We start from the raw sequence: 55,956 nt of genomic DNA, 5'->3' as shown, positions 1-55,956 counted from the left end.
CGGCGTCACGGTTCAACAGGAGTCCGCAGCGATGATTTTTATAGGCATCGGCAACGAGCGGCTGCGCCTGCTGGCCGATACGCTCCATCGCCTTGCCGCGCGTGAGCTGCACGCGCTGGTCGAGTTCGCCGGCCTGCGCCTGGAACGCCTGCATGCGCTGCTGCAAGGCTGCGCCCTGCTCCTTGCGCTGCGCTTCGGTCAGCGACGGTGCTTTCTGCTCGAACGCCTGGATGTCCGCGTCGATCGGCTTGCGCTGGTTGACCAATTGATCGCGTGCCTGCTGCGTCAGCTGCGTCAGACGCTGGTTCGCCGCCTGTCCAATCTTGGCCTGCGCGAAAACCGCCTCACGCGACAGCATGCAGACGCCGGGTACCGCATCGCCACTCAGGTTGTCGGCGGCAGCGGCGCGCGCGGGCGACACAGGGATGACGGAAAGAGCGCTTACGGCGACCAGCGAGGCAAAGAGAACGGAACGATGCAGATTCATGTCGGGATACCCAGTGTTGGAAGAGATGTACGCGTCCATCGACTGTTCGAAGGCCGCGTGGTTCCCAAGCATACCAATCGAGGCGTTCCTGCTGCGTGACCATGTCCGGATCGCGCGAAACCGCCGGGATTTCAGCCCTTGTATTGAATTCTGGCTACGCCACTGGGCTTGCACGCCGCACACCCCATGGAATCAATGACGCGTGAGTGACCCGGCGGTCAAGACACCGAACATCCATGCATTCAGGTCGCCTGCGTCCAGATCGACTCGATGTCGCCGTGCACGGCTGCGTCTACTGTCGCTTCCTCGATGCCGTGCATCCCGTGGACGATGCCATGGCGCATGCCTGCGTAATCGCCGTTGCGGCGAAAAGTGACCGACCAGTGCACGCGACCGGCGCTGCCGGGCCGATAGTCGCCTTCGTAGGTGCAGCCATTACTGGTCTTGCCAGTGACATCGACCATTGCAGAACTCCTCAGGCGTCTTCGCCAAGGCAGCATAGGCGCTTGTCGGCGCAATAGCTGTGGCGACGAACACGGAGCAGGCTTGCGGGTCAGGCAATTTGTGTTTGCGTGCTATCCGCGATGGCACTTTCACCTTCACGCGTATTGCTCAACCGCCTCGTGCAGATCAGCAGCGCGCGTGATGCACATGGACCGACCGAAGTCGGAAGTTTTTTTCGATGTAGAACGTGCCGTCGCGTTAGATCTGCCAGCGCCTCTTCCCGATGAGCCAGCCAATCCACAACGACGCGACGCACACGCTGTCGCGTCGCTGCGTCGACTTTTGATCAGAGCTTGTCGACGCCCTTGCGCAGCCAGCGATCGATCAGGCCCTTTTCGTAGCGCAGCGAGTCCGAATCGAGAGCGGGCGAGCTATCGTCCATGAAGGCGAGGTCACGCAGCTTGCGCTGGCCCTTGCTCAACACCTTGCCGTCGGCATCGGTCAGCGTGAAATTCAGATCGATACGCGGCGGATAGATGGATTTGATGACACGCACCTGATCCATGCGCGGGCCGTGCCATGGCTCGAAGTCGCCGGCACGATCCACATCGGTGACCTCGATATCGAGATGCTGTCCCGACGTCAGAATGCGCGACGCACGTTGCGCGATGTATTCCTTGAGCGGTTTCAGATAGTCATCCGCGTTGAGCTGATTGATGCCGGCACTGAGTTTGGCTTCCGTGAAATTTTTCGGATCCTTGTAATGCACGCTGACGTTGTCCGGCGGCGGCGTCGCCGCATAGGTCACGGCAGAAGCGAAAGCCAGGCAGGCGGCGCAAAGAAGGCGAACGAGCGAAGAGGATTTCATGGCATGACTCCCGGAACAGGGCAGCGGCCGGACCAGGCGCGCGTGGCGACGCTGAAGCAAGGCTCAGTGTACGTCCGCGTCAATGGCGATAAGCGACGGCTGGCTTAACGGGTGCATTCACCGTAATAACGCATACGTCAATCGATCGCGTGGACGTGTATCCATCGTCTGCCATCCAGGAAATAGGCATCAGCGCCACCTTCTACCGCGCCTATGTAAAAGCCGTCGTTACGTGACCGAAACCGCTCAAGCACACCAGGCTCGGGAACAAACGCATAGTCGTTTGTGTGGACGTACAGACCCGCGGGTGCGCGATTGAGTTCAAGGCTGGCGAACTCGCTGTTCTCTTCCGCGACCGTCGTCAGGCTCCAGCCATCGCGTCGATGCATCGCCGCCACCACACGATATTCCATGCTTTTTCTTGCGGATGGCATGAGCAACACCACATCCCTTAGTCCGTCGCCATCGAGATCCATCCAGGCTTCAAGAATGCATTTGCCTTCCTTGCTGGCCTGCAACCGATTGTCTTCAGCAGAGTCCGTGGAAATCGGCAAACGCTCATCGGCGAAGCGCCGATGCAGTAGCTGTCGAAGTTCCGAAGGAATCTGATCGACACATGGATCAGCCAAAGCGGCACCGGGAATCGCAAGACCCAGCAGCATGCAAAACAGGATTTTCATTCTGTCATTACTCAGGGAAACGGCTTGACGAAACCATCGTCAAACGCCGTTCAATACCAATAATCCGCCACGCATTTTCCATCGCGCGGCTGGTCTTCGAACGTCACCAGCCCATCGAAGTGATCGATGGGAATCTCGGCCACCGCCTCAGGTTCGCAGAGGCGGATGTTGACGCCCATGCGGCGACGTCCGGCTTCATCCGTTTCGGTGCCGCGCCAGCACACCAGGCAACCGCAGGTCGGACAGAAGTGGAACGTGAGCGACGTACCCGGCGAGTACGATTGCGTCGCGCCGCTGACGCGCACCGCTTCGTTCTCGTAGTCGTAGATCCACAGCACGCCGTAGCGTCGGCACGATGTGCAATTGCACGCGGTCGCGCCACCAGGCTCGCCATCAAACTGCCAGTGAACTGCACCGCATCGGCAGGAACCTTCGATCATGGATCGCCTCCGTGTCTTTCATGCTGCCGTGGCCCGCGCACAGGTTGCAAACCGGGACACGCTTCGTGCAAGCGCTTCGTCGGTAAATCCTGAACCACGAACGGCGTGACGTTACTTGCCCGCACCGCGCTTGCCGAAAACATCCTCCGACCATCGCACGCCATCCCACCAGTGCAGCGCACGTCGCATCCACGTGCCCGCCTGATCCGGATTCCACACGAATGTCGCCACGCTTTGCGCCGGCATCATGTATTGGAAACCGACCGGCCCTTGCGTCACGGTGACGCGGCGCGCGTCAGTGTGGCTGTTGACCATCACCAGCACGACGGATTCGTCGGATGCGTTTCGAAAGGCCACGTTGTTGATGATCTTGTCGGTTTCGCTGGAGCCCACACGCATGGCGCCGGGCAACACGAAGCGGCTGAAGTGCGCGAACGCGTAGTACTCGTCGTTGCGGCTCACCGCACCGGTGTGCGAGTCGATGGTGACCAGGCCCTTGCAGAGATCGCAGCCGCCGAAGTGCGGGCCGTGTTGTTCGTCGAGCGCGAGGTTCCAGTACACCACGCCGCGCGCCCAGTGGCGGATGCCGGCGAGCAGCAGGTCGCGCGCGAACCACATCAGTTCGCCGTTGCGCGCGGAGGCCCAGTCGCCGCCCGAGCACTCGGTAATGTAGGCGTCCTTTTTCGGATACGCGCGATGCACCTGCGTCTGCGTGGACGCGGTGCCGTTGTAGCAATGCCACGCCACGCCATCCACGTACGGCGCAGCAGTCGCGTCGGCCAGCACGCTGGATGGTTCATCCGGCTGATCCCAGTTGTGATCCCACTCGAGGATCAGCGTTCTTGGCGTGCGACGCGCCAACGCGGGGCCGAGATATTGCCCGATGACGCGCGCACGCGTGGCAGCGGGCATCTCCATGCCGGGATAGGTGATCGGCACGAAGCCCGGCTCGTTCTGCACGGAAAGCGCGTAGATGGGGACGCCGTTCGCACGATAATTGTCGACGTACTTGACCAGGTAGTCCGCGTAGGTACTTTCGAATGTCGGCAGCAGCTCGCCGCCGATCAGGTTGGCGCTGGTCTTCATCCACGCCGGCGCGCTCCACGACGACGCGATGATGCGCAGCTGCGGATTCACCGCCAGCGCCTCGTGCATCGTGGGTATCAACTCGCGCAGGTTGGGCGTGACGTTGAAATGCTGCAGCGTCGGGTCGGTCTGTCCGGTGGGGAGATCGTCCAGCGTGTACGGCTGCGGCGAGAAATCGGAGCCACCGATGGTCAGCCGCACCATGTTCAAGTCGAGCCCGGGCGGTGGCCCGAACAACTCCTGCATCAGCGCGCCGCGCTGTACGACATTCATGCGGTTCTGCAGCACCCACGCGGAGGAATCCGTCATCGCCGCGCCAAAGCCGACCATCGACTGAAACGTCGTGCGCGTGTCGATCACCACGCCGGCCGGCAGCGCCGCGCTCGCAACCATGTCGATGTCGGGCTGCCGCGCCAGCTGCAATCGGCGGTCCGCCGTGCTCACCCAAACCTGCACGACGGGCAACACCGGACGCACCGCCACGGGCGCCCGCGGCTTCGGCGCCGGGGGCTTCTCGCGGCGCGGCCCACCGATCAAGGCGACGGCGATCACGCTGATGAGCACGAAGGATGCGATGCCCAGCCAGACGGCTATTCCCCTGCGCTCATCCATGGCGCACACACGGCGCATCACTCACGTTGCGGTTCACTTGCGACACTCTCACTCCGGTGGCTGCCCGCCCGCGCAACACGGGCCCGGTGAAGAGTGCAGAAAAAATGCCGCAGCGTCGACCCGCAGGACGTGCGCCTGGTCGCGCGGCAGCGCTTGACTGGCTCGCGATCCGTGCATCACGCCCTGCAAGGCGCGCATGCGCGGCGAGATCGCATGTGCAGGCAGCGCTGACCATCGCGCGACTTTCAAGGCGATCCTGTTGGTTCGCATACCCCTATGACGTCACTACTTTGCAGCGACGCGCATGCGGTTCATCGTGGTGCATCCATCACGACAGGAGATTTCCATGCGCGTTTTCCTCACCGGCGCCACCGGTTTCATCGGCTCCAAAGTGCTGCCCGAATTGCTCGCCGCAGGTCATCAGGTACTCGGCATGACGCGCTCGGATGCCGGCGCCCGCGCGCTCGTTGCCGCCGGTGCGCAAGCGCATCGCGGACAACTCGAAGACCTCGACAGCCTGCACAGCGGCGCCGCGCAGGCCGATGCGGTGATCCACACCGCGTTCGACCACGACTTCTCGAACTTCGTCGCCAACTGCGAGAAAGATCGCCAGGCCATCAAGGCACTCGGCTCGGCCTTGATCGGTTCGAACAAGCCATTGCTCATCACCTCGGGCACCGGCATGGGCAGCGCCGGCCACGGCCAGCCAGCGACCGAAGACGTCTTCAATCTCGATCACCCCAACCCGCGTTCCGCATCGGAAATCGCCGGCGCGGACATGTCCGCCGCAGGCGTCAACGTCTCCGTCGTGCGATTGCCGCAAGTGCACGACACCGTCAAACAGGGACTCGTCAGTCCATTGCTCGATGTCGCGCGAGCCAAGGGCTTTTCCGCCTACATCGGTGAAGGACACAACCGCTGGCCCGCCGCGCACGTGCTCGACGTCGCACGGCTCTATCGACTGGCGCTGGAACGCAATGAGCCCGGCGCGCGCTATCACGCGGTTGCCGAAGAAGGCATCACCGCACGCGACATCGCCACCGCCATCGGCGCCGGATTGCACATGCCGGTGAAGTCCATCACCGCCGACGAAGCCGCCGATCATTTCGGCTGGCTCGGCATGTTCGCCGGCATGGATCTCCCCGCATCGAGTACGTGGACACAAAAAGCTCTTGATTGGCATCCCGTCGGCCCGGGCCTGATCGCCGACCTTGAGCGGATGGACTATTCGGGCGCCAGCAACATGTAGATAACCCCATGTCTCTCTGTGCACGAGCAGGCATCAAAAAGCCGACCCGCTCGCTGCGTCCTTCCATCCCGATCAGGGTGCCTTGCGTGCCCTGCTCCGGTCCACGAATTTCCATACTTCGGAAATCACCACCGAGCCTTCGCCGACACCGGACGCGACGCGCTTCACCGATCCGCTGCGCACATCGCCGACCGCGAAGATGCCGGGCAGCGAGGCAGCGAAGGGCGAGCTGGCGCCCACCGCGGTTCCGGTCAGCACGAAGCCTTTGTCGTCGAGCTTGACCAGGTCGCTCAGCCAGTCGGTGTTGGGTGCGGCGCCAACCATGACGAAGACCGCGCGGCTCGACACCGTTTCCTCGCTGCCGCTGGCGACGTTGCGGATGGTCACGGACTCAAGGTGATCGGTGCCGTGCAGCGCCATGACTTCAGCGCCGTATTCGATGCTGATGGCCGGATCGGCTTCGAGCCGGCTCGACAGATAACTCGACATCGACGCGGCCAGTGATGAGCCACGCACCAACACGCGCACGCGGCTCGCCGTGCGGCTGAGAAACATCGCTGCCTGGCCGGCGGAGTTGCCGCCGCCGATGACGATGGCCTCCGTGTCCTTGCTGTAGCGCGCCTCGATGTCGGTGGCGGCGTAGTAGACGCCGGCGCCTTCGAATTCGGCCAGCCCGTCGATCGGCAGGCGGCGATATTGCACGCCGGTCGCCACCACCACCGCGCGCGCACGAATGCGCCTGCCGTTGTCGAAGGTCGCGCAGAAGTGGCCGTCATCCAGCAACTCGAGCTTCGCCACCCGTCGCGGCATGGCGAAGCGCGTGCCGAATTTCATCGCCTGTATTTCGCCGCGCCACACGAGGTCGGCGCCGGAGATGCCGGTGGGGAAACCCATGTAGTTTTCGATCCGGCTCGACGTGCCCGCCTGACCGCCGATGGCGATGTCTTCGGTCACCAGTGCGCAAAGTCCTTCGGCGCCGGCGTACACGCCGGCGGCCACACCCGCGGGCCCGCCGCCGACGATCAACACATCGAAATCCTCGTCGTCGACGAGATCGAGATTCAGCCCGAGCAGGCGCGCGACCTTGTCCGGCGTGGGCTCGGCAACGATGGTGTCGCGGCCGAAAATGACCGCGGAGCAATCTCCCGCCAGCGAACACGTGGCGGCCACGGCGCGCGCTTCCGTGCTCCCGCGTTCGAACGAGCTATAGGGGATGCGATTGCGTGTGGCGAACTCGGCGATGCAACGCACATCGCGATCGCTCTCCTCGCCGATCAGCACCAGCGCACTGTCGCGTTGCTCGATCTGCCGCCGACGCCGCGCGGAAAACACTGTGATGATGATGTCCGACATCTCCGGTATCTGCGACATCAGCGTCAGCATCGCGGCACGCGGCACCTCGATCACCGACGTCTCGCGCACTGCGCGCATCGGCATCGAGAAGGTGCCCCCGTTGAGCAGCGATATCTCGCCCATGAATTGCGTGGGCCCCAGTGTCGCGGGCAGATGCCGCTCGCCGGTATAGGCGTTGACGACCTCTATTTCGCCATCGACGACATAGACGAAACGATCGGCCGGCTGCCCCGGCCGCGCGAGATAACTGCCGGCCGCGTAGACCGCCTCGGTGCCTGCTGCACGCAACGCGGCAACGTGCGCGGGCGCCAGCGGCGTGCGTTGCATCTCGCTCAGATTGCCGCCGATCGATTCCATGCATTTCCCCCTTGCGATGCGTTCGCCAACTCACCGCCCGATGGACGGCTCTGGCGCAAACACAGGGGGTCGATCATAACGCTGCGAATGCACGACGACGCCGGCGCCTCGACACTGAAGCTTTCGAAGCGCCTCTCGCCGCATCCATTGCAACCATCGCGAAGACGAATCGCGACCTACATGCGCGCCAGCTTGTGCTCGATCCTGCCGACGCGATGGATGATTTTTCCCCCGACGCTCAGGCCGAACGATTGCGTGAAAGTGGGGCTCGGCGTGTTCGGCAAAAAGCTGTACATGGAGTTGGCCGCCTCCACCGTTTTATAGATCCAGTCCACGCACGCCGAAGAAGATTCGCGTGCCATCGCTCACGGTGACGAATGAATGGTCATTACCTCTGTTGTCGCCTAGTTGCCGAGTCATGTCATTGCCCTTCCCTACTGGAGTGGGATGGAAACAACGGCGAGGATCGCGAACCGAAGCCGTACCCACGAACCGATCAGCCAGCCATCCCTGCGGCACGCCCTCGGCTTTGTTCAAGGCATGCTGTCACACCTGCGTTTTTCTGGGTTGGCTTTGAAAACGCGCCGACGCTACGTAGCCCTGACCGCGGGCTATGATCGTTTTCATTTCGCTGCTTGCACTCTCAATCGCGGCCTCGGTTTTTTCAAGAGGACGCAGCGATGAGCGATCTGCCATCGATGAACCGACCTCGGGTTGAACCATGAAAATTCCTGCCTCTCGATCACTGGCTGCACTCTTCGGCATGTTGTTGCTTGGCGTGTCCATCGCAACGCCTGCTCGCGCCGACGACGCGGCTGCCGCGCCGTATTACCGTGCGCATCGATTGGTCGAGATCGCGCCCGGTCGCAAGCTCAATCTGTATTGCGTGGGCGCCGGCAGTCCCGTCGTGATTTTCGACTACGGCCTGGGCGGCCCGCCGACTGCGTGGAAAGACATCCAGCCCGCCATCGGGCGCATCACCACCGCATGTACTTACGACCGTGCCGGTTACGGTTTTTCGGATGCCGGCCCGTTGCCGCGCGATACGTCCGCCGAGGTGACGGATCTTCATCGCCTGTTGCAAGCGGCGCATCTCAAACCGCCTTACGTTTTCGTGGGTCATTCGCTGGGTGGATTGAACGGCGCACTTTTCGCCGACCGCTACTTCAATCAGCTGGCCGGCATGGTGCTGGTCGATCCCGCGTTCGCGCATCAGGACGAAAAATTCAACGCCATTCCCGGCGTCCAGGCGGCGTTCGCCAAGCACGCACCCGATTACTCCGAATGCATCGCGATGGCGAAATCCGGCCAGCTGCCGACCGACGCCAAGCGCATCGATGCGTGCCTTGATCGGGACAAAAGCGACGACGCCACCGCGCGTACCGTCAAGGACCGCTGGGACATGAGCGTGGACCAATGGCTCACGTACCAATCCGAATCGCAGTCGTCCGCTTTTTATCTCGGCAAAAACCTCGACAGCAGCGAACTGGATGCAGCGCAGCGCAACTGGGGCGATCTTCCATTGATCGTGCTGACCAGTGGTGACAAGCACTACGAGGGCTTTCCTGCAGACCAGATTCCCGCCATGACCGCGCTCTGGAAAAGCGGCCACGACGAACTCGCCGCCCGCTCCACCCGCGGCCGCAACATCGTGGTGCCCGGCTCGAACCACTACATCCAGCTGGATCATCCCGCCGTGGTGATCGATGCGATCAGGAAAGTCCTCGCGTTGGCGAAGCAGAAAGGCGGCTGAGCTTTTTGCGACGGCAACCAAGCGGGATGCACGAGTCGCGCGGGCTACGTCCAAGCCAAACGCGCGAGAGAAATGAAGCGATGGAAGCCGGCGTGCATTCAATGGCGAGCGGCCCATCCATGTGCGCCGTCGTTATCCGGCAAGACCGAAAAATCAGCGCTGAGCCACATTCATCACTTCGGATGAATGACGCAAACCCCTACACGTATTTCGGAGCCGCACTCACTCGAACATGGCGGGCGCCAAGTAACCTTTGATATGGCCGTCCATCTTGAATCGGCAGTGCCACTGCCATTGCCGCTCCATGGATCAACGCCACTCATCGCGTCCAAACAATCGGCTTCATCGCCAAGGAAGAAAGATATGAAGATGACGACAAGTCAGTGCGTCTCGGCGCTGCTCATGACAACCGTTTTGGCTGGGTGCCAGATGATGCCCCTGCGCAACCAGGCTGCAACGAACGCGAAGCCGGAGGCGCCGCTTTCGGCGAGCGCGGAATGGGCCCAGGTCGCTGAAAGGGATCGCGAGCACGTTCGCCTCGGCCAACTGCCGCCAGAAGTTATTTCATACGATCAGCAAATTGCACAGATGATCCCAGAAGGCGACGGCATCGCGGCCACTCGCGACAAGGCAAAGGCACAGGTCTGGTCGAACAAATTCAATGCCCTTATCACCGCAAGAAACCAGGCCATTGGAAGGGTTGCGGCCCGGCAAATGGCGCGAAGCAATGCAACAGCCAACGCATGGGCTGGTGCGAAGCCTGATCCCTGCCTGTCACCGATGGGCAAAAATATCTGCACCACGCAGCCAGCACAGCAGGGGCGCGTCAATTATTCGGTGGGTCCTGGCGGCATCGGTGCCACCGTCGGCGGATTATTCGTGGGTCCCGGTGGCATCAGCGCGGGCAACGGGCAGTAAGAAGTGGCTCGTTTTGGATCTATTTTTTTGCCTCTCTATAAAAACGCCATCGGAAGGTGAACCAAAGCACGTTTGAATGGGAGCAATAACCTGAGAGAGGCTTAAAAAAGTATCAATTGACGACGTCCATTCCGCAGAGTAGAAAAAGCGGCGTCCACTACGCGCAGTGTGTGCAGGAGCGAAATCATGACATGTTCAAAGGTCGTGCTTGCCTTGGCTGTATCGATGTTGCTCGGAACGAATGCCATCGCCCATGACGCTTCGTTGAGAAGCTTTTCTCAATCGGCTGCCAGCGACACCGTCGGGGCTCCCTCTGGCACTGTGGTCCATCTGCCCCTATTGGTGATCGTGACCAGCAAAGGCCAGGTTCGTGATATCCAGCACTCACAACGCTTGCCCGACAACGTGAACAAGTTGCTCTGGAAGAGCGTGCAGGCTTGGGTCAAGTCACCCGCGCACGTCAATGGCAGACGCGTGAATGCGCAGGTGTTCATGGATGCAGCCTTGCATGCGGAGCCGCAGGCCGACGGCAAGTCCAGCGTTTATTTCACCCTTGCCTCCCTCGGACCTGTCATGCGTGGCTACTGGAAAATGCATGGCGACCGCATCAATGGCCCGTGCTCGACGGTGACTGGCAACATGTCCGCTGGTTTTGGCGGAACGAGTTCAAGATGCACCTTCAAGATCACTGCCGGCGTTGCGCCCATGGCAACCGGGGTGTCCTCCACTCAATAGCAACCAGGGAAAGCAAGGCGGGTTCATCTGCCCACATGCTCAAGGTCAACTGAAGCGTCGCCTTTTTCGACCTCTGCGCTAGACATGCGGTGATGGGACGAAGACAACACCGTCAGAGGTTCTTGCAAAGCCAAAGGAGTCAGAGATATTCAATGTCTCTGGCTCCTTTTCTGTATGTATGCAGGAGTGGCGTGACGGTATACAGGCCGAATGCGCGAAGGAGTCACGCGACGAAGGCGCTGCGCATTCAGTGCTCCCGATCCTGTATTTCATCTTCGCCATCCGCCCCTCTTTTCCCTAGCGGCCAGCCCCTGGCTCGAACGCAGCATTCCTGACGGTTGCAGGTTGAGCCGACAATTCGCGGCTTGAGTCTTTTTGGCTCACGCATGAAGCAAAAAGACTCAGCGTTGAGGCGAAAAGACTCGACGTTGAGGCTGCATCACCTCACGGTCGAGGCTTTTTGGCTCATGCATGAAGCAAAAAGACTCATGCATGAGTCTTTGAAAGTCATCGATGAGGCTACCGAGCCTCGACGATGAGGCTCAAAGACTCAACGTTGAGGCTGCGCCACCTCACGGTTGAGCCTTTTCGGGTCACGCGTGAGACAAAAAGACTCATGCATGAGTCTTTGAGGGTCATCGATGAGACTCCGAGCCTCATCGGTGACGACCGGCGGCCCAAGGCGAGTGACAAACTCATCCAATAGGGCCGTGCTCACCCGGGCAGATGCTTCGACGGCCGAAGCCCGACGATCTGATCCTGCTCGTCCTGAAGTTGCCGCCTCAGGTCAGCGCGACCGCAAGTGCAAAGGTGGTGACCCACAGCGACAACTGCAGCGCGAGCGTCGGCAGAATCTCGCGAATGCGCCGCCGTCCCGGCGCGGAAAACCAGAACATGATCGGCACCTGCCCGAACATCAGCAGCATGGCGATGTGATCGGCGGTGCCTTCATCATGATGCGGCGCGTGCAAGCCGTGCTTCCACACCTCGACGGCGACCATCAGCAACACCACGATGGACATGACGATCGGCAGCGCGCCGTCCCAGTGCCGGAGCGGGCTAGTGTGGCTGAGTCCGGAAGAAGGCTCGGAGGGCACGGGAAATTCCGTTCGAATCTGGAATCACCTTGCCGCCGGTTCGTGGCAGGTCCATGACAGCGACGCTTTTACTGCGCGGTATGGCGCGGCTGCGGATGGTGTGTCGGGTCAGTTACAGGCCGCGTTGCTGAGTCAGATAACCGCAACGACTTCGACGACTAACATCTACCCCAGTGGCCCGATGAATCTTTCCAACTCGGCAAACATCCGTGTATTTGAATCGACAAAGCCATGTTCAAATTGCTCCTTGTCGAAAGGTAAATGCAGTTCTAAGCGGGCGTGATAAATGAGTGTTGAAATCACCGGCGGATAAGCATCCGCTTCACGTCGCCAAGCTCTCGCCATCTCTTTAACCGCGTCTAAGTCTTTGCGCTCGCCTAACGCAATTCGATCCGCCAGCAGCCGGATATAGATGGCGCCTAGAGTGGTCTGCACTTGTCTAGCTGCCTCGATGGTGTCATCCGAAGCAAATGCCTGAAGCTTAGCGATCCCGTCGCCAGACTTTGCGAGTGTGTCCTGAAACTTCCGTTGTAGATCGGGCGTAGAAATTTTTAAATCGACGGACTGGATGAGAGCGCTGTAGTTATTTTGGATCGCGGGCGCGACCTCCAAGAACACATCTCGCTTAAGATTCAAACGCAAGGTTTCGCGTTCTTTCTCGCGATGGCTTTCGAGATCCTTGCTGTCTTTCCGCCGGGCCTCACGCTGGGCTAAATAGAAAAGCCCCAGGGTTACGGCTGGGGTGACCAACGCAAGCAATAGGGCTGAATGATCAGTCGCCGCGGCTTGTGTTGTGATGAAAATTTCTGGCGCTATTAGCACAACGTTCCCCTAAGTGCCGCGACTCTACGCGATTGGCAGATCGAGCCTGACGCCGAAGCTTCCGACGTCTGTTTTGGAACGGCGCCAACCTCCGACGATGAGCGCGTCGCATACGCCTATTAAGCGAGGCTGACCTGCTTGAGCTATTTTCTCCCGATACTGGCGAGCGTTCTCGCTCGCGAGATAGCCCACAGTCTTTCCGCTGATATCGACACGGACAGCTAACTTGTCGTGAGGGTTATTGTCCTCAAGAATGAGGTGGGCCTCCGCTCGTTTCGCTGCACTTTCTTCAGTTCTTCCACCGCACAGAATTTCAAGGGCGTCCTGATAGTGCGACTCACCTACGATGTCGAACTGGAACGCGCCCGTTCCCCCTATCTTGCCGATCGGCGTCGCTGGTTTCTTTCGAATCGATTGGAAGACCACCGCAACGATGATCAAGGCTATAGCAGCAACGAGAAAGACCATATTTCGTTCCGAACTGGTGAGCAATTTGGCGCTCAGACCTCAAGCGTTCGATAGACGCCATCGACAATAGTTTGGTACGAAAAAAGGATATGCGTCGAAATTGTGGCTCGAATCTGCAACTCATTCAGGATAGTTGCGATCGCTTGGACGTCTGCGTGCGACTCAAGGGCAATGTACTGACCCACGGGCACAGGGGTCATCTGATTGTCTTTGTTTCGAATCGTGTCACCACTTCGAGTTTTGAAAATTACGTATTTCCCCACCACGTGGATTATGTCCGGCCTGCGGCTCACTGGGATTGAGGGATTCGCAAGGTAGAAGTGGTGCAGATGTTCGACCAGCGTTCCCCCATTGATTCCGTCCGATGCATATAGGATCTTGTAAGGCCAGTTTCCATAATCCACGGCTGGAAGTTGAGGCTGGATGCGTTGCCCAAGCGGCGCTGTCGGAGGAATTCGCGCGAACTCCATTAATGCATCTTCAAGCGTCGCTTTGTTCAATGTCGACTTAATCGACGCCACGCCGAGCGTACCCTCCACCGGCGCGAACGTCTTGCGCCCATCTTGGTTAGACACTTTGAAACGTGGCGCCGTATCTGTAGTGATTAGCACGTCGAGTTGGCCAGACTCTGAGCCATCGTCGCCGAAGACAAAGCCGCCGAAAGAAACGTTGCACTTCGATGGGGCGTGCTGCTTAAGAAAGTCCGAGTAAACGTCCTCACGCGTCGCACCGATGTCTGATGGGTTGGGAAAGATCGAAGCGGTATTTGCTTCGCCCCGGAGCACGCGTGCTACGTCTAGGTAGTAATCGCCCAGTCTCTTAAAGAACGGCGCAGTCATAATGATCTTCGTCCGTGTGATTGATCGCGAAGGAGCGTAGCAGGCTCATCTGCGCAGCGTCGGTACCTACGGACGGCGGGGTGACCCTGGGGTGACCCTGGGGTGACCCCGTGCTCCAGAAACAACAATCCCGGCGCTGGGCCGGGATCGTGTAAAGCCTTGATAATACTGGCGGAGAGGGAGACTGTCCGCCTAACTACCCGGTTTGATCCCATACGTACCCAAATGAACCAATCTAGCCAAGAGCCCTGCAAACTAAGGTGTCTCGAAGCTCCCTGTTGTCCCTTGACATACCTGTACAGCACGCTCAGCATGTATGGGGCACAGGTTGGGTCAACACGGAATCAAACGCATGGCCACGCACGTAAATCGCCTCACGGCAACTTCGGTCAAGACGAAGAAACCCGGCATGCATGCCGACGGCGGGCTGCTCTATTTGTTGGTGAAACCCGACGGCCGGCGCTCGTGGATCTTCCGCTATCGCGACAGGATCACCACGAAGCTTCGTGATATGGGCTTGGGCCCAGCGTGGGATGTGAGCCTCTCAGAAGCGCGAGAGCGCGCTGCTGGCCTTCGCCGCATGCTGCGCGACGGACAGGACCCGATGACGGTCAAGCACGCGGAAAAAGCCGAGGCGCGCGCGAAGCATGAAAAGCGCATGGCGTTCGGGCGATGCGCCGAGCTCTACATCGAGACTCACCGCAGCGGCTGGAAGAATCCGAAGCACGCAGCGCAATGGGACAGCACGCTACGCACGTATTGCGTGCCCGTCTGGCAGCTGCCGGTGGACGCGATCGACACGGCGCTGGTTATGAAATGTCTCGAGGGGAAAGACTCGAAAGCGCCCCTCTGGAATAGCAAGCCCGAGACCATGAGCCGGGTGCGTGGCCGCATCGAGAGCGTGCTGGCTTGGGCGACGGTTCGCGGCCTGCGCATCGGTGACAACCCCGCAGCATGGCGCAACCACCTCGACCAGCTGCTGCCGGCGCGCAACAAGGTGCAGGCCGTCAAGCATCGCGCGGCGCTACCTTACGTCGACGCCGCGGCTTTCATGGCGGAGCTACGTCAGCGCGACACCGTCGGCGCGCGCGTGCTCGAGCTGCAGATGTTGACCGCTACGCGTCCGGGCGAGGCCGCCGGCGCGAGATGGGCGGAGTTCGATCTGGACGGCGCGGTGTGGACGATTCCAGGCTCGCGCATGAAAGCCGGCAAGGAGCACAGGATTCCGCTCGCGCCTGCTGCGGTGAAGTTGTTGCGCGGGCTTCCGCGAATCAATGACAACGTGTTCCCCGGTGTCCGCGATCGCTCGATCACTACTGCCGCGGCGATGAAGCTGCTGAAAGAATTGCGCCCGGGCCTCACTGCGCACGGGTTTCGCTCCACGTTCCGGGATTGGGCGGCCGAGACAACCAGCCACTCGCGCGAAGTCATCGAAGCAGCCATGGCGCATCGACTGAAAGACGCGGCTGAGGCCGCATACCAGCGCGGCGACTTGTTGCAGCGGCGCGCTGTACTGATGAAGGATTGGGCGGCGTACTGCGCGGCTCCGCGCGCGGCCGACAACGTGACAGCCCTGCAGGGGCGCAAGCATCGGGCGAAAGCCTGACAAAGCGGCCGACCAGGTGCTGACACACCTGGCCAGCCTTCCACAACCACGACCCAAGGAGGTCGAGATCATGGCAACTGAAAGTGTATCAACTCGGAAAAGACAGCCATCGGCAGCGCAAAGAAGCAAACACGACTTGTGGATCGCTGACGACAAAGTGCTGACGATCACCGTCGACAGGAAATGCAAACATTTCCCGCCTGAGGTAGAGCAGTGCGATCGCATCAATGAAATGATTCAAGGGTTAGCGCGTGCTGCAAAGTCCGTGATCTTTCATGTCGAAAACGACACCGGATCCGACGCTGAGTTTGCAACGCGGCCCATCGGTGACATCGCGAACGCGATCATCCTTTTGTCGCAGCTATCGACTGCGATCCGGACCGAAATCGGCGAGGTGCAGTCATGAGCGCAGCAATGAGCGTGGATCTTGCCGATGCAATCACTGACCGATTGAACAAAGCACAAGGCATCGCCGCGATGATGCGCGTGGCGAAGCTGGAGCACGTGACCCCGTTCGCCATCGAAAACTCAGCATGGGCCATTGAAGGCTTGCTCGTCGAGGCCGGCGCGCTCGTCAGCGGCAAAGAGAATTTGAACCTGCCGCGCACTGATTGATAGTTCAACGCCGCGCCAGTTCGCCCACTGGCGCGGTGCATTTGAAGGGCGCATAGGTGCCCGATGTCGAAACGACCCATCTCAATCCCTGAATTTCCAGAGGCACTGGCTGCTATTGCGGAAGCACTCAGGCATCCCCGTTTGCTCAATGAAGAGGAAACGAAGAATTTCTTAGAGCGAAGGCAACACGCGCATATTGAGCGCCACGAATACATCGCCACGATCCGCAATGGAACGGTCGTATATCGCGAGCATGGCCGGGCTGGGGCCGATCTGCCGGTCCCGCCCTACTACTGGAAGATGCTGCAGCGTCGACGAGATTTTGAGGCCGAGGCGAGCAAGGTCGAAAGGGCATTGTCTGCTCGATGGCTGTACCGGCCAAACCAACGCCGCGCACAGGAATTGAGCAAGAAGATTCTCGAACTAGCCGAGAAGATCACGACCGGAAGTAAGCACAAGCAAATTGCTCGCGCAGCCGGTTGCAGCGTGTCGACTGTCAAACGAGCTTTGGAAAACAGAAACGGCTCACAACGAAAGTAACCGATTCTATCGATAGGCCTGAGCTTTCAGGATCAGCCGGAAGCCGTGGGTACACCACGGCATCTGGAGACAGATCCTTGAAGACCGAAGACAAGCCCACCTTCTTTCCGTTTGTGGAAAAGTGCGAAGAGCACGGCATTTCCCGCACGGCAGCCTATCGCCTGGTCGACAAAGGCTTGCTTGAGACCTTCACTCTCGGGCGCCGCCGCTACGTCGTGGCTGAGTCTCTGCGCACGTTGCCGGAACGCATGCGCCAGCAAGCAGCGGCCTGATCGGCGCAAATGAGTTTCCAGATCCTCAACGCGGCATGGAAGGTGCCGCTGACACCTGCTGCAAAGCTGGTGTACGTCGCGCTGGCTGACATGGCCAACGACGGCGGTGAGTGCTTCCCCTCGAACTCGATGCTTGCCGAACGCACTGGTCTCAGCGGCCGGGCAGTTCAGAAGCACATCGCGCTGCTGGAGTCTGCCGGCTACCTGCAGCGCGATTTTCGAGGCGGCCGTTCGACCGTTTACACGGTCACCCCTGCACACGGTGCACCCCTGCCACGCACCACGTGCACCCCACCTCCGCATGAGGTTCACCCCGCACACGGTGCACCTTCGCCCCCGCACCACGTTCACCCCACCCCCGCACAGGGTGCAGGGGCCCCCGCACCACGTTCACCCATAACCACCACTCAACCACCAAGTAACCGCCAGTTGAACCATCAACAGGTGCGCTCGAAGCCAATCGATATTCCTGAGTGGTTGCCGATCGATGCATGGCAGGACTGGTGTCAGTACCGGCAAACAGGAAAGGGGCGCTTCACCGACAAGGCGAAGGCGCTGAGCCTTCGGACGTTGACCAAGTTTCACGACGAAGGCCACGACGCCAAGGCGTTGATCGAGCTTGCTATCGAGCACGGATGGCAAGGCATATATCCGCCCCGCACCGCTCCGAGTTCGTCGCGCGGAAAACCGCCGATTGCACAGCAGTTCGGCAGCAAAACTTATACAGGGACCACCGACGATGAACTCCCCGATTTCCTCCGCACCGCTGGCGCTTAATCCAAGCGAGAAAGAGGTCGCCGCCTACTGCGAAACGCACGGCGATTTCACCGCGAAGAGCTTCACGGTTTTCACCGACCATCCGCCGGTCGTAACGCGCTGCCCGCTGTGCGAAGTGGCGGACCGCGCCAAGACCGTAGAGCGAAACGAAGCCTTAGCGCGACGCGAAAAACAGGAGCGCATCTATTCGCTCCGAAACAGGAGCGGAATTCCCGCACGCTACACCGACAGGACGATCGATAACTTCATCGCTACGACACCAGGCCAGCAGCGCGTAAAGGAAATCTGCACCCTTTTCTCCGAAAGCAAAACGCCTGGCGCTTCGCTGATCTTATGCGGCCCGCCTGGCGTAGGAAAAACTCACCTTGCGACTGCCTGCGGCAACGCGTTCACCGAAATGCTCCGCTCGGTCTTGTTCATGACGGTGCTGTCAGCCATCCGACACATCAAGGACACGTACCGCAAGGACAGCCCCCGCAGCGAATCCGATGCGATCGACGACTTGCTTGCACCGGACCTTTTGATTCTCGATGAGATCGGGGCCCAGCTCGGCAGTGAGCACGAAAAAATGCTGATGTTCGAGATCATCAACGAGCGTTACCAGCAGCTCCGCTCGACGATTCTGATTTCCAATCTGACGCGCGAAGAGCTGAGCACATTTCTCGGCGATCGCGTGATGGATCGCTTTCGCGAATCGGGCGCCGTCATCGCGTTCGATTGGCAAAGTCACCGCGGCCAGCGCGCCACGTTGTCGGACATCCCGTCCGCCGGCGACAACCTTCAAACCCACGCAGTACCGCAGCGGATCGGTCGGCAATGACGACTGCCCCATACACACAACCATACGAAAGGAAAATGTCATGACCGACACAACACAGATTCAAACAAACCTCGACGACGCACGCACTCGCGTTCGTGCTATCGCGAACCAGCGCAAGCAGCAGGCCGATGTGCTCGCCAGTCTCCAGACGGCCGGCCAGAGTGAGACCCAGGCGCGCGCGGCAATCGCAGACATGGATCGCCAGGAAAACGCGGCGATGGAAGCCTGGGCCGACGCAGGGGCGATCGGCGAGGTTCCGACGTTTGACCACGCCGCGCGCGAAGGCCTGAATCGTCAGCTCGTCGAAGCGCAGTCGAAGAGTCGCGCCGCGGCTGCCGCGTCCGCGCCGGTGCAAGAAAACGTGCTGGCATTGGACCGCTCGATGAAGGTCGAGATGGACAACATGACGGTGTGCGCGATGGCGGTACTCGCCGCGGAAGCCGAAGGCCTGGGCGCCGCCTACCAAGAGGCTCTTATCGCGGTTGAGCGCCATCGCATTGAACTGCAGACGCTCAATCATTTCCTTGCCTCGAAGCAGGATCTCGACAACCAGGGCACGACCGCGTTTCTGCCGATCGTAGTGCCGCATCTTGAACAGCGTCATCTCTACCTCGAGCCGATCCGCGTCAAAGCAATGAACGAAGCGAACGCTCGCTGGCAGACTCTTTGGTCGCAGAGCTTGCGGGTGCCTGCGTGATCACCATTCGCGGCCAGGAGCTGGTGCTCCGACCACTGGACCTGTCCGACATCGGGCAGGTCTTCGACAGTGTGCTGGCGCTGTCCACGCTGCGGACCACGGAAGAGATGACGAGTCCAGAGGCACTTACTCACGTGCTGCGGATCATCGGCGTTGCAGTGCGCCGGCAGATGCTGGAAGCAACCTCGGACGAGATTCGCGAGGCGGTGAGGCCCGACAACATTCGCGAGGTGCTGCTCTCTTTGATCGGACAGTCGCCCAATCTGCAGCTCAACGAGACCGACGAAGCATCGTCGACTCGCCACTGAAACATCAAGGGGAAGTGCGATGAGTGGAGATGAAGAAATCAAAGTCAGCCTCACCGCTGACTACGCGGAGCTCGACCAAGGCATGGAAGCCGGTACCGAGTCTGTTGTCGCTGGCACACAGACGATGGCCGCGGCGATCGCAGAATCGTCCGCGGCAATCGCCACGTCGAATGCCGTTGTCGCCGAAAGCGCGGACGCTGCGTCGTTGCGCATCAAGGCGATGGTCGCTGCGTCGCTCGAGCAGCAGGCGGCGAACGGCGCGATCGCCGAAAGCGAGACCAGCCTTGCCGAGCGCCTCGGGCTGCGCGTCGAAGCGACGGCTGAGCAGATCGCCGCGACCCAGGCCGCCATCGCTGCGCAGGACGCACAGATGGAAGGCGTGGAAGCATACATCGGCGCGGAAGTGGCAGCGACCACCGCGACCGAAACCGCAACCATGGCCACCATCACGAACACGACGACGCTCGCGCTCAATGGTCAGGTGGCGCGCGAGGTCGGTGTGATGGTCGGCGAGTTCGCACGCGGCAATTACACGCGCCTGGAAGGTTCGACGATCACGCTAGCAAATCGCACGGCCTTGCTGTCGAGCGCGCTATCGGTCCTTGCGACTCCGCTGGGTTTGGCGACGGCTGGCGCCGCGGCGCTGGGCTACGAAGTGTTTGAAGCCGGCAGCGACTTCCGCGCGATGGAAGGCGCGGTGATCGCCACCGGTGACGCGTCGGGCTACACGGCTGGCCAGCTCGACAACATGGCCGATCGCGTTGGTAAGGCGACAGGCGATGTCTCCGGCGCCGACACGGCGTTTCAGAAGCTTGCTGCGTCGGGTCGATTCGCCGGCGACGATCTCCGCCTGGTCGGTACCGCCGCGGCCGAGATGGCTAGCATGACCGGCGAGAGTGTCGGCACGATCATTTCTCAGATCGAGCGCCTACAGCAGGATCCGCTTCGCGCGGTGGCCAACCTCAATGACCAGTTCCACTTTCTGACCGTGGCTGAGTACGAGCAGATGGAACAGCTCGTTGCCGCCGGCGACGTCACGGGCGCAGCAAGCATCGCTTACGCGGCGATGGCCGACTCCATGGGCGTGAAGACGGAACAGGTGCATGAGCACGTGAACGTGCTGATCAAAGCGTGGCGTGATCTCAAGGGTGCTTGGAACGACGCCATGCGCGGCGCCGACGTTGCACTCGGCGGCGGTGACACTGCGACACAGCTCGCCGACGCGCAGCTGCTCTTGAAGAACCTGCAAAATCAAAACGCCGAGCTGCTGCAGGTGCACAGCAATTCCGTTGGCATCACGGAAGAAGTCAGAGCGCAGACCAAAGTCGTCACAGACCTGACGGCGAAGCTGCACGAACAAAGCGCGGCGGCGGCGCAAGTCGGTGATGCAGCGAAAGCGTCGGCCTCGAAAATCGACGCGATGTCGAAAGCGCACAAGAGCACGTCCGGCGCCGGCGATCTCGAAAAAGACCTGCGCGATCAGGAAGCGGAGCAGCAGATCAGCTACGACAGGCGCGCGCAATTCGAGATGGAATATTGGGGCACGATCCTGCAGACGGCCAAGAAAGGGACGGCCGAATACACGGCCGCATGGGGCAAGGTGCAGGAGCTGCAGAAGCAACTGGACGACCAGCAGCTGGCGTCATCGAACCAGGCCGCGCAGAAATCGACGCAGGCAGCCAAGGCGGCCGCCGCAGGCACAATCAACAGCTTGGAGATGCAGCGCAACGCCACGATGGCATACAGCGCGGAGCGCACTCAGATCGACGAGAAGATCGTCGAAAGCGCTAAGCGCTTGTATGGCGATCAATCAACCGATTACCGCCGCGCGCTCGCCGAACAGATCGCCGATGCGCGCGCTGCAGCGTCCGAGAAAGCGCGCATCGCGCAACAACAGCGTGCGCTCGACGAACAGGATTTGACCGCTGCTCACGACCAGGCGATGCGCGAGCTTGAGACAAAGCGCGAGGAATATCAGAACGAGTACTCCGCCGGCGACATCAGCGCGCAGAAGTTGCTGGATCTCGAACGCGGGTTGGTGAATCAAAAGCTCGCGCTCGACACCGCCTACTACAAGGCGAAGGAAAAGCTCGACGCCGGCGACGCGATGGCGGTGAAGAAAGATCAAGCGGGCATCGTGGCCTCGCATCAATCGTCGCTTACCACCATGGCGAAGGACGAGCAGAAGTTTCACAAGAACAGCGAAAAGGAATGGAGCCAATACGCAAAGCGCATTTCAGCGAGCGTCGGTCAAGCAATCACCGGCATGATTTTCCAGCACCAAAGCCTCAAGAGTGCGGTGACGAGCATCGGCCAGTCGATGGCCGAGCAGTTCATCGAATCGGCGATCGAGAAGCCGCTCGAAGCATGGATCGAAAAAGAGGCGGGCATGCTCACCGCGACGATCGGCACGCTGACGGGCCAGGCCACCGCCACGGACACACAACGCGCCACGGACGCCGCGGCCGAGTCGCTGGCCACCGTGGCATCGATCACCAAGGCGGCGGGCGTGGCAGGCGCGCAGGGCACAGCCTCCTTCGCGGGTGCGCCATGGCCGGTTGATATCGGCGCGCCGGCATTCGGCGCGGCGATGGCGCTTGAGGCGATGAGCTACGCCACTGTGGCCTCGGCTTCTGGCGGTTGGGAAGACGTGCCGGCCGATCAGCTGGCCATGATCCACAAGAACGAAATGGTGCTCCCGGCGCACGTCGCGCAGTCGGTGCGTGATGGCGCGAGCTCGCAAGGATCTAGCCGTCGCGGCAAGTCCGTCGGCGGCGGCACTGGCGCCTTCCACGTGCACATCCACGCCATGGACGCAAAGTCATTCAAGCAGGCGCTGCGCGGCGGTCTCGGTACCGAGCTGGCCAGCTACGCCAAGGGCAAGAGCGCGAACAGCGCAGCGACGCGGAGTCGCGGCTGATGGAGTACTTCAACAACAACCCGCCGCATCGCGGCACAGGAGAAAAGCATGCAAATGCAAAAGATCATTAGATCGACCACTTTCGACACGTCAAGCATGACGACGAAACCCGTCACCGTCCCGTCCTTGGCGCGCGTCAATCCCGAAGATTTGCAATCGCTGAGCACGGCCATGAAAGACGGCTACTGGTCGCAGATCGAGAACGATGCGGAGGTGAGCAAGATCATGGACTGCGCGGAGCTGAGCTCAACGCAAGGCGCTCAGATCGCCGCCATCGCACAACGGATCATGTCCAACCAGAAGCCGCAGGGACTGCCGTGGGATGGCTGGTCTCGCATCGTGCGCGCTTCCAAACTCGAAGGCCTGCCGCCGGCATGAGTGATGAATGCACGCATTGCGCACGTGAGGCGCGCGAGGTGCGCTCGCGTGCAATCTGCACCGGAGAAAGCACGCCATGAAGAAACCACCGACCGCTACTGCCTGGAAACCAGGGCAGTCCGGTAACCCAGCCGGCAGGCAGAGCGGTACGGTGAATGCTGCAACACGTCTGCGAAAACTGATCGACGTCGAAGGCGTCGTGAACAAGCTGCAGGAATTGGCGCTCGCTGGCGACGTGCACGCGGCGCGCACGTTGCTCGAGCGCGCACTGCCGGTATATCGAGCTAGCGCAGAGCCATTGGATGTTCCAGCGCTGAATGATGCCGTGGAGCTCACAGACAAGGCGCATGCGGTCCTCGCTGCTGTCGCTGACGGACGTATCCCCCCGGACTTGGGCGCGCAACTGGTGGCTGCGATCGGCACCGTGGCGCGCGTTGTTGAAGTCGACGAACTGGCACGCCGCGTCGCGGCTCTGGAAGGACGAGATGACAAATCTGCATGAGCGGCTGAGCAAGCTCGAGCAATTCAAAAACGTGGAGTCAGCGCCAGAGAGGTCTTGCGATGAGCATTAGCGATCGCATTCGCCGGCTAGAGAGGACTGCCGGCGCAGGCTCTGAGTCACTCGCCGATGAGGCGCGTGAAGCACTGGCCAACCGCTTGCCCGAGCAGTTGCTCAGACACTACCTACAAGGCGATCTCGATGCTCAGGCTGAGCGGTTGCTCGGCATCGCCGCTTACCTCAAAGACCTGGAGACGGATGGCTACGTCATCCAGCTCGACGGCCACTGGATACCACTATTCATCGGAGACGATGACGAGATCAACGCACGAGTCATCGCATGCATCGAAAAGCTGGATGACCAGCGCATTTTCGCCGCGATCGAGACAAGGAGTGCTCGTCGTGAAAATCACTGAGCGGATCGAAAAGTTGGAGCGCGATGCTTCATCACTCGAGCCGTTCCGCGTGGTCTACACGCCCGATGGCATCGACAAGGAAGCCGAGTTGATTCGCCAGCGCCAGGTCGACCGCTATCGCGGACCTCTGGTGATCATGGACGAAACCGATCGGAATTTATGAATTACGCAAGCTTCTGGCAAGAAAAGGGACAACTGCAAAAGTGTCCCTGCAGGTCATCGCGAAAAACAATGCAGAGGCGGCGGCGGGCTCCTCCCGCGCGGTCGCCATCTCTATGCTCGCTTGAGCGGCTCTGTATCGCGTGCAGCTTTGAGGATCTTTCCGTACAAACGACCAACTCCATAGACAAATTTCAGCCGGTAGGTTTCCCGAGGATCTGTCTGGGAAAGGATTTGGTGAGACTCAGCGATCGAATCGATCAAGGCAGCGATAGCGTGTTCGTCAAATTGCAGAGCCGTAAGCGGAGAGTGTGCGAAGCGGTTGCGAATTTTGACCAATGTCTTCCAGTCTCGCCGCTCCTGCTCGGAAATAAGGCCAACAAAGTAAGCCAAGTCGACGCCACGGGCGATTTGCCCGCTGGCAACGAACCTTCCGAGATTCTCCTCGTCAATTCCTAGGCGATGTCGAAGCGCTTTTCGAAGTACTTCCTCAAGCACGCAACCCGAAAGCACAGCGCATCCACGATCAGTTTCGCCATGAAGGGCGTCGCCAATCACGGCAGTTTTGGCTATCTGCTCCTGTTGTGAGCTCATGGCAATTTCCTTGGTTGTATGGGCCGGCATTGGGGGCGAAGTGTAGGTGAGCCTGTCGGCGCCCATCACAGCGCCATTCTCACTGCAGAACCGGCGGACAGTTCCTCTGCCGAAGCCGTCTCCGCGTCTGGCCTGGTGAGACCCCTTACCGCTAACCTGCGGTTTCGAAGGTTGACTTGGGGAGGTTACGTATGGGATTCGCTCGTGTCGACGAAGAGAAAGCGCAGACGATCGCGAACAGACTTGCTCAGATCGTCGCCAACGGTGACGGCCATTGGCACGGGGACCGCGTTCGGCTCGCACTCACTGAAAATTTGCCGAACGCAGCGACCGTTACCGATGCTCTGCTTCGATACAGTGGCAACGACTTCACCAACGATTTGACCCGCGAACGTGTCCGATCGCTATTGACGGCGTATCGCGATCAGCTGATGACCATCGAGCTCATGGAGTGCGAAGAGAATCTTGCGAGCTCAAACGAACGGCTTGGAAAGAACATGTTGTTCGCAGCTTGGGCTGGCGTAGCCGTCGCTGTCGTCGGTGTGATTGCAGCAATCATTACTTTGCTCCACACATAGGCAACCCGAATGTGTTACTCCGCGCAAATCTGGGCCGACTTCCGGAAATACGAGCGCTTCGGCGGCAAGCTCAACATCAAGGAATACACGAAGCTCGCCGGCTGGACGAAGAAGAAGGGCAACTGGAACAAGGTCGTCCCGAAAGCCATGCGTCGTGCGATGACCGACGCCACAAGCGGTGTGCTGGACGTCGGCACGATCGAGCTCGCACGCGAGGCTGACGCGGAGGCGATCGCCCTGATCGCATCAGAGATCGGTGTGCAGGAGGCCCGCCTGGTCGAAGCGAATGCCAAGCTCGCCTCGGCAAAGCCGACCAAGAAGGCGGAGAACGATCGCCGCGTGGCCACCAACAAGATCGACGCCGGCAGAAAGAAGCTCGAGGACATGGCGTCACCCGCACCAACCGATGGTATCGATCGCATCTGGCCGGGCTACTTCGCACCGGTGATGATCCGAGATCCCGAGACGGGCGAGCGCTCCGTGGTCCCGATGCGTTACCGCTGTCGCCTACCAGGCTGGACCGAAGCCGACGAGATCGAGAAGCCAGGCACGTACAACGCGCGCCGAGACAAGCTGTCCACGGTATGGCGCAAGGTGTTCGGCTATCACCACGGCATCATGGTCGTCGATCGCTTCTATGAGAGCGTGTATCTGCACAACCTGCAGGGCCGGCAGCTGACGCCGGGCGAGCGCGAGCAAAGCGTCGAAATCCTGTTCACTCCGTCGACTGGCGAGAATCTCTTCGTGGCTTGCTTGTGGACGTACGTCGAAGCCACTGGCGATGACCCGGGCTTCTTACGTTCGCGGCGATCACGGACGAACCGCCGCTCGAGGTTGTCGAGGCAGGGCACGACCGATGCCCAATCCCGATCCACGAGGACGACATCGCCGCGTGGCTCGATCCGAATCCGCAGGACCTTCAAAGCCAATACGCGATTCTCGATCGACGCGTGCGGCCGTTCTACGAGCACCAGCTCGCGAAGCAGGAGGCGTGATGCTTCCCGACCGCGGCAACCTCAAACGCATGCTGGCGAGCCTGGACACGGCCATCGCCGGCGCCGTGAGGAATCACCCCGACGAAGCCGAGTTCCGCGCGACGTTTCGTGAATCTGTTCGGTTGCTGATGCTCGAGGCCAGCGAGGCTGATCACGAGTGGATCCACGGCCAGCTCGAAGAGATGATGGCGCGCCGCGGGCTGAAGGACTTCGAGCTTTGACACCGGAACAGCGGACGCGAATGCGTGAGGCCATGCTTGCGACGAGTGCGCAACTCGCGCGCCTGATTCAGCGCATGCATGCCATGCAGCACCAGGCTCGCGTCGCAGCGACCGGCATCGTCACGGAGGCAAGCAAGGCTGATTGGCGCTTGTCTGAATTATCGCCGCCGTCGCTGTTACTCCATGGCTTGCCGGATCGAAATATTTCGACTGCGCTTGGAACCATCATCGGCATACAGGCGCGCCTGCTATCGGCCGCGGTAAGCAATGGCGAAATCGATCCGTTGTGGGTGTGCCGCGTGCTGCAAGCGCTCGGCGACGAGTTCGCGGTGAAGTACTCCCCGCTTGTGCTGAAGATGGCCGAGATCACCGGCGCCGACCTTCCTGCAGAGCCTCAACGCTTACATAGTGGCCTTGGGCTGCGCGAATTTATCCACCCAGGCGAGTGGCGACTTCCGCCGCCGTACAAAGTCACAGGGAAGGGCGCATAACGATTCGGCATCCAACACGGTACCGGCTGGGCAGCTATACGCGCGAGCGGGTGCAGGAACGTGTCACGACTCGGTAAGCGCGAACTGGCCGATGATCAAACGGCGGTTCGGGCTATACACGCCGCATGGGAATGCTCCTCGAATAGACTCTGTATCCGAGCTTACCTAATTGGGCTCAATCGATTTCGCCAACTTGCGCAATCGTTCAATGAACGGATCGAAGCTGCCATCGAACGAATCCGCAGTTGCCGTCGTACCGTACAAAGCAAGAATCTGAGTGCAAAGATCCAAAACAGCGTTAGTTGGCATGACGATGTTTACAGCGCTGGATATCTTGCCATCATTAGGATTTTGCGTGCCCAAGCTAAACCTGCTGACGAACGGACCTGCGCCTATTTGGATCAGCGAGTCTGCATAGATTGTGACGGCTTGAGAGATACTTTCATTCACGCTTGATCGCATTTCTTCAGGCGTGCGCTTGGGAACCGACTGCACCGTATCAAAACCCGGCGCTGGTGTATTCGATCCAGCATTCTTTGTTGTTGCCACGTCACTCTCCTTGTATTTCTTCATCGAAGCTAGCTGCGTAGAGTTCGTCAGCAGATAGTGAATTGCTCTCGCGCGCCAAGCATGAGTAAGGCGCGAGTTTCACAATCAGCGCGCAGTCGAATGCTTGAGCTAGCTTCAAAAGTTGTGGGATGGAATGTCGTCCGTACTCGGGATCTTCAATGCGGCTTACGCCCGCCTGATTCGTTCCAATCTTCTTGGCAAGATCCGACTGTCTCAGGCCGCGACGTTCGCGATTGATTCGAATCTGCCAAGCAATGCCTTGCTCTACGGCGGCAACGGCATAAGCTTCCCTGTATTCACGATCAATCCAGCTTGTCTTTTCGCGCAGATCATCGAGGTGATCTCGCACAACGGTGGCGTCTACTTTTGTAAAGTAGTCGCTGTAAAACATTGGAGAACTGTCCGCGGAGTGATCAAAGAACACAACCAGCGCGTTCTCCATAGGCGTTTCAACTGGTTTCGGCAGCAACGATAGGTTTGAAACACTGATGAGCGTGTTGAGTAAGATCGGCGGCTGCAAGTTTTTGGAAGGCAGCTGCCCAATTTGGGGACCCTTTAGGCAGGTAGACATAGTTTTGCTCATAAGCTACGTGAGACAGGATGAAGCGCTTTGCATCGACGTCAGCATGGCCGAAAATTCTCCATTTCTTACTCGCTTCGTCTTGAAAGCGTATCACATATATGTGATTTTTCTTGATGTAAGAGGCTGGGTTTGGCTTGCTCCACTCAGTTATTTCTAGCTGACTGAGCTGGTCGCGAGCACGTTCAAAATTAGCCCTCGCGGTCTTGCTGATGCTCGTCGTGAAGGTATCGATGACGTCTATGCCGCGGTCGAGCCTGCACCACCATTCCCAACCCTTCTTTTTAGCCGGCTCTTCTGATATCGGGGTTGAATCGTGGTCTCTTGCCCGTCTTCGGAATCCTTTCTGATGAACCACGTCATTTCCCCTGAGCTGTAAATTCCTCTCCTGACCATCAAGCCAGTCGAGCCAGTCGAGCCAGCCTATCCGAATTGGCGACGACCATCACGTATGGGACAGGATCGTGAACGGCTTTACCAAAACACAAAAAAGCCCCTGAAATCAGAGGCTTGTATGCATTCTTGGCGGAGAGGGAGGGATTCGAACCCTCGGTACGCTTTCACGTACGCCTGATTTCGAGTCAGACGTACTTCAACCGCACTTCGAATACCCACAATTCAAACACGTCTGACATCCATCCATCAGCACCAGCGCACGCGTGTTGCACTTGGCGCACAGCGTGGCGCCGGGCGGGAAGTCGGAGGATTCGGTTTCGCTGGTGGAGCCCGCAGCGCTTACGTCAGAGTTTTTTTTAGCGCCCGCCGATTCGTACGCAGCGCGCTTGTCAGCGATGAGCTTGCGTGTGGCGTCGTCGATGTCGGGGTCGTGGATGAGGCCGATGTTTTTCATGTGCTGTTCGATCACCGCGCCGATCTCGGCGACGATGCTGGGCATGTAGATGCCGCCGGACTTGAAGTAGCCGCCGCGCGGATCGAACACGGCTTTGAGCTCTTCCACGATGAAGGTGACGTCGCCGCCTTTGCGGAACACGGCGGACAGAATGCGGGTGAGCGCCACGATCCACTGAAAGTGGTCCATGTTTTTCGAGTTGATGAAGATCTCGAAGGGGCGGCGCAGTTCGTGCGGCGTGCCGATGTTCAACACGATGTCGTTGATGGTGACGTACAGCGCGTGTTCGAACAGCGGCGACTTGATCTTGAAGGTGGAGCCAACCAGAGTTTCGGGGCGTTCCACGCTTTCGTGCATCTGGATCACTTCGGCCATCGGCGGCTCTTTAGAGACGACGGGCGCAGCGACCGCGCTGGCGGCAAGTTTGTCTTCGGGTTTGACCACGTTGTAGCCGGTGATCTTCTTTTCGATCTTGATCGCCATGGGTTCGCTTCTTTTTAAGGACTTATGAGTGATATGCGGTGCGGCGTGGCCGGCTGCAAGTTGTGTTGTCGCGGCGCCGGCGGCGCATTCGGAAAAACATCCGGCCCGGCAACGAGGCCGGGCCGGACGCGGTGGTGCTTACTTCCGTTTTGCAGCGGCTTTCTTGCCGGCGGACTTGCGTGCCGGCTTGGCGCTCGCTTTCTTGCTGGCAGTGGACCTCTTGGCCGTCTTGACGACGGCTTTCTTGCTGGCGGATTTTTTAGCCGCCTTCTTTGGTGCGGCCTTTTTGGCCGTCTTTTTGCTGCTGACCTTCTTTACGGCTTTCGTCACCGCTTTCTTGGCGGCGCCGGCTTTCTTTGCCACTTTCTTCGCGACTTTCTTCACCGCTTTCTTGACGGAAGCGGCCTTCTTGGCAACTTTCTTGACGGCCTTCTTCACCGCTTTTTTCGCTGCCGATTTCTTCACCGCTTTCTTGGCGACTTTCCTGGCAGCCTTTTTCACGGCTTTCTTGGCCGAAGCTTTCTTGACGGCTTTCTTCGGTGCAGCTTTCTTGGCGGCGGCCTTTTTCGGCGCGGCTTTTTTCGCTGCAGCTTTCTTCACGGCTTTCTTTTTCGGTGCAGCTTTCTTCGCTGCAACCGGTGCCGAGGTGGCGACGGTCGCGACTTCCGGAAGTGGCGGCAAAGCTGCGGATGGTTCCGCGGCAGTCGGTGCCGTGTTGCCGTTCACTTCGATCTCGTTGTCGATGGACATGCTGTGGTTCCCCTCCGATGGTTTCTTGATTTTGTCGCATGCGAATGCGTGCGATGGTTTCAGAACTTGCCGTAGTAGCCTTCCTTCAAGGCATCGAAGAGGTTGGCGGCGGAATGCATCTCGCCGTCGTATTCCACTTCTTCGTTGCCTTTCAGTTCGACAACGCTACCGTCTTCCAACTCGAAGCGGTAGAGGGTGCTTTCGAGATCGGCTTCCTTCACCAGTACGCCCTGGAATGCGGCCGGATTGAAGCGGAACGTGGTGCATCCTTTCAGGCCCTGCTTGTAGGCGTAGAAGTAGATGTCCTTGAAATCTTCGTAGGGATAATCGGTGGGCACGTTCGCGGTCTTGGAGATCGACGAGTCGATCCATTTTTGCGAAGCGGCCTGGATGTCGACGTGCTCTTTCGGACTGATGTCGTCGGCGGAGACGAAGTAATCGGGCAGCTTGTTGGCGGCTTCGTCGGTGAAGACTTTTGCGTCGGCATTGATCAGCGCGCGATAGGCGAGCAGCTCGAAGCTGAGCACTTCCACTTTCTCTTTCGACTTCTTTCCTTCGCGGATCACGTTGCGCGAATAGCTGTGCGCGAAGCTCGGCTCGATGCCGTTGCTGGCGTTGTTGGCGAGCGACAGCGAGATGGTGCCGGTGGGCGCGATCGAGCTGTGATGCGTGAAGCGCGCGCCGGTTTCGGCCAGCTCCGCGACGAGGTTGGGCGCGACACTGGCAATGCGCTGCATGTAGCGCGAGTACTTGGCGTGCAGCACGCGGCCGGGAATGCTGTCGCCGACCTTGTAACCATCGGCAACCATTTCCGGACGCTTGCGCAGCATGTCGCCGGTGACGGTGAACTTGCGCGTGAGCACCGGCGCCGGGCCTTTTTCCCTGGCGAGTTCGAGTGCGACTTCCCAACCGGCGACGGCCATTTCACGCGAGACTTCTTCGGTGAACGCGACGGCTTCGGCGCTGCCGTAACGATGCTTGAGCATGGTGACGGTGGAACCCAGACCGAGAAAGCCCATGCCGTGGCGACGCTTGCTGAGGATCTCGTTGCGCTGCTGCTCCAGCGGCAGGCCGTTGATCTCGACCACGTTGTCGAGCATGCGTGTGAACACCTTCACGACTTCGCGGTACTCGTCCCAGTCGAAGCGCGCCTTCGGGCCGAACGGATCGCGCACGAAGGTGGTGAGGTTGATCGAGCCCAGCAGGCACGAACCGTACGGCGGCAGCGGTTGCTCACCGCACGGATTGGTGGCGCGGATGTGCTCGCACCACCAGTTGTTGTTCATCTCGTTGACCTTGTCGATCAGGATGAAACCCGGCTCGGCATAGTCATAGGTGGACACCATGATCATGTCCCACAGATGCCGCGCGCGGATGTGGCTATAGATCTTGCAGGCGACCAGGCCGTCTTCGCGATCGACATAGTTTTCGTGCGTGGGCCATTCGCGCCACACGACCTTGGCGGGGTCGTTCAAATCGATCTCGTGCTGTTCCTTGACGTGCACGGGATAAACCAGCGGCCAGTCGTGGTCGTGTTCCACCGCGTCCATGAAACCGTCGGTGATCAGCAGGCTGAGGTTGAACTGACGCAGGCGTCCGTCTTCGCGCTTGGCGCGGATGAACTCCTTGGCGTCGGGATGGCTGATGTCGAACGTGCCCATCTGCGCGCCGCGACGGCCGCCGGCGGACGACACGGTGAAGCACATCTTGTCGTAGATATCCATGAACGACAGCGGGCCACTGGTGTACGCGCCGGCGCCCGACACGTACGCGCCGCGCGGACGCAGCGTGGAGAATTCATAGCCGATGCCGCAACCGGCTTTCAGCGTGAGGCCGGCTTCGTGGACCTTCTCCAGGATGTCGTCCATCGAATCGCGGATGGTGCCGGAGACGGTGCAGTTGATCGTGCTGGTGGCCGGCTTGTGCGCGAGCGCGCCGGCGTTGGAGGTGATGCGGCCGGCGGGGATCGCACCGCGGCGCAGCGCCCAGAGGAAACGCTCGTACCAATGGCCGCGCAGTTCGTCATTGATCTCGACATCCGACAAGGCGCGCGCGACGCGCTGGTAGGTGTCGTCGATGGTGGCGTCAACCGGCTCGCCGGACTTCGCCTTCAATCGGTATTTCTTGTCCCAGATGTCCAGGGAGGCTGGTTGAAGCGGAATATCCACGGCATCGCGACTCATGGACGAAACGTTGGCTGGCGCACGCACTGTGCTCATCGATTTGTGACTCCCGGCGTGGCCTCGCGGCTGCCGTATTTTTATTGGAATGGGTGGCGACAAAAGCCGCTGAATGATCTGCTTGCCGCGGTCGATGGACGATGAGGGTTGCCCTCCGATCCATTCACTGCGGTTGCTACCGACGACACGACTCCCCCTGAAAGAGTGTGGCCACGGACACCAGTGCTTGTCTCGACATCGGCATCGCGGCACAAGATGTTGTGGTTGCAATCCAGGGAGGGAAGTTAACCCCGGCGCTGTCGCTTGTAAAGTGCTGATGCCTGGAAGCCGTTTGGGAACCGTCCACGGCCGGCCCGGTCGAAGCAGCGTCGCTTTTACAGCCCTCGGGAGGATCCATGTCGCAGCACCGTCATCGTCTTTCACACTGGCTCGCCGGCCTGTGCGCCGCTGTGCTGATCTGCCTTGCGCCGCGCGCCAGCGCCGCGGCGTTGCCACCGGTGATCGATGGCCAGCCGATGCCGTCGCTGGCGCCGATGCTCGAACACGTGACGCCGGCGGTGGTGAACATTTCCACGACCACGCGTGTGTCGGTGCGCAATCCGTACTTCGACGATCCGGTGGTGCGGCAGTTTTTCGGCCTGCCCGCCACGCCGCAGCAGCGCGTGGAGCAGAGCCTCGGTTCGGGCGTGATCGTGGATGCGGCAAAGGGCTATGTGCTGACCAACAATCATGTGGTGGGCGGTGCCGACGACATCAGCGTGACCTTGCAGGACGGCCGCACGTTCAAGGGCAAGCTGCTCGGCACCGATCCGGAAACCGACGTGGCCGTGGTGCAGATTCCCGCGCAGAAATTGCAGGCGCTGCCACTGGCCGATTCATCCAAGCTGCGCGTGGGTGATTACGTGGTGGCGGTGGGCGATCCGTTCGGGCTCGGGCAGACGGTGACCTCGGGCATCGTCTCGGCGTTGCAACGTTCGGGACTGGGCGACTCCGCATCGGGTAGCGGCGGCTATCAGAATTTCATCCAGACCGATGCCTCGATCAACCCGGGCAACTCCGGCGGCGCGCTGGTGAATCTGCGCGGCGAACTGGTCGGCATCAACACGATGATTTTCACGCCATCGGGCGGCAACGTCGGTATCGGCTTTGCGATTCCGAGCGACCTCACCACGAACGTGATGGCGCAATTGCTCGCGCATGGAAAAGTGCAGCGTGGCAGCCTTGGCGTGCAGACGCAGGCGATCACGCCACGCATCGCGCAACTGCTCGGCCTGAAGGACGACAGCAACGGCGTGGTGGTGACGGGCGTGAGCAACGGTTCCGCCGCGGAAGACGCCGGACTGCAGACCGGCGACGTGCTGACCACGATCAACGGCAAGCCGCTGCACAGCGAACAGGAATTGCGAAACGCCGAAGGTCTGTTGCCGCTCGGCAGCGCGATGCAACTGGGCGTGCTGCGCGATGGCAAGACGCAAGTCGTGAGCGCCACCTTGCGCGTGGAAAAACTCGCCGGCGTCGATGGCGCCCAGCTCGATCCACGCCTGGGCGGCGTGCACTTCAGCGACCTCGACGAGAGCCGTCGCAGCCAGGGCATCTACGGCGTTGGCGTCTATGCGGTGCAGCCGGGAAGTCGCGCTGCGCGCGCGGGACTCACCACCGACGACATCGTGATCGGCGTGGGCAACCAGCGCATCACCAGCCTGCGCATGCTGCGCGGATTGTCCGGCGTGAAGCCGCGTCAACTGGTGCTGGTGGTGGCGGATGCCGACGGTACGCGTTACGTGGTGATCGAGTGACAAGACCACGTTCAAATCGTCGCCCGGTACACGCCGGGCTGTGTCGCTGCGCACGCGTCAGGCGTCAATCCCGATGCAAACGCATGAAAGTGCTTGATGTTTTAGGTTCAGGCCGATGAAATACGCTGTGTGCTCCACTTCATGTGCGCCGCATCGTGCACATTCTTGCGTTTCTTTGAATTTCTGCCGGGGTTTCCCATCGCCATGTCTGTCCGTCTGACTCGCCTGCTGTCCGTTGCATTGATCGGCGCGTGCCTCGCCACTCCGGCTATCGCCAAGACCAAGACCCATACGCATTCGCGTGCCAAAGCCAGCACGGCAGCCAAGGGACCGGTGCTGATCTGGCGCGGCGACGTGGCCACGGCGCAGGGCGTGGTCAACGAAGTCGCGCAGGCCTGGAGTCGCGCCGGCCACGGCACCATCGAGCTGCAGCCGTTCAACACCGCATCCGGTATTGACGCAGTTGCGCTCGGCACCGCCGATCTCGCCGGCAGCGCGCGCGGCACCGACGAAACCGCGCAGGACGCCGGCCTCACCTTCACGCCGGTCGCGTGGGATGCACTGGTGCTGATCACCAGCTCGTCCAACCCGGTGAGCAACCTCACGCTGAAGCAGGCGCACGACATCTATTTCGGCAAGATCACCAACTGGAGCGAAGTCGGCGGCAGCGCCGCGCCGATCGACGTATACGCCGTTGCCAGCCCCGGCGACGGCATCGAGTACAGCCTTCGCCAATTGCTGTTCGGTCGCGGCACACAGCCGGTCGCCGCACCGCGTCTCTACGTCAACACGCACAAGCTTGAAGAAGGCATCGAGCTCAATCCGAATGGTTTTGGCGCCGCAACACTCGGGGACATCAAGGGCAACAGCAAGGTGAAGGCGGTTTCGATCAACGGCAAGTTCGCGTCGGTCGCCAACATCGCCGATGGCAGCTACGTGCTTTACACGCCGCTCTATCTGGTGACCAACCCGCGCAGCCCGAAGGCCGCCGAAGTGCAGACCTTCATCGAATTCCTGCAAAGCGACGCCGTGAAAACGGCGATGCGCAATCACTCGATCCTGCCGTTCCAGGACGGCGCCGCACTGGTGACGATGGACAGCGGCCGCCGCAGCCGCATCCTTGCTGAAACCGGTGGACATGCCAGCCACGTTACGGCGATCTCGGCACCCGGCGCCACATATGCCGCACGTGCGGCGGTGGCACCGACCTCGCCCGATACTGCCGCTGCCAAACAGGCCTTGGACAAGCGCACCATCGCCGACAAGCTGGGTGCTGCTGAAAAGGTAGCCGCCGAAAAAGGCGCGCAGAGCGACCAGACCGCGCTCACAGGCGTGAAAGGTGGCGTGGCTGCAACGCATGTCACCAGCCTGGCGCACGTGAAGGGTTCGGCCACCGCCACAGGCAAGAAAGCCGGCAAGGGCAAAAAAGTGGCCGATGCGAACGACGATCAGGCCAAGCCGGCGGCTACCGGCCAGACCTACAAAGTCGCCAAGGGCGACACGCTGTTCTCGATCGCCAAGTCGCATGCGGTGGACGTTGCGCAGTTACGCAGCTGGAACCATCTCAAGGGCGACAACGTGAAGCCCGGTCAGTCGCTGCGCATCAGCCGCGACTGATCGTCGGGTCACGTGCGCATCCTCGCACTGACACTGGATCTCGACGACACGCTGTGGCCGGTGTGGCCGGCGCTGGAACGCGCCGACCACGCCATCGATGCCTATCTGCGCGAGAACCATCCCGACGTGGCACGCGCGTGGCCGATCGACGCCATGCGCGAATTGCGTGCCCGCGTCGCTGCGGAACGGCTCGACCTCGCGCACGACTTCACCACGCAACGGCAGATCACCCTGCAGCAGGCTTTCGCGGCCTGCGGCGATGAAGTGGCGCCGATCGATGCGCTTTGGGAAGTCTATTTCGCGGCGCGCAACAGCGTGGAGTTCTATCCCGACGCGCTGCCTGCGCTGCAACGCATCGGCGCGGCCCGGCCGATGGCGAGCCTGACCAACGGCAACGCCGACCTCGAACGCATCGGCATCCACGCGCATTTTGTCCATCGCGTCTGCGCGCGTGATACGGGCATGGCGAAGCCGGACGCGCGCATCTTCCACGCCGCGGCCGAACTGCTCGGCGTGGCGCCCGCATCGATCCTGCATGTCGGCGACGATCCGTTGATGGATGTGGTCGGCGCGCGTGACGCCGGCCTGCGCACGGCGTGGATGAATCGCCGCGGCGATGCGTGGCCGACCGATCTCGGCGTGCCGCCCGACCTTGATCTGCGCGACATGAACGAACTGGCCGACTGGCTCGAACGGCACGATGCGCCTGCGTAGTCAGGCTGGCGCAAAGGGCGCATGATTCGTGATTAACTTTTCTATGATGACTGGTTGTGATGCACTCATCGCAGCCTGAATGCGCCAAGGAAAATCGCATGTCCGCCCTGATCGAACGCGCCTCCGCCGACCGTCGCAGCATCGCCATCGAGACCACCGATGCAGCACATCTGGCTGCCGCACGCCGGCGACTCACCGCCGCACAACGACGCTGGCTGGGCGATAGCGGATTCGATGCATCGCCCGGCACGTTCGCGCTGATCGCCGACAGCAACGGCAAACTCGTGCGCGTGCTCGCCGGTGTCGATGCGAGCGATGCATTCGGCGCGCTGGCGTCGCTGGCGAACACACTTCCCGAAGCGACCTATCACCTCGCGCTCGAAAGCGTGCTGGCGGATCACGCGCACGCCGCGCTGGGCTGGGCGCTCGGCGCCTATCAGTTCACCCGCTACCGCAAAGCGAAGCGCACACCGGCGACGCTGGCGATTCCCGCAGCCGACCTGGCGCAGCTCGTGCCCTTGGTCGATGCGACCGCGATGGTGCGCGACCTCGTCAACACGCCGACCGAAGACATGGGTCCCGCGCAGATGTCCGCGGCGATCAAGCAACTGGGCAAGACGCACAAGGCCAAGTTTCGCGAATGGGTCGGCGATGAATTGCTGAAGGGAAATTTCCCGACCATCCACGCCGTCGGTCGTGCCAGCCATCGTGCGCCGCGATTGATCGAGTTGAAGTGGGGCAAGTCGTCTGACCCCACGCTGGTGGTGGTTGGCAAGGGCGTGTGCTTCGACACCGGCGGGCTCAACATCAAGACCGGCGACGGCATGCGCTGGATGAAGAAAGACATGGGCGGCGCGGCGCACGCGATCGCGCTGGCCGGCCTGATCATGCGGGCGAAGCTGCCAGTGAATCTGACCCTGCTGGTACCGGCGGTCGAGAACGCGATAAGCGGCAACGCGATGCGTCCGGGCGAGGTGATCACCACGCGCGCCGGCATCACCGTGGAAGTGGACAACACCGATGCGGAAGGCCGCCTCGTGCTGTGCGATGCGCTGACCTATGGCGTGGAGCAGAAACCCGACCTGCTGATCGATTTCGCCACGCTTACCGGTGCCGCGCGCGTCGCGCTCGGGCCGGACCTGCCCGCGCTGTTCGCCCATCGCGATGCGCTCGCGCAGGAGCTGGTCGCTGCCGGCCACGCCGTCGCCGATCCGCTGTGGCAGTTGCCGTTGTGGCGCCCGTATCGGCGCATGCTCGATTCGTATCTTGCCGACACCACCAACTCCGGCGCATCGCGCCACGCCGGCGCCATCACAGCCGCGCTGTATCTCGAACGCTTCGTGCCCGACAACGTCGCCTGGCTGCATCTCGATACGTATGCGTGGAACGATGCCGATCGCCCCGGCCGGCCGCGCGGCGGCGAAGCGATGGGCGTGCGTGCGATGTTCGCGCTGCTTCAAGAGCGCTACGCACGCTGATCCTGTCGCGAGGGCACGTCGTGACTTCTGGCGTTGTCGTCTGACAGCCAAAGGTTGCATTCTTCCGGCTGGACTCATCGGGAGATCAACATGCAACCTCGTCGGCATCTGCTCGCACTGAGCCTCGCACTCGGATTCGCCACCGTGGCGACCGCGGCAACCACGCCATCAAAAAGCGTTACGCCCGACCAGCCGGCATTGACTGCGCAGACGCTCGGTTCCGGCGGCGTGATGCCGGCCGAACAGGCTCGTGTAAATTTCGATCATGCGGAATTGCATTTCGCGGTCGATCCGTCCGTGCAGCGCATCGACGCGACGGCGGTGCTCACATTCACTGCGAAGTCGGCAACCGATACCGTGTTGCTGGACCTCGATCGCAACCTGCCCATCGGCGGCATCGACCTCGACGGCAAGACGCTCGCGACGAGCGCATGGAGCAACCCCGATGGACGCCTGCGCATCCACCTCCCCGCGCCGCTCGCTGCAGACGGCAAGGTACAGGTGACGGTGCGCTATGGCGGCAAGCCGCACGTGGCGAAGCACGCGCCGTGGGATGGTGGTTTCGTGTGGAGCCACACGGCGGATGGACAGCCATGGGTCGCGAGTGCCGTCGAAGGCGAAGGCTGCGATCTGTTCTGGCCCTGCGTCGACCAGCCCACCGGCGAGCCGGATCTCGTCGACACGTATGTCACCGTGCCGAAATCGCTGGCCGCGCCGGGCAACGGCGTATTGGTCGACGTCACCGATCAGGGCGACAAGCACACCTACCACTGGCGCGCAAAGCATCCGGATACGTATGCGGTCTCGATCAACGTCGGGCCGTTCAAGGAGCTGACTGCGAATTACGCCAGCCGCTACGGCAACAGCATCCCGATGCAGCTGTGGTACCTGCCGGCGCACGAAGCGGGTGCGAAAGCCCTGTTTGCCGAGTTCCCGCGCATGCTGGATTTCTTCGAGCAGTCGATCGGGCCGTATCCATGGGGCGACGAAAAAATGGGCGTGGTGGAAACGCCGCATCTGGGCATGGAGCATCAGACCCTCAACGCGTACGGCAACGGCTATCCGAAAAACGAATACGGTTTCGACTGGCTGCTGCAGCATGAGTTCTCGCACGAGTGGTTCGGCAACCAGGTCACCAACACGAACTGGGACGACATGTGGCTGCACGAAGGTTTCGGCACCTACATGCAGCCGCTGTATGGCCAGTACCTGCACGGCGACATGGACTATTTCGCCATGCTGCATACCGAGCGGATGTCACTGAAGAACCAGTTTCCGCTGGTTTCCGGACGCAGCCAGGAAGAGCACGAGGTGTACGACGAGGGCCGCGGCCCGGCCAACGACATCTACGACAAAGGCTCGTTGATGTTGCACACGCTGCGACAGTTGATCGGCGACGAGGCATTTTTTGAAAGCACGCGTCGGCTCGTCTATGGCCGGCCGGATCCACAGCCCGGCAACTTCAAGCCGCGTTACGCGAACACGCACGATTACATCGCCATCGTCAATCAAGTGACCGGTCGCGACCTGCAGTGGTTTTTCAACGTCTATCTCTACGACGCCGCATTGCCCAAGTTGCAGGAAATGCGAGACGGCGACACGCTTCGCCTGAAATGGATCACCGGACACAACGAACCGTTCTCGATGCCGGTGGAGGTGCAAGTGGGCTACACGACGAAGACCGTGCCGATGACCCATGGTGAAGGCATGCTGCAGGTGCCCGCAGGCAGCCTGTTGATCGTCGATCCGCTCAGCAAGCTGCTGCGTGACATGCCACACGTCGACGCTTACCGGCAGTGGATGAAACAGCAGCGCGCGCAGAAGGCCAAGGCTGCGAAGTAATAAGAACATTCTTCAGCGATAAAAAAACCCGGCTTGCGCCGGGTTTTTTAGCTTCGAACCTCGACAACTCAGTGCGCGACCGGCGCCGAGTCGGTCGATGAAGCGGCCGCGGGCGACGCGGCGGCGATGCGGGAGAACTGACCGCCGTAGGGCAGCACTTCGCTGGCCAGTTTCGGATCGGCCTTGATCAGGCCCACGGCGTCGAACAGCACATGCGCGGTTTCGTTCAACTCGACGTCCTTGGCTTTCTTGGCGTCCTTCTCCTCCTTGAGCTCGCTCTTGAAGCTGCGCTCGTTGGCGTTGAGGCCATCGTCGAGACTGCTGTCGTCACCGAGCAATGCTGCGTCGCCGTCGATCGCCTTGTGGCGCGCGCGGAAATCAGCCTGGATGGCATCCTGCTGCTTGCGCTCCACTTCGCGCTGCGCGAGGTTCAGCGAGATCGTGGTCTTGTCGCGCATCGTGCGGTACTGGGTCAGCTCGTCGAGCATCAGCTTCCACGCCGGCGACTTCGCCACGCGCCCGTCGTGCGCCTGCTGCAATTGCGGCAGGTAGGCGTTGAGGTTGGCAACCGGCTGGTACGCCGCGGGGGGAATCTGCGTCCACTGCAGCGCGTTGTCGTAGGTGGATTCGCCGAAGTCCTTCTCGTCGCCGTTCTTCGGATACAGGATGTCCGGCGTCACGCCCTTCAGCTGCGTGGAGCCGCCGTTGATGCGGAAGAATTCGGCGATGGTCATCTTCAGCTCACCGAACTGCGGCTTCTCGCTGTCGCCATTGGCGAAGCGATCGAGCTGCACGAGATTCTGCACGGTGCCCTTGCCGAACGTCGGCTCGCCAACGATCAGGCCGCGATGGTAATCCTGGATCGCCGCGGCAAAAATCTCCGACGCGGATGCCGAGCCACGATTGACCATCACCGCGAGCGGGCCACTCCACGCGAGACCGGCATCGTCGTCGCCCTGTGCCTCGATCTCGCCGTTGGCCTTGCGCACCTGCACCACCGGACCCTTGTCGATGAACAAGCCGGTGAGCGAATCGGCTTCGTCGAGCGAGCCGCCGCCGTTGTTGCGCAGGTCGACCACCACGCCTTCCACGCCTGCCTGCTTGAGCTCGCCGAGCAGCTTGGCGACGTCCCGCGTGGCGCTCTTGTAATCCTTGTCGCCTTCGCTGCGCGCACCGAAGTCGGAATAGAACGAAGGCAGCTCGATCACGCCGATCTTGCGCGTGACGTCGCCATCCTTGATGTCGATGATCTTCTTGCTGGCAGCGGCGTCCTCCAGACTGATCTTGTCGCGCACCAGCGTCACCATGACGTGCTTTCCATCAGGACCCGCATCGGCAGGAAGAACTTCCAGCCGTACCGTTGTGCCCTTCTTGCCGCGGATCAGGTTGGTCACGTCGTCGATGCGCCAGCCGACGACATCCACCAGCGGACCACTTTCGTTCTGGCCCACCGCGACGATGCGATCGCCGGGCTTGAACTTGCCTGACTTGATCGCCGGGCCGCCGGGAATCAGCGTGAAGATCATCGTGTAGTCGTCGCGCGACTGCAGTTGCGCACCGATGCCTTCGAGCGACAGGCGCATCTGGATGTCGAAATTCTCCGCGTCGCGCGGGCCGAGGTAATCGGTGTGCGGATCGGTGGTGTTCGAGTACGCGGTCATGAAGGTCTGGAACGCGTCCTCGCCATCGAGCTGCTTCACGCGATCAATATAGTTGGCGTAGCGCTTGTCCAGCGTCTTGCGAATGTCGGCATCGGTCTGGCCGGCGAGTTTCAGGCGCAGCCAGTCGTTCATGGTGCGTTTGCGCCACAGGTCATCGAGTTCGGCCTGGTCTTTCGGCCAGCCGGCATTCTTGCGATCGAATGTGTAGGTATCGTTGGCGGAAAAATCGAAACCCTTTTTGAGCAGTTCTCGCGCATAGCCCATGCGTTCGACCGCGCGCTGCACGTAAACATTGAAGATCGAGAACGGCGCGTTGAGGTCCTTGTTCCACACGGCGTCATCGAGCTGCGTTCGCAGTGGTGCGAATTTCGTCATGTCGGCTTGCGTGAAAAAGACTTTCTCGCTGTCGAGCAGCTTGATGTAAGCGTCGTACACGCGTGCGGACATGGCATCGTCCAGCGGCTGCGCGTCGTAGTGGAAACGGGTGAGGAAACGCGCGGACAATTGCGCCGCCTGCGCCTGCGTATCCGTGGCCTTCAACGGCCACACGGCGGCCTTGCGGCCGGTGCTGCCGGCACCGAGATCGGCCGCCGACTGCGCGACGACGCAGGTGGTGGTGAAGACAAGCAACAGCAGCAGCGCGTGGCGAAATTTCATGAAGGCTCTCAGACGGACTCGGTGACACCGGCTGCATGGGCCTGCAGGTCGGCGTGATAGGACGAACGCACCAGCGGACCGGACGCGACGTGATGGAAACCCATCGCCTCACCGGCTTCGCGCAGCGCTTCGAATTCTTCCGGCGTCCAGTAACGAACGACCGGGTGATGATGCGGTGTCGGTTGCAAGTACTGGCCGATGGTGATCATCTCCACGTCATGGGCGCGTAAATCGCCCATGGTCTCGATCACCTGATCCCAGGTTTCGCCGAGGCCGAGCATGATGCCGGACTTGGTCGGCACATCCGGATGCTGCGCCTTGAACCGCTTGAGCAGATCCAGCGACCACTGGTAGTCGGCGCCGGGACGTACTTCGCGATACAGGTGCGGCACGGTTTCGAGGTTGTGGTTGAACACGTCCGGCGGGAAATCCTTCAGGACATCCAGCGCGCGCTCCATGCGACCTTTGCCACGGAAATCGGGCGTAAGGATTTCGATCCGGATCGTCGGGCTGGCGTGACGCACGGCGCGGATGCACGCGGCGAAATGTTCGGCGCCGCCATCGCGCAGGTCATCGCGATCGACCGAAGTGATCACCACGTAGCGCAGGCGCATGTCGCGGATGGTCTCGGCCAGGCGCGCCGGCTCCAGCGGATCGGGTGCCACCGGACGGCCGTGCGCGACATCGCAGAACGAACATCGGCGCGTGCAGACTTCACCCAGGATCATGAAGGTCGCGGTGCCTTTGCTGAAACACTCGTGGATGTTCGGGCACGAGGCTTCCTCGCACACGGTGACCAGTGCGTTTTCGCGCAGACGTGCCTTCAACTGCTGCACGGCGTTGCCCTGCGGCAGGCGCACGCGAATCCAGCTCGGCTTGCGCAGCGTCGGGACGGTGGTGTCGAAGCCGGCGCGGTTGAGCGCGATCTTGTCGTTGCCGATCTGTTTTTCGACAGCGGACGCTTCCGTTGGCGCGCCACTGACGACGCTGATCGGAATGCTGCGGATGGGTGACGTGGAAATTTCGCTCATGGAAGCAGCTCAGACCGCTACGCGAGCGGGGAGTTCGGGGATCAGGGGAGCGGCGGGCTCGGCGGTGAAACCGAACTGACGGCAGAATTCGCCGATCAGCACGTCTTCGACATCCGCCAGCCGCGACGGACCGCCCAAGTCTACCAGTTGCGTGACTTCCAAACCCTTGTAACCGCAAGGGTTGATGCGGTGATAAGGCTCAAGATCCATCGCCACGTTGAAGGCCAGGCCATGAAAGCTGCAGCCGCGCCGCACGCGCAAGCCGAGCGCCGCAACCTTCGCATCGCCCACGTAGACGCCGGGCGCACCTTCGCGGCGCACGGCCACGATCCGCCAGTGCGCGACGGTGTCGATGATCGCCTGCTCGATTCGGTTCACCAGCTCACGCACGCTCACGCCGGCGCGGCGCAGGTCGATCATCGGATACGCCACGATCTGGCCGGGCCCGTGATACGTCACCTGACCACCACGATCGACCGGCACCACCGGGATATCGCCGGGCGCCAGCACGTGTTCCATCTTGCCGGCCTGTCCAAGGGTAAACACCGGATCGTGCTCGAGCAGCCAGAGCTCGTCGACCGTTTCTGCCGTGCGGTTGTCGGTGAATGCACTCATCGCGTGCCACACCGGCTGATAAGGCTGGCGGCCAAGGCGACGGACTTTCAGCGGCAACGACATGACGGGCCTCGAGTGAAACAGGAAACAGGGAACTGAAATATCTTGGCGTCGTGCAGGTAATCAAGCTTGGACTGCAAACAAACTGAGAAGCGCCAGGTCACGGGCAAGCCAACGTCCCGTTCCCCGTTCCCGTTCGCCGCTCTCACAGCGTGTACTTGATATCCGGGCTTTCGCGCAGCGCCGCATGTGCCGCTTCATATTGCTCGCGGTCCTTGCAGTGAATGCTTACCGTGACCGAGACGAAATTGCCCGCGCCCGATTGCCGGTGCTTCACGCTCTCGTGAAACACATGCAGGCCGGCGCGATCGAGAAGCTGTGGCACATGCGTGGGCAGATTGGCGCTGGCAGCGCCGACGGCGGTGATTTCGAAATCGCCGGGAAACTGGAAACCCTTGCCGTCCTGCTTCGCCTGGGTGAAATCGATCGGTTCCATTATTTGCTGTCCGGCGCCTGTTCGGTGGTGCCCTTGCTGCTGTGGAACCACAGCATGATGCTGTCCCACAGACGCGAGAAGAAGCCGCCCTGCGGCGCATCCACAAGTGCAACGACCGGCACGGTCTGCACGGGTTGGCCGTCAAGCGTGATGTGCAGCGTGCCAACCTGCTGTCCCTTCTTGAAGGGCGCGATCAATGTCACCGGAATATCCATCGTGGGCTTGAGCTTTTCGTAGTCGCCACGCTTGATCGTGACCAGCACGTTGTCGTTCACGCCGATCGGCAACTGGTTGATGCTGCCCTTCCACAACTTCGGCGTGGCCAGCGGCTTGCTGGCGTCGTAGAGCTTGTGCGTCTCGTAGAAACGGAAGCCGTAGCTGAGCAGCGCCATCGCCGAATCGGCGCGCGCCTTTTCGCTGCTGGCGCCCATCACGATGGCAATCATGCGCGACTCGCCCTGTTTGGCCGATGCAGCCAGACAGAAACCGGCCGCGGCAGTGTGGCCGGTCTTGATGCCGTCGACGCTCGGGTCACGCCACAGCAGGGTGTTGCGGTTGTGCTGCGGGATGCCGTTCCAGACGAATTCCTTCACCGCCGAAATCGCGTAGTCCTCCGGGAAATCGTGGATCAATCCGCGCGACAGGATCGCGATGTCGTGCGCGGTGGTGTAGTGGTTGGCGATCGGATAACCCGATGCATTCTGGAAGTTCGAGTTGACCATGCCGAGCTGCTTGGCATACGCGTTCATCAGGTTGGCGAACGTCTCTTCCGAACCAGCGGTGTGTTCGGCCAGCGCGATGGCTGCGTCGTTGCCGGACTGGATGATCAGCCCGTACAGCAGATCCTTCACCGACACTTCGCTGTCGAGTTTGAGAAAGCTGGTGGAACCATCGGTGCCTGCGCCGCCGCCCTTCCACGCATTCAGGCTGATCTTGACCGGATCGGCCATGTGGATCTTGCCGTTGGCGACTTCGGCGGAAACCACGTAGTCGGTCATGATCTTGGTGATCGAGGCCGGCTCCACGCGCAGGTCCGGCTCCTTGCTCGCGAGAATCTGGCCGGTGGCGTAATCCATCAACACCCAGCTCTTGCCATCGACATCCGGCGGCGGCGGCACCGGCGCGTCGGGCACCACGGGTCGCGGAACCGCCGAAGGATGTGGCGGCGTCTGGGCCATGGCGACACCCACCAGCAATGCAGCGGCGGCGAACGGAATCAGGGTGCGGCGGAAAAAATTCATCGTGGCTTTCAGTCCAGTCTTTGATGACGGCGCGGCGGCGCCGGCAAGGATAAGTGTTCGAACAAACCCGCTCAGTCTACCGCGACCTGAGGCCGCGGCAGACCCATGTCCTCGATCCGCGCGGTGACATCGTCCGCGCGTTCCACATCCGCCAACGGCCCGACGCGCACGCGACTCACGTGGCGGCCATTGACGTCGGACTGCACTACCTGCACCTGACCGAGGTTCGCCAGGCGAAGACGCTGCGCCACGCGTTCGGCATTGGCGGGGTCGGAAAACGCGCCCACCTGCAAGTAAATGCCCGGCGCATGCCCTGTTGTGACCAGCGTCGGCGGCGGTGGTTCCGACATCGGTTCGCCCGGATCGATGCCGCGCACTTCCACCAGCCCCGTGCCCTTGGGCCAGATGCCGATCTTCACTGCGGCCACGTACGAAAGATCGATCACGCGATCCTGATGGAACGGGCCGCGATCGTTGATCCGCACGACCACGCTCTTGCCGTTCTGCAGATTGGTGACGCGCGCGTAGCTCGGCAGCGGCAGTGTCTTGCTGGCCGCAGTGAATGCGTACATGTCGTAGTTCTCCAGGCTCGATGTCTTGTAACCGTGGAATTTGTTGCCGTAGAACGACGCGATGCCACGCTCGACATATCCGCGGGCGGACGGCAGCACGCGGTAGCTCTGACCGAGCACGCTGTACGGCGACTTGTTGCCGTACAGCGCGCGCGGTTCGACTTTCGGCACGGGCTCGACCAGCTTGCTGATATCCGGCGCAGGTCCGCCGGGCACGCTGTCGTCGTTGTCGCGATAGCGGCTGCTTTGCGGGCGATTGGTGTCGTCGCGGAAATTGTCGTCGCTGCTGCGACTACCACCACGTCGATCGGTCGGGATGCTGCGATATTCGCGCGCGCTGCTTTGCGATGCGGGGGATTTCGTCTTCGCGCCGCTGCAACCAGCCAGCGCGAACGCGCAGGCCAGGAGCAGCGCAACGACGGCAGCACGCGTCATGGTCCGTTGTCTGCCTGGCGTGCGCCGGCGGCGATCGCCTTGGCCAGCTGATCCACCGCCATCGCATAAAGCGGGCTGCGGTTATAGCGTGTGATCACGTAGAAATTCTGGAACGTGAACCAGTACTCCGGTCCGTTCTCGCCCTGCAAGGTTTGCAGACTGGTGAGGCGACCCGGATCACGTGGCTGCAACGGCGCGTAACCCCAGGCCATCAATTGTTCAAGGGGCCATTGCGGCGTGGCGTCTTTCACCATGATCGGTTGCGCGGCGGGATCGGGCTGCGCGCGCGACGCCACCGGACCACCTTCGACCCAGCCATGGCCGGCGAAATAATTGGCGACGCTGGCGAGAATGTCCGGCAACGACGCCTTCAAATCGATGTGTCCGTCATGGTCTTCGTCTACGGCATAGTCGCGAATGCTGGAAGGCATGAACTGGCCCCAGCCTTCCGCGCCTGCGTACGAGCCGGTGAGCGTGTCGATCGGCCCGGCGAGATGGCTGCTTGGCAGGCTCAGCAGCGTCTTCAGTTCCGCGCGAAAAAACTTAGCGCGCGGCGGGTAATACAAGCCGAGCGTGACCAGTGCATCGAGCACCTTGTACCTGCCCGTTACGTGTCCGTAGAACGTCTCCACGCCGACGATGGCCACGAGGTATTCCGGCGCCACGTGGTATTCGCGGCCGATGCGCTCAAGCAGCTCGCGATGCGCGCGATAGAACGCCACGCCATCGTCGATGCGCTTGTCGGTGAGAAAGATCGGTCGATAGTCCTTCCACGGCTTGGCTTCCGCCGGGCGGCCCATCGCATCGAGAATGCCTTGCTGTTTCTTCGCATGATCGAGCAGCGCGTTGAGCGCGGCCGGATTCTTGCCGGTTTCCTGCACCACTTCGCGCACCAGTGCAGCCTGCCCAGGATGCGTTTCCGCCTGCGCGATCATCGACACGCCGGCGAACAACGCGCAGAAGACGAGCGTGGAAAAAACTCGGCGCGAAGCCTGGCTGGCGGTCATGTCGTGGCTTCGCTTGCGTGTGGTCGGCATCGTCGAAAGCCTAGCATGCGCATCGGCCGTAGCTGCCTCGTCGAAACGCGGCGAACGCGTGTTCTATTCATGCATCTTGCGGTTGGCGTGGATCGACATCAACACACCGAAACCGACCAGCAGCGAGACAGCTGATGTGCCGCCGTAACTGATCATCGGCATCGGGACGCCGACCACCGGCAACATGCCGGCGACCATGCCGCCGTTGACGAACACGTAGACGAAGAAGCTCATGCCGATGGCGCCGGCGAGCAAGCGCGAATACGTGTCTCGCGCTTCCATCGCGATCCACAGGCAGCGGCCAATGATGAAGGCATACAGCGCGATGATGCCGATCACGCCAAGCAGGCCGAACTCTTCGGAGAAAACCGCGAAGATGAAGTCGGTCGTATGCTCGGGCAGAAAATCCAGCCGCGACTGCGTGCTGTGCTGCCAGCCCTTGCCGAACACGCCACCGGAGCCGACCGCGATCTGCGACTGGATGATGTGCCAGCCGTTGCCGAGCGGATCGGATTCCGGATTGAGCAAGGTGAGCACGCGATCACGCTGGTACTGATGCATGAAATGCCAGCCCACCGGAATCATGCCGCCGACAGCAGCGACGATCAGACCGATGCGCCACCATGCCATGCCGGAAAGAAACAAGGCGAACGCACCGGCCGTGGCGACCAGCAACGCCGTGCCCAAATCCGGTTGCTCGGCGATCAGCGCAGCGGGAATGCCGATCAGAATACCGACGACGATGATGTCCTTCCATCCCGGCGGAAGCTGGCGTGGATGCAGGTACCAGGCAACCATCATCGGCATGGTGAGCTTGAGCAGTTCGGACGGCTGAAAGCGCATCACGCCCAGGTTCAACCATCGATCGGCGCCGCGACCCTCACCGAGCACCGCCACCACCACAAGTAACACGGTGCTGCCCACGTACAGCCATGGTGTCCAACCGCGCAACACCGATGGCGGGATGCGCGAAATCACCAGCATCAACGCGGCGCCCAGCACAAAGCGGCCGGCTTGCCCGCCGACCAGCGCGAGGCTCGCGTCGCCTGCGCTGTAGAGCGTGATCAGCCCGACGGATGCCAGCAGGAACAGACCGAACGCCAGTGGCAGATCGATGCGCGGGCGCGTGAGGATGCGCTTGAAGAAACGATGCGAGCGGCTGTACATGGTGTCGATCATGGCTGCGCTCCGCTCGTTGCCTGAGCAGGTTCGTCCTCGACGTCGCCGCCGTTGTCGTCTTCGTTGTCCGGCGCACTGGCGGGCGAAGCCGAGCTCGAGGCCGAAGGTGCCGGCGCGGAAATCGGCGCCGCCGACGTGATAGTCATTGGCAGACGTTCGCTGCCGGGAATATCGCCGCCATGTGCAGCGAGCCACGCATCGAATATTTTTCGCACGATCGGGCCCGCGTCCTTGCCGCCCCATGCGCCGGCTTCGAGCGCCACGGCGGCAGCGATCTGCGGATGATCTGTCGGCGTATACGCCATGAACCAGGCGCGATGACGCGCCGCGAGATGCGCGCTGCTCTTGTTCAAGTCGTATGCTTCGGTGGTGCGCGAAAAACGTTCTGCCGTGCCGCTCTTGCCGGCGATCGCATAGGGAAATCCATCATTCAATCCCTTGCCGGTACCGCCAGTGATCACCGCGCGCATGCCTTCGTTGATGACATCCCATTCGGCCGGGTGGTGGATCAATGTTTCTTCTGCCGGATTAGGCAGTGGCGTCGGCTGCGCTTCCGCATAACCGCGCGTCGCCATCACCACGCGCGGCAGATAGGGCACGCCATGTCCGGCCAATGTCGCGATGGCGTGTCCCAGTTGCAGCGGCGTCACTTCCCAATAGCCCTGGCCGATACCGGCAATCACCGTCTCGCCGGGAAACCATGCGTCCTTGCTGCGCGACGCTTTCCACTCGCGCGAAGGCAACACGCCTTCGGATTCGCCGTAGAGATCGATGCCGGTCTTGCCGCCGAAACTGAAGCGGCTCATCCAGTCGCTCAATCGATCGATGCCGAGATCGAGTGCGAGCTTGTAGAAATAAGTGTTCGTCGATTTCTCGATGGCACGCACCATGTTTACCGTGCCATCGCCACCGCGAGTGTCGTCTCGATAGCAGCGCTTCTGTCCCGGCAAACAAAACTGACCGACCGACAACACGGTGTCTTCCGGACGTCGCACGCCGTATTCGAGACCGCCGAGAGCGAGGAACGGTTTGACCGTTGAACCGGGCGGATAGACGCCTTTCATCGCGCGGTTGAGCAGCGGCTTGTCCGGGTCGCCCATCAAGCCCTTGTAGTCGACACCGCTGATGCCGTTGACGAAGAGGTTGGGATCGAACGAAGGCACGCTGACCATCGCCAGCACCTGACCATTCTGCGGATCGATCGCCACCGCCGCACCGGGCCGGCCGGCGAACGCATCCTGCGTCGCCTTCTGCAAACGGATATCGATGCTGAGATACAGATTCCTGCCGGGCGTCGGCGCGTGCGTTTCCAGTACCTGTTGCGTCTGGCCGTCCGCATTCACCTCGAGCACTTCGTAGCCCGGCGTGCCATGCAGCACGTCTTCGTACGAGCGCTCAACGCCACTGCGTCCCACGTGACTGGTGCCTTGATAGCGCTTGGCGTCGAGCCGATTCATGTCATCGACATCAATACGGCTGACGTAGCCCACCACATGTGCAAACAGCGCGCCGAACGGATAGTGCCGGGTCAGATAAGGCACGACATCGACGCCGGGAAAGCGCCAGCGATTCACAGCGAAACGATCGATCTCGTCTTCGCTGAGGTGCATTTTCAGCGGTACGCTGTCGAAGCGCCGGGTCTGGGCCAGCTGTTTCTTGAAAGCATCGAGATCGTCCTGACCCAGCGGCACGACTTTGCCCAGATCGGTCAGCAACGCGGGCATATCGTCGACCTGCTCCGGTACGACTTCGAGTCGGAAGGCCGGCTGATTGTCCGCAAGCAGTACGCCATTGCGATCGTAGATGAGGCCGCGCGGCGGAGGAATCGCGCGCGGCTTCATCCGGTTGTTTTCCGAGCGCGTGACGAACTCGTCATGCCGCACGATCTGCAGATGCACGTAACGACTCACCAGCACGCCGAAGCACAAGAGGATCAATACGAAGCCGACTACCGCACGTCGGCGGAACAGCGCGTTTTCGCTGCGGGAATCCTTGATCGACCGGCGAAGTTTCATGTCACTGGTTCATGCTTCATTGGATACGCAGACGCGCACGCAAATCGTCGAGCAGCAGGAACAGGAACGGCCACAAAGCTGCGCCGACGAATGGCGAAATCCACCAACTCGCCGGCGGCATCGTTGAGCCAGCCAGGATGCGTACAACCAGCAACAGCAGACGATCGTTCAACAACAGCGCGAGCACGGCCAGCGTCTGCTGCCACATCGGAAAAAACCGCAGGCGCGAACGGAAGCGCATGACAATGAAAACCAGCGCGCACAGTCGCAGCGCCTGTTCGCCGAGCACGACGCCATCGAGCAGATCTGCTCCAAGCCCGATTGCAAACGCGAGGCCAAGGGTGACGCGGTCTTCCGATTCGAGCGCCCAGTACAGCAGGAACAATGCCGGCCAATACGGCTTGAAGGGCTCCAGCACATCCGGCAGCGGCACCAGCATCGAGAGCAGCGCGAACACCAGCGTGCCAATGAACCACCACAGGCTCATGCGTTGCCGGTTCATTGCGGCACTCCGGCAGCGCCGCTGGAACTGACCGGCCTCGCAATCGGTGTGGCCGTCTGAACGCCGGGCGGTAATGTCGCATCCACAGGCGTCGGCGCAAGATCGCCCGGCGGCCCTGCTGGCTTAACCGGCGCGGGCGGACCATCGGGTTCGGCCTGATCGTGCAGCAGCAACACGTCTTCGCTGCGATTGATGTCCGCTGCCGCCGTGGCTTGCGCTGTCTGGAACATGCCACTCGACGACGGTGCCGCCGCGATGATGTCGCCCACTGGAAAACCGGGAGGGAAACGACCACCCAAACCGGAAGTCAGCAAGTGATCACCCGCACGCACATCCGCCGCCAGCGGGATATTCGGCAAAGTCAGTTGATTGCCATCACGCGAACCATAGGCGACCGTGCGCAAGCCGGAGCGCTCGATCACCACCGGAATCGCGTGCGACGGATCGGTGACCAGCATCACTACCGACGTTGTCGGCAGGACTTCCTTGATCTGCCCGATCACGCCATGGGCATCGATCACCGGCTGGCCGGGTTTGACGCCGTCGCGCACACCGAGGTTCAAGGTCATGCGATAGCTGTAGGCACCGAGGTCCACACCGATCACGTGAGCCAGCTGCACATTCAATTCGAGACTGTGTTGCGTGTCGAGCAACTGTTTCAGATGCTGATTCTGTTCGGCGACCGACGCCATGCGATTCAACTTGGCGTTCGCCAGCAGCAGATCTTCGCGCAGCCGCTGGTTCTGCTCGGTCAATCGCTGGCGATCGGCGAACGCCACGCTCATCGTGCGCACGCCTGCAGCCGGCAAACCTGCTAGACGGTAGATCGGTTCCACCACGGCGGCCGTCGTCGAGCGTAAACGCCACAGCCAGCCATTGCGATGGTCGAGCACCATCAACACGAGTGCGATGGCGAGATAGAAAATCAACCGTAGCGTGCCGGCAGCATTGCCGGCGAACAGTGGCGAGGACTCGTCGCGCGAGCGCGCCATGGTCGCGCCTTATTCGGGCGCGAAGAAATCGCTGCCGTGCTGATCAATCAGCTCCAGCGCCTTGCCACCACCGCGCGCCACGCAGGTCAGCGGATCGTCCGCGACCTGCACGTGCAAGCCGGTTTCCTCGGAAATCAGACGATCCAGATCGCGCAGCAACGCGCCACCGCCGGTGAGCACGATGCCACGCTCGGCCACGTCGGAGCACAGCTCGGGCGGCGTCTGCTCGAGCGCGGATTTCACGGCGGCGACGATACCGGCAAGCGGCTCATGCAGCGCTTCGAGGATTTCGTTGGAGTTGATGGTGAACATGCGCGGCACGCCTTCGGCGAGATTGCGGCCGGAAATCTCGATCTCCCGGACCTCGCTCTGCGGAAACGCGCAACCGATCTGCAGCTTGATTTTCTCTGCCGTGGATTCACCGATCAACGTGCCGTGATTGCGGCGCACGTAGTTGATGATCGCCTCGTCGAAGCGATCGCCACCCACACGCACCGACTGCGAATACACGATGCCGTTAAGCGAAATCACCGCCACTTCCGAAGTACCACCACCGATATCAAGCACCATCGCGCCACGCGCTTCGTGCACCGGAATACCGGCACCGATCGCCGCGGCCATCGGTTCCTCGATCAGGAAAACATCGCGCGCACCGGCGCCTTCGGCGGACTCCTTGATCGCTCGACGTTCGACCTGCGTCGAGCCACATGGAACGCACACCAGCACGCGTGGACTCGGACGCAGGAAGCGGGACTTGTGAACCTGCTTGATGAAATGCTGCAGCATCGCCTCGGTCATGGTGAAGTCGGCGATGACGCCGTCCTTCATCGGGCGGACCGTGGCGATATTGCCCGGCGTACGACCCAACATGCGCTTCGCATCGCTACCGACGGCAGCGATCGTGCGCGGGCCACCCGGGCCACGATCCTGCCGGATCGCCACCACCGACGGCTCGTTCAACACGATGCCTTGGCCGCGCACATAAATCAGCGTATTCGCCGTGCCGAGGTCAATGGAGATGTCGTTGGAAAAGATCCCGCGAAACTTCTTGAACATGAGTCCGCCGTGTATCGGCTTGGCTAAAAAGTAAGCTCGCCAGTCTAGTCAGCGCATGCTGCATGCGCAAGGACAATAACGTTAAGAAATCCCTCCACAACACGGTTCTAAGCGCTTTTCCTGCGCCACGATATGAACCACGCGACGGTGCGAAAAGGTCGCCTTGACCGGCGTATGGCGTTACGATTCATCCTTTTGAGCGAAGCCGCCGCGTGGCTTTGATCGGGTCGCTGGAATGCGATCGTCCACTTTGCACGGGAACACCCCCTCACATGCCTGCCGTCATCTGCGGATCGCTTGCCTACGACACCATCATGGTGTTCCAGGACCAGTTCAAGAATCACATCCTGCCCGACCAGATGCACATCTTGAACGTGTCGTTCCTGGTGCCGAGGATGCGCCGCGAATTCGGCGGCTGCGCGGGCAATATTGCCTACAACCTGAAGCTGCTTGGCGGCGATCCGCTGCCGGTGGCGGCGGTAGGCCAGGATTTCGCTCCGTATCGCAAGCACATGGAGCAATGCGGCATCAGGCTGGACTGCGTGCGGGAGTTCGACGACCAGTTCACGCCGCAATGTTTCATCACGACGGACCTGGACAATAACCAGATCACGGCTTTCCATCCAGGTGCGATGTCGAGTGCGCAAGAGAACCACGTCCGCGATATTCCGACGATCGATTTCGCCATCGTCGCGCCAGACGGTCGCGATGCGATGCTTCAACACGTCGACGAATTCGCCGAACGCGGCGTGCCTTTCATCTTCGATCCGGGACAGGCGATGCCGCTGTTCAATGGCGACGAATTTCGCTCGATGATCGAAAAAGCGACGTATGTCATCGTCAACGACTACGAATCTCAACTGCTTCAAGCCAGAACAGGTTGGAGCGCGGAAGACATTGCAGCAAAGGTTACCGCTTACATCATCACGCAAGGACCACGCGGCTCGGTTATCCACGTAGGCAGCGAAACGCATCAGATTCCACCAGCGCGCGAGCGCCAGATCGTCGATCCGACCGGCTGCGGCGACGCTTATCGCGCGGGCCTCATCTTCGGAATCATGCAAGGAAAGGACTGGCCCACGATTGGTCGCATGGCATCACTGATGGGTGCCCTGAAAGTGGAACACCCGGGTACCCAGAACCAGAGCTTCGACTACGTCCAGTTCGCCGCAGAATTCGCCGATCAGTTCGGCTACTCGCTCGATTGATTGGGGCCGGTTGAGTTGCCCGATTTAAAAGACATACGCCGCGAGTCGTAAGACTCGCTTCAAAAGGTGTATCAAGTCATCGCATATACGTCGTCGTTTCAGCGACGAGTTCAAACGTCAGACCGTCGGGCGGGTCATCGAGCGGCGACACCGTGTTTCCTGGTCACACGTAAGCTGAATCTAATCGATGGCGTGCTGCGCCGATGGATGGATGAATCCCTGCAGCCCGATCTCATCGTCGACTCTCCAGAAACTTGATCCAGGCATAACCGTGAGTCTCCGGGCAAACTAGCCCAAGGAGACCAGCGATGCGCTAGAGCAAGTTTACCGAGAATCAGATTGTGACAATGAATACCGAAGTGAGTCGGAAGCGGTCGGCAGGTCAAGGATGTGTGCCGCGAACTGGGTATTTCTGACGCGACCTATTACGTATGGAAGTCCAAATACGTTGGCATGGAGGTCTCCGACGTGCAGCGGCTGCGTGATGTCGAGACGAAGCACGCCAAGCTCAGGCGAATGTATGCGAGCTGGCGATGGGGAACACGTGTAGAAGGATCTCACTAAAAAAATGTAAACCAGCACAGGCGTCCTCTGCAGGCGCGGTTGATGAATCACTGTGATTGGAGCGAGCGTCGGGCTAGTTCGGCGATGGGACTGTCGCGGTCAACAGCATATTGTCGGCGCCGCCCGGATCGGGACGAGAAGGTGGTCGCGCTACTCGCAAACTGGCTGAACGACTTTCTGAGCGCGGTTTCGACAAGCTGTGCCAACTGATCCGTCGCCGCGGGTTGGTTGGAACCACAAGGGGGTATGGCGCGCGTGTTGCCTGATGCAGCTCAACCGTTGTCGCCGTGGCAGCAAGCGTGCTCCGAACCGACATCCTCTGCCATTGATGGCCGGCGACCGCATCCACGGCAGTTTGTCGATCGAATTCCTTGTCCGACGTCCTCTGGGATGGGCGTCGCTTCCGCAACTTCAACCTGCTCGATGACTTCAGCCGAAAGGCACGGGCTTTGAGGTCGATCTGAATCTGCTGGTCGGCCGCGTAATCAGGACACTTGAGCGAATTGCCGCAGGGCGCAACTACCCGCCAAGCTTCGTCTAATTAACGGTCTGGAATTCGTCGCACTGGCGCCGGCCGAGTGGGCTGACCGCAAAGACATCACGCTGGACCTCATTTGAGCCGGGGCGGCCCATGCAAAGCGGCTTGCTGCTGTAGTTGCGGCGTGAGAGCCAGATGCTGCGGATGGAGCGAGAGATTCTAAAAAGCGACGATGCTCTTTGCCAAAGAGGCAGCATAAAATA

At 61.0% G+C, this 55,956-nt stretch carries 59 protein-coding genes and 1 pseudogene (1 of these 60 only partly in view); 29 read left to right on the top strand and 31 right to left on the bottom strand.

Annotated elements, in window-relative coordinates; all coding sequences use genetic code 11:
- The 6 genes from GSQ73_RS04865 to GSQ73_RS04840 form a co-directional block, all read right to left on the bottom strand.
- Nucleotides 1–487, bottom strand: the 5' portion of a protein-coding gene (locus tag GSQ73_RS04865) for an OmpH family outer membrane protein (RefSeq protein ID WP_158881503.1). The gene continues 128 nt to the left of window position 1, outside the view; 487 of the gene's 615 nt are visible here — the first part of the coding sequence; the start codon lies at nucleotides 485–487; its stop codon lies beyond the left edge, outside the window.
- A gap of 242 nt (nucleotides 488–729) precedes the next feature.
- Nucleotides 730–951: a TonB-dependent receptor gene (locus GSQ73_RS04860; RefSeq protein WP_158881501.1), complete on the bottom strand. Its 222-nt coding sequence runs from the start codon at nucleotides 949–951 to the stop codon at nucleotides 730–732.
- 326 nt (nucleotides 952–1,277) lie between these two features.
- A complete protein-coding gene (locus tag GSQ73_RS04855) occupies nucleotides 1,278–1,799 on the bottom strand; it encodes a DUF3016 domain-containing protein (RefSeq protein WP_158881499.1) in 522 nt (173 codons plus the stop codon).
- 137 nt (nucleotides 1,800–1,936) lie between these two features.
- Nucleotides 1,937–2,353, bottom strand: coding sequence for a hypothetical protein (locus GSQ73_RS04850; RefSeq protein ID WP_158881497.1), 417 nt, complete (start codon nucleotides 2,351–2,353; stop codon nucleotides 1,937–1,939).
- Between the two features lie 176 nt (nucleotides 2,354–2,529).
- On the bottom strand, nucleotides 2,530–2,919 hold the full coding sequence (locus GSQ73_RS04845) for a GFA family protein (RefSeq protein WP_158881495.1): 390 nt from the start codon (nucleotides 2,917–2,919) through the stop codon (nucleotides 2,530–2,532).
- Between the two features lie 111 nt (nucleotides 2,920–3,030).
- Entirely contained in the window at nucleotides 3,031–4,617 is a 1,587-nt protein-coding gene (locus GSQ73_RS04840) for a glycoside hydrolase family 30 beta sandwich domain-containing protein (RefSeq protein WP_158881493.1), read from the bottom strand.
- Between the two features lie 346 nt (nucleotides 4,618–4,963).
- On the opposite strand from GSQ73_RS04840, the gene GSQ73_RS04835 reads away from it, so the two are divergent.
- The gene (locus GSQ73_RS04835) at nucleotides 4,964–5,866 is read left to right on the top strand and encodes an SDR family oxidoreductase (protein WP_158881491.1); all 903 of its coding nucleotides are present in this window, start codon (nucleotides 4,964–4,966) and stop codon (nucleotides 5,864–5,866) included.
- Nucleotides 5,867–5,938: 72 nt separating this feature from the next.
- On the opposite strand, the gene GSQ73_RS04830 is transcribed toward GSQ73_RS04835, so the two are convergent.
- Nucleotides 5,939–7,576: a cyclic nucleotide-binding domain-containing thioredoxin-disulfide reductase gene (locus GSQ73_RS04830; RefSeq protein WP_158881489.1), complete on the bottom strand. Its 1,638-nt coding sequence runs from the start codon at nucleotides 7,574–7,576 to the stop codon at nucleotides 5,939–5,941.
- Nucleotides 7,577–7,663: 87 nt separating this feature from the next.
- On the opposite strand from GSQ73_RS04830, the gene GSQ73_RS04825 reads away from it, so the two are divergent.
- Complete coding sequence (locus GSQ73_RS04825) at nucleotides 7,664–7,900, top strand: hypothetical protein (protein ID WP_158881487.1); 237 nt, start codon at nucleotides 7,664–7,666, stop codon at nucleotides 7,898–7,900.
- Nucleotides 7,901–8,122: 222 nt separating this feature from the next.
- Here the strand turns inward: GSQ73_RS04825 and GSQ73_RS04820 are convergent, their stop codons facing one another.
- The gene (locus tag GSQ73_RS04820; protein ID WP_158881485.1) at nucleotides 8,123–8,299 is read right to left on the bottom strand and encodes a hypothetical protein; all 177 of its coding nucleotides are present in this window, start codon (nucleotides 8,297–8,299) and stop codon (nucleotides 8,123–8,125) included.
- On the opposite strand from GSQ73_RS04820, the gene GSQ73_RS04815 reads away from it, so the two are divergent.
- The 3 genes from GSQ73_RS04815 to GSQ73_RS04805 all read left to right on the top strand — a co-directional run bounded on the left by GSQ73_RS04815 (nucleotide 8,298) and on the right by GSQ73_RS04805 (nucleotide 10,982).
- The gene (locus tag GSQ73_RS04815; RefSeq protein ID WP_158881483.1) at nucleotides 8,298–9,329 is read left to right on the top strand and encodes an alpha/beta hydrolase; all 1,032 of its coding nucleotides are present in this window, start codon (nucleotides 8,298–8,300) and stop codon (nucleotides 9,327–9,329) included. The genes GSQ73_RS04820 and GSQ73_RS04815 overlap by 2 nt on opposite strands.
- Nucleotides 9,330–9,692: 363 nt before the next feature.
- Nucleotides 9,693–10,247, top strand: a complete 555-nt coding sequence (locus GSQ73_RS04810; protein WP_158881481.1) for a hypothetical protein — start codon at nucleotides 9,693–9,695, stop codon at nucleotides 10,245–10,247.
- Nucleotides 10,248–10,472: 225 nt separating this feature from the next.
- On the top strand, nucleotides 10,473–10,982 hold the full coding sequence (locus tag GSQ73_RS04805; RefSeq protein ID WP_158881479.1) for a hypothetical protein: 510 nt from the start codon (nucleotides 10,473–10,475) through the stop codon (nucleotides 10,980–10,982).
- Between the two features lie 782 nt (nucleotides 10,983–11,764).
- Here GSQ73_RS04805 and GSQ73_RS04800 read toward each other — a convergent pair.
- The 4 genes from GSQ73_RS04800 to GSQ73_RS04785 all read right to left on the bottom strand — a co-directional run bounded on the left by GSQ73_RS04800 (nucleotide 11,765) and on the right by GSQ73_RS04785 (nucleotide 14,208).
- Nucleotides 11,765–12,079, bottom strand: a complete 315-nt coding sequence (locus tag GSQ73_RS04800; RefSeq protein ID WP_158881477.1) for a hypothetical protein — start codon at nucleotides 12,077–12,079, stop codon at nucleotides 11,765–11,767.
- 165 nt (nucleotides 12,080–12,244) lie between these two features.
- Nucleotides 12,245–12,901, bottom strand: a complete 657-nt coding sequence (locus GSQ73_RS04795; protein ID WP_158881475.1) for a hypothetical protein — start codon at nucleotides 12,899–12,901, stop codon at nucleotides 12,245–12,247.
- A 24-nt stretch (nucleotides 12,902–12,925) separates the two neighbouring features.
- Entirely contained in the window at nucleotides 12,926–13,369 is a 444-nt protein-coding gene (locus tag GSQ73_RS04790; RefSeq protein ID WP_158881473.1) for a hypothetical protein, read from the bottom strand.
- Nucleotides 13,370–13,401: 32 nt separating this feature from the next.
- Nucleotides 13,402–14,208, bottom strand: a complete 807-nt coding sequence (locus tag GSQ73_RS04785) for a DUF6602 domain-containing protein (protein ID WP_158881471.1) — start codon at nucleotides 14,206–14,208, stop codon at nucleotides 13,402–13,404.
- Nucleotides 14,209–14,560: 352 nt separating this feature from the next.
- Between GSQ73_RS04785 and GSQ73_RS04780 the strand changes: the two genes are divergently transcribed.
- The 14 genes from GSQ73_RS04780 to GSQ73_RS04715 all read left to right on the top strand — a co-directional run bounded on the left by GSQ73_RS04780 (nucleotide 14,561) and on the right by GSQ73_RS04715 (nucleotide 24,219).
- Nucleotides 14,561–15,814, top strand: a complete 1,254-nt coding sequence (locus GSQ73_RS04780) for a site-specific integrase (protein ID WP_158881469.1) — start codon at nucleotides 14,561–14,563, stop codon at nucleotides 15,812–15,814.
- A gap of 70 nt (nucleotides 15,815–15,884) precedes the next feature.
- Nucleotides 15,885–16,220 (top strand): hypothetical protein, encoded by a 336-nt coding sequence (locus tag GSQ73_RS04775; RefSeq protein ID WP_158881467.1) that lies wholly within the window; start codon nucleotides 15,885–15,887, stop codon nucleotides 16,218–16,220.
- An 8-nt stretch (nucleotides 16,221–16,228) separates the two neighbouring features.
- On the top strand, nucleotides 16,229–16,429 hold the full coding sequence (locus GSQ73_RS04770; RefSeq protein WP_158881465.1) for a hypothetical protein: 201 nt from the start codon (nucleotides 16,229–16,231) through the stop codon (nucleotides 16,427–16,429).
- A gap of 63 nt (nucleotides 16,430–16,492) precedes the next feature.
- The gene (locus GSQ73_RS04765) at nucleotides 16,493–16,969 is read left to right on the top strand and encodes a hypothetical protein (protein ID WP_158881463.1); all 477 of its coding nucleotides are present in this window, start codon (nucleotides 16,493–16,495) and stop codon (nucleotides 16,967–16,969) included.
- Nucleotides 16,970–17,046: 77 nt separating this feature from the next.
- Nucleotides 17,047–17,241 (top strand): hypothetical protein, encoded by a 195-nt coding sequence (locus tag GSQ73_RS04760; protein WP_158881461.1) that lies wholly within the window; start codon nucleotides 17,047–17,049, stop codon nucleotides 17,239–17,241.
- 9 nt (nucleotides 17,242–17,250) lie between these two features.
- Nucleotides 17,251–18,018, top strand: coding sequence for a helix-turn-helix domain-containing protein (locus GSQ73_RS04755; protein WP_158881459.1), 768 nt, complete (start codon nucleotides 17,251–17,253; stop codon nucleotides 18,016–18,018).
- Nucleotides 17,981–18,838 (top strand): ATP-binding protein, encoded by an 858-nt coding sequence (locus GSQ73_RS04750; RefSeq protein WP_158881457.1) that lies wholly within the window; start codon nucleotides 17,981–17,983, stop codon nucleotides 18,836–18,838. The genes GSQ73_RS04755 and GSQ73_RS04750 overlap by 38 nt, the downstream gene beginning before the upstream one ends.
- Before the next feature lie 130 nt (nucleotides 18,839–18,968).
- Complete coding sequence (locus tag GSQ73_RS04745) at nucleotides 18,969–19,535, top strand: hypothetical protein (protein WP_216844722.1); 567 nt, start codon at nucleotides 18,969–18,971, stop codon at nucleotides 19,533–19,535.
- Nucleotides 19,532–19,843 (top strand): hypothetical protein, encoded by a 312-nt coding sequence (locus GSQ73_RS04740; RefSeq protein ID WP_158881453.1) that lies wholly within the window; start codon nucleotides 19,532–19,534, stop codon nucleotides 19,841–19,843. The genes GSQ73_RS04745 and GSQ73_RS04740 overlap by 4 nt, the downstream gene beginning before the upstream one ends.
- Nucleotides 19,844–19,862: 19 nt before the next feature.
- Nucleotides 19,863–22,763: a phage tail length tape measure family protein gene (locus tag GSQ73_RS04735; protein WP_158881451.1), complete on the top strand. Its 2,901-nt coding sequence runs from the start codon at nucleotides 19,863–19,865 to the stop codon at nucleotides 22,761–22,763.
- A gap of 48 nt (nucleotides 22,764–22,811) precedes the next feature.
- Entirely contained in the window at nucleotides 22,812–23,141 is a 330-nt protein-coding gene (locus tag GSQ73_RS17845) for a hypothetical protein (protein ID WP_174236056.1), read from the top strand.
- Between the two features lie 76 nt (nucleotides 23,142–23,217).
- Complete coding sequence (locus GSQ73_RS04725; protein WP_254063266.1) at nucleotides 23,218–23,643, top strand: DUF5681 domain-containing protein; 426 nt, start codon at nucleotides 23,218–23,220, stop codon at nucleotides 23,641–23,643.
- Between the two features lie 59 nt (nucleotides 23,644–23,702).
- Nucleotides 23,703–24,056, top strand: coding sequence for a hypothetical protein (locus tag GSQ73_RS04720; protein ID WP_158881447.1), 354 nt, complete (start codon nucleotides 23,703–23,705; stop codon nucleotides 24,054–24,056).
- Nucleotides 24,043–24,219: a hypothetical protein gene (locus tag GSQ73_RS04715; RefSeq protein WP_158881445.1), complete on the top strand. Its 177-nt coding sequence runs from the start codon at nucleotides 24,043–24,045 to the stop codon at nucleotides 24,217–24,219. The genes GSQ73_RS04720 and GSQ73_RS04715 overlap by 14 nt, the downstream gene beginning before the upstream one ends.
- 110 nt (nucleotides 24,220–24,329) lie before the next feature.
- Here the strand turns inward: GSQ73_RS04715 and GSQ73_RS04710 are convergent, their stop codons facing one another.
- Entirely contained in the window at nucleotides 24,330–24,809 is a 480-nt protein-coding gene (locus GSQ73_RS04710; RefSeq protein ID WP_158881443.1) for a hypothetical protein, read from the bottom strand.
- A gap of 191 nt (nucleotides 24,810–25,000) precedes the next feature.
- On the opposite strand from GSQ73_RS04710, the gene GSQ73_RS04705 reads away from it, so the two are divergent.
- From GSQ73_RS04705 to GSQ73_RS04690, 3 genes are all read left to right on the top strand, one after another.
- Nucleotides 25,001–25,387, top strand: coding sequence for a hypothetical protein (locus tag GSQ73_RS04705; protein WP_158881441.1), 387 nt, complete (start codon nucleotides 25,001–25,003; stop codon nucleotides 25,385–25,387).
- 9 nt (nucleotides 25,388–25,396) lie between these two features.
- A complete protein-coding gene (locus GSQ73_RS04700; RefSeq protein WP_254063265.1) occupies nucleotides 25,397–26,494 on the top strand; it encodes an SOS response-associated peptidase family protein in 1,098 nt (365 codons plus the stop codon).
- A gap of 183 nt (nucleotides 26,495–26,677) precedes the next feature.
- Entirely contained in the window at nucleotides 26,678–27,094 is a 417-nt protein-coding gene (locus GSQ73_RS04690) for a hypothetical protein (RefSeq protein ID WP_158881437.1), read from the top strand.
- 165 nt (nucleotides 27,095–27,259) lie between these two features.
- On the opposite strand, the gene GSQ73_RS04685 is transcribed toward GSQ73_RS04690, so the two are convergent.
- From GSQ73_RS04685 to GSQ73_RS04660, 6 genes are all read right to left on the bottom strand, one after another.
- A complete protein-coding gene (locus GSQ73_RS04685; RefSeq protein WP_216844721.1) occupies nucleotides 27,260–27,667 on the bottom strand; it encodes a hypothetical protein in 408 nt (135 codons plus the stop codon).
- Entirely contained in the window at nucleotides 27,645–28,055 is a 411-nt protein-coding gene (locus tag GSQ73_RS04680; protein ID WP_216844720.1) for a helix-turn-helix transcriptional regulator, read from the bottom strand. The genes GSQ73_RS04685 and GSQ73_RS04680 overlap by 23 nt, the downstream gene beginning before the upstream one ends.
- A gap of 58 nt (nucleotides 28,056–28,113) precedes the next feature.
- Nucleotides 28,114–28,602 (bottom strand): hypothetical protein, encoded by a 489-nt coding sequence (locus tag GSQ73_RS04675; RefSeq protein WP_158881431.1) that lies wholly within the window; start codon nucleotides 28,600–28,602, stop codon nucleotides 28,114–28,116.
- 234 nt (nucleotides 28,603–28,836) lie between these two features.
- Nucleotides 28,837–29,577: an NrdJb gene (locus GSQ73_RS04670; RefSeq protein ID WP_158881429.1), complete on the bottom strand. Its 741-nt coding sequence runs from the start codon at nucleotides 29,575–29,577 to the stop codon at nucleotides 28,837–28,839.
- A gap of 138 nt (nucleotides 29,578–29,715) precedes the next feature.
- Nucleotides 29,716–30,327 (bottom strand): hypothetical protein, encoded by a 612-nt coding sequence (locus GSQ73_RS04665; protein WP_174236055.1) that lies wholly within the window; start codon nucleotides 30,325–30,327, stop codon nucleotides 29,716–29,718.
- Between the two features lie 59 nt (nucleotides 30,328–30,386).
- Nucleotides 30,387–32,546 (bottom strand): adenosylcobalamin-dependent ribonucleoside-diphosphate reductase, encoded by a 2,160-nt coding sequence (locus GSQ73_RS04660; protein ID WP_158881427.1) that lies wholly within the window; start codon nucleotides 32,544–32,546, stop codon nucleotides 30,387–30,389.
- A 356-nt stretch (nucleotides 32,547–32,902) separates the two neighbouring features.
- Between GSQ73_RS04660 and GSQ73_RS04655 the strand changes: the two genes are divergently transcribed.
- The 5 genes from GSQ73_RS04655 to GSQ73_RS04635 all read left to right on the top strand — a co-directional run bounded on the left by GSQ73_RS04655 (nucleotide 32,903) and on the right by GSQ73_RS04635 (nucleotide 39,954).
- On the top strand, nucleotides 32,903–34,303 hold the full coding sequence (locus GSQ73_RS04655) for a Do family serine endopeptidase (RefSeq protein WP_158881425.1): 1,401 nt from the start codon (nucleotides 32,903–32,905) through the stop codon (nucleotides 34,301–34,303).
- A 204-nt stretch (nucleotides 34,304–34,507) separates the two neighbouring features.
- Nucleotides 34,508–35,920, top strand: a complete 1,413-nt coding sequence (locus GSQ73_RS04650) for a substrate-binding domain-containing protein (protein WP_158881423.1) — start codon at nucleotides 34,508–34,510, stop codon at nucleotides 35,918–35,920.
- A 12-nt stretch (nucleotides 35,921–35,932) separates the two neighbouring features.
- Nucleotides 35,933–36,634, top strand: coding sequence for an HAD family hydrolase (locus GSQ73_RS04645; protein WP_158881421.1), 702 nt, complete (start codon nucleotides 35,933–35,935; stop codon nucleotides 36,632–36,634).
- A 98-nt stretch (nucleotides 36,635–36,732) separates the two neighbouring features.
- On the top strand, nucleotides 36,733–38,112 hold the full coding sequence (locus GSQ73_RS04640) for a leucyl aminopeptidase family protein (protein ID WP_158881419.1): 1,380 nt from the start codon (nucleotides 36,733–36,735) through the stop codon (nucleotides 38,110–38,112).
- Between the two features lie 90 nt (nucleotides 38,113–38,202).
- Entirely contained in the window at nucleotides 38,203–39,954 is a 1,752-nt protein-coding gene (locus GSQ73_RS04635; RefSeq protein WP_158881417.1) for a M1 family metallopeptidase, read from the top strand.
- Nucleotides 39,955–40,022: 68 nt separating this feature from the next.
- Here GSQ73_RS04635 and GSQ73_RS04630 read toward each other — a convergent pair whose 3' ends face one another.
- From GSQ73_RS04630 to GSQ73_RS04575, 12 genes are all read right to left on the bottom strand, one after another.
- A complete protein-coding gene (locus GSQ73_RS04630; protein ID WP_158881415.1) occupies nucleotides 40,023–42,272 on the bottom strand; it encodes a carboxy terminal-processing peptidase in 2,250 nt (749 codons plus the stop codon).
- A gap of 8 nt (nucleotides 42,273–42,280) precedes the next feature.
- Complete coding sequence (gene lipA / locus GSQ73_RS04625) at nucleotides 42,281–43,303, bottom strand: lipoyl synthase (protein WP_158881413.1); 1,023 nt, start codon at nucleotides 43,301–43,303, stop codon at nucleotides 42,281–42,283.
- A 9-nt stretch (nucleotides 43,304–43,312) separates the two neighbouring features.
- Entirely contained in the window at nucleotides 43,313–43,981 is a 669-nt protein-coding gene (gene lipB / locus GSQ73_RS04620) for a lipoyl(octanoyl) transferase LipB (RefSeq protein ID WP_158881411.1), read from the bottom strand.
- A gap of 142 nt (nucleotides 43,982–44,123) precedes the next feature.
- Entirely contained in the window at nucleotides 44,124–44,414 is a 291-nt protein-coding gene (locus GSQ73_RS04615) for a DUF493 family protein (protein WP_158881409.1), read from the bottom strand.
- Nucleotides 44,414–45,655: a D-alanyl-D-alanine carboxypeptidase family protein gene (locus tag GSQ73_RS04610; RefSeq protein ID WP_158881407.1), complete on the bottom strand. Its 1,242-nt coding sequence runs from the start codon at nucleotides 45,653–45,655 to the stop codon at nucleotides 44,414–44,416. Before GSQ73_RS04610 ends, GSQ73_RS04615 begins: the two co-directional genes overlap by 1 nt.
- 71 nt (nucleotides 45,656–45,726) lie before the next feature.
- Complete coding sequence (locus GSQ73_RS04605; protein WP_158881405.1) at nucleotides 45,727–46,662, bottom strand: septal ring lytic transglycosylase RlpA family protein; 936 nt, start codon at nucleotides 46,660–46,662, stop codon at nucleotides 45,727–45,729.
- The gene (gene mltB, locus GSQ73_RS04600) at nucleotides 46,659–47,597 is read right to left on the bottom strand and encodes a lytic murein transglycosylase B (RefSeq protein WP_254063287.1); all 939 of its coding nucleotides are present in this window, start codon (nucleotides 47,595–47,597) and stop codon (nucleotides 46,659–46,661) included. Before mltB ends, GSQ73_RS04605 begins: the two co-directional genes overlap by 4 nt.
- 165 nt (nucleotides 47,598–47,762) lie before the next feature.
- The gene (gene rodA / locus GSQ73_RS04595) at nucleotides 47,763–48,878 is read right to left on the bottom strand and encodes a rod shape-determining protein RodA (RefSeq protein WP_158881401.1); all 1,116 of its coding nucleotides are present in this window, start codon (nucleotides 48,876–48,878) and stop codon (nucleotides 47,763–47,765) included.
- The gene (gene mrdA, locus GSQ73_RS04590) at nucleotides 48,875–50,893 is read right to left on the bottom strand and encodes a penicillin-binding protein 2 (protein WP_158881399.1); all 2,019 of its coding nucleotides are present in this window, start codon (nucleotides 50,891–50,893) and stop codon (nucleotides 48,875–48,877) included. Before mrdA ends, rodA begins: the two co-directional genes overlap by 4 nt.
- A 16-nt stretch (nucleotides 50,894–50,909) precedes the next feature.
- Nucleotides 50,910–51,395 (bottom strand): rod shape-determining protein MreD, encoded by a 486-nt coding sequence (gene mreD, locus GSQ73_RS04585; RefSeq protein WP_158881397.1) that lies wholly within the window; start codon nucleotides 51,393–51,395, stop codon nucleotides 50,910–50,912.
- A complete protein-coding gene (gene mreC / locus GSQ73_RS04580; RefSeq protein WP_158881395.1) occupies nucleotides 51,392–52,387 on the bottom strand; it encodes a rod shape-determining protein MreC in 996 nt (331 codons plus the stop codon). Before mreC ends, mreD begins: the two co-directional genes overlap by 4 nt.
- 9 nt (nucleotides 52,388–52,396) lie before the next feature.
- Nucleotides 52,397–53,443 carry a rod shape-determining protein gene (locus tag GSQ73_RS04575; RefSeq protein WP_158881393.1) on the bottom strand — a complete coding sequence of 349 codons (1,047 nt, stop codon included), beginning with the start codon at nucleotides 53,441–53,443 and terminating at the stop codon, nucleotides 52,397–52,399.
- A gap of 272 nt (nucleotides 53,444–53,715) precedes the next feature.
- Between GSQ73_RS04575 and GSQ73_RS04570 the strand changes: the two genes are divergently transcribed.
- Both GSQ73_RS04570 and GSQ73_RS17985 read left to right on the top strand, forming a co-directional pair.
- On the top strand, nucleotides 53,716–54,651 hold the full coding sequence (locus GSQ73_RS04570; RefSeq protein WP_158881391.1) for a carbohydrate kinase family protein: 936 nt from the start codon (nucleotides 53,716–53,718) through the stop codon (nucleotides 54,649–54,651).
- 347 nt (nucleotides 54,652–54,998) lie between these two features.
- Nucleotides 54,999–55,864 (top strand): annotated as a pseudogene (locus tag GSQ73_RS17985) (transposase); the annotation flags it as partial.
- Nucleotides 55,865–55,956 lie beyond the last annotated feature (92 nt).

Source organism: Rhodanobacter sp. L36 (assembly GCF_009765755.1).
Lineage (GTDB): Bacteria > Pseudomonadota > Gammaproteobacteria > Xanthomonadales > Rhodanobacteraceae > Rhodanobacter.
The sequence above is the reverse complement of the archived record's forward strand: the minus strand, read 5'-3'. Positions and strand labels throughout refer to the sequence as shown.

Bases quoted from the DNA above. Each gene is read 5' to 3' on its own strand.
- GSQ73_RS04775 (WP_158881467.1), top strand. From the start codon at position 15,885: ATGGCAACTGAAAGTGTATCAACTCGGAAAAGACAGCCATCGGCAGCG.
- GSQ73_RS04805 (WP_158881479.1), top strand. From the start codon at position 10,473: ATGTTGCTCGGAACGAATGCCATCGCCCATGACGCTTCGTTGAGAAGC.
- GSQ73_RS04830 (WP_158881489.1), bottom strand. From the start codon at position 7,576: ATGGAATCGATCGGCGGCAATCTGAGCGAGATGCAACGCACGCCGCTG.
- GSQ73_RS04780 (WP_158881469.1), top strand. From the start codon at position 14,561: ATGGCCACGCACGTAAATCGCCTCACGGCAACTTCGGTCAAGACGAAG.
- GSQ73_RS04655 (WP_158881425.1), top strand. From the start codon at position 32,903: ATGTCGCAGCACCGTCATCGTCTTTCACACTGGCTCGCCGGCCTGTGC.
- GSQ73_RS04705 (WP_158881441.1), top strand. From the start codon at position 25,001: ATGGGATTCGCTCGTGTCGACGAAGAGAAAGCGCAGACGATCGCGAAC.
- GSQ73_RS04700 (WP_254063265.1), top strand. From the start codon at position 25,397: ATGTGTTACTCCGCGCAAATCTGGGCCGACTTCCGGAAATACGAGCGC.
- GSQ73_RS04735 (WP_158881451.1), top strand. From the start codon at position 19,863: ATGAGTGGAGATGAAGAAATCAAAGTCAGCCTCACCGCTGACTACGCG.
- mltB (WP_254063287.1), bottom strand. From the start codon at position 47,597: ATGATCGCGCAGGCGGAAACGCATCCTGGGCAGGCTGCACTGGTGCGC.
- GSQ73_RS04710 (WP_158881443.1), bottom strand. From the start codon at position 24,809: ATGAGCTCACAACAGGAGCAGATAGCCAAAACTGCCGTGATTGGCGAC.
- mreD (WP_158881397.1), bottom strand. From the start codon at position 51,395: ATGAACCGGCAACGCATGAGCCTGTGGTGGTTCATTGGCACGCTGGTG.
- GSQ73_RS04855 (WP_158881499.1), bottom strand. From the start codon at position 1,799: ATGAAATCCTCTTCGCTCGTTCGCCTTCTTTGCGCCGCCTGCCTGGCT.
- mrdA (WP_158881399.1), bottom strand. From the start codon at position 50,893: ATGAAACTTCGCCGGTCGATCAAGGATTCCCGCAGCGAAAACGCGCTG.
- lipA (WP_158881413.1), bottom strand. From the start codon at position 43,303: ATGAGCGAAATTTCCACGTCACCCATCCGCAGCATTCCGATCAGCGTC.
- mreC (WP_158881395.1), bottom strand. From the start codon at position 52,387: ATGGCGCGCTCGCGCGACGAGTCCTCGCCACTGTTCGCCGGCAATGCT.
- GSQ73_RS04680 (WP_216844720.1), bottom strand. From the start codon at position 28,055: ATGTTTTACAGCGACTACTTTACAAAAGTAGACGCCACCGTTGTGCGA.
- GSQ73_RS04685 (WP_216844721.1), bottom strand. From the start codon at position 27,667: ATGAAGAAATACAAGGAGAGTGACGTGGCAACAACAAAGAATGCTGGA.
- GSQ73_RS04820 (WP_158881485.1), bottom strand. From the start codon at position 8,299: ATGGTTCAACCCGAGGTCGGTTCATCGATGGCAGATCGCTCATCGCTG.
- GSQ73_RS04790 (WP_158881473.1), bottom strand. From the start codon at position 13,369: ATGGTCTTTCTCGTTGCTGCTATAGCCTTGATCATCGTTGCGGTGGTC.
- GSQ73_RS04810 (WP_158881481.1), top strand. From the start codon at position 9,693: ATGAAGATGACGACAAGTCAGTGCGTCTCGGCGCTGCTCATGACAACC.
- GSQ73_RS04860 (WP_158881501.1), bottom strand. From the start codon at position 951: ATGGTCGATGTCACTGGCAAGACCAGTAATGGCTGCACCTACGAAGGC.
- GSQ73_RS04640 (WP_158881419.1), top strand. From the start codon at position 36,733: ATGTCCGCCCTGATCGAACGCGCCTCCGCCGACCGTCGCAGCATCGCC.
- lipB (WP_158881411.1), bottom strand. From the start codon at position 43,981: ATGTCGTTGCCGCTGAAAGTCCGTCGCCTTGGCCGCCAGCCTTATCAG.
- GSQ73_RS04815 (WP_158881483.1), top strand. From the start codon at position 8,298: ATGAAAATTCCTGCCTCTCGATCACTGGCTGCACTCTTCGGCATGTTG.
- GSQ73_RS04575 (WP_158881393.1), bottom strand. From the start codon at position 53,443: ATGTTCAAGAAGTTTCGCGGGATCTTTTCCAACGACATCTCCATTGAC.
- GSQ73_RS04615 (WP_158881409.1), bottom strand. From the start codon at position 44,414: ATGGAACCGATCGATTTCACCCAGGCGAAGCAGGACGGCAAGGGTTTC.
- GSQ73_RS04650 (WP_158881423.1), top strand. From the start codon at position 34,508: ATGTCTGTCCGTCTGACTCGCCTGCTGTCCGTTGCATTGATCGGCGCG.
- GSQ73_RS17845 (WP_174236056.1), top strand. From the start codon at position 22,812: ATGCAAATGCAAAAGATCATTAGATCGACCACTTTCGACACGTCAAGC.
- GSQ73_RS04570 (WP_158881391.1), top strand. From the start codon at position 53,716: ATGCCTGCCGTCATCTGCGGATCGCTTGCCTACGACACCATCATGGTG.
- GSQ73_RS04630 (WP_158881415.1), bottom strand. From the start codon at position 42,272: ATGAAATTTCGCCACGCGCTGCTGCTGTTGCTTGTCTTCACCACCACC.
- GSQ73_RS04840 (WP_158881493.1), bottom strand. From the start codon at position 4,617: ATGGATGAGCGCAGGGGAATAGCCGTCTGGCTGGGCATCGCATCCTTC.
- GSQ73_RS04670 (WP_158881429.1), bottom strand. From the start codon at position 29,577: ATGGCGATCAAGATCGAAAAGAAGATCACCGGCTACAACGTGGTCAAA.
- GSQ73_RS04770 (WP_158881465.1), top strand. From the start codon at position 16,229: ATGAGCGTGGATCTTGCCGATGCAATCACTGACCGATTGAACAAAGCA.
- GSQ73_RS04755 (WP_158881459.1), top strand. From the start codon at position 17,251: ATGAGTTTCCAGATCCTCAACGCGGCATGGAAGGTGCCGCTGACACCT.
- GSQ73_RS04610 (WP_158881407.1), bottom strand. From the start codon at position 45,655: ATGAATTTTTTCCGCCGCACCCTGATTCCGTTCGCCGCCGCTGCATTG.
- GSQ73_RS04845 (WP_158881495.1), bottom strand. From the start codon at position 2,919: ATGATCGAAGGTTCCTGCCGATGCGGTGCAGTTCACTGGCAGTTTGAT.
- GSQ73_RS04605 (WP_158881405.1), bottom strand. From the start codon at position 46,662: ATGACGCGTGCTGCCGTCGTTGCGCTGCTCCTGGCCTGCGCGTTCGCG.
- rodA (WP_158881401.1), bottom strand. From the start codon at position 48,878: ATGATCGACACCATGTACAGCCGCTCGCATCGTTTCTTCAAGCGCATC.
- GSQ73_RS04765 (WP_158881463.1), top strand. From the start codon at position 16,493: ATGTCGAAACGACCCATCTCAATCCCTGAATTTCCAGAGGCACTGGCT.
- GSQ73_RS04825 (WP_158881487.1), top strand. From the start codon at position 7,664: ATGCACGACGACGCCGGCGCCTCGACACTGAAGCTTTCGAAGCGCCTC.
- GSQ73_RS04750 (WP_158881457.1), top strand. From the start codon at position 17,981: ATGAACTCCCCGATTTCCTCCGCACCGCTGGCGCTTAATCCAAGCGAG.
- GSQ73_RS04725 (WP_254063266.1), top strand. From the start codon at position 23,218: ATGAAGAAACCACCGACCGCTACTGCCTGGAAACCAGGGCAGTCCGGT.
- GSQ73_RS04835 (WP_158881491.1), top strand. From the start codon at position 4,964: ATGCGCGTTTTCCTCACCGGCGCCACCGGTTTCATCGGCTCCAAAGTG.
- GSQ73_RS04720 (WP_158881447.1), top strand. From the start codon at position 23,703: ATGAGCATTAGCGATCGCATTCGCCGGCTAGAGAGGACTGCCGGCGCA.
- GSQ73_RS04785 (WP_158881471.1), bottom strand. From the start codon at position 14,208: ATGACTGCGCCGTTCTTTAAGAGACTGGGCGATTACTACCTAGACGTA.
- GSQ73_RS04660 (WP_158881427.1), bottom strand. From the start codon at position 32,546: ATGAGCACAGTGCGTGCGCCAGCCAACGTTTCGTCCATGAGTCGCGAT.
- GSQ73_RS04665 (WP_174236055.1), bottom strand. From the start codon at position 30,327: ATGTCCATCGACAACGAGATCGAAGTGAACGGCAACACGGCACCGACT.
- GSQ73_RS04690 (WP_158881437.1), top strand. From the start codon at position 26,678: ATGCATGCCATGCAGCACCAGGCTCGCGTCGCAGCGACCGGCATCGTC.
- GSQ73_RS04635 (WP_158881417.1), top strand. From the start codon at position 38,203: ATGCAACCTCGTCGGCATCTGCTCGCACTGAGCCTCGCACTCGGATTC.